This window comes from Apilactobacillus kunkeei DSM 12361 = ATCC 700308, assembly GCF_001281265.1.
Lineage (GTDB): Bacteria > Bacillota > Bacilli > Lactobacillales > Lactobacillaceae > Apilactobacillus > Apilactobacillus kunkeei.
The window spans coordinates 113654-171324 of record NZ_JXDB01000009.1 but is presented as its reverse complement, the minus strand read 5'-3'; the positions used below and the strand labels follow the sequence as shown (position 1 = coordinate 171324).

General features: G+C 38.6%; 55 protein-coding genes, 2 riboswitches and 1 other annotated feature (2 of these 58 running past the window's edge). Of the genes, 26 read left to right on the top strand and 29 right to left on the bottom strand.

Translation table 11 applies throughout. The annotated features are described in order from the left end of the window. From RZ79_RS05590 to RZ79_RS05570, 5 genes are all read left to right on the top strand, one after another. Positions 1-873: the 3' portion of an N-acetyldiaminopimelate deacetylase gene (locus tag RZ79_RS05590; RefSeq protein WP_054450484.1), read on the top strand. 273 nt of this gene lie to the left of the window's left edge; the window shows 873 of its 1146 coding nt (coding positions 274-1146); its start codon lies beyond the left edge, outside the window; it ends in the stop codon at positions 871-873. Then, complete coding sequence (gene dapA / locus RZ79_RS05585) at positions 869-1789, top strand: 4-hydroxy-tetrahydrodipicolinate synthase (protein ID WP_054450478.1); 921 nt, start codon at positions 869-871, stop codon at positions 1787-1789. Before RZ79_RS05590 ends, dapA begins: the two co-directional genes overlap by 5 nt. Beyond that, positions 1789-2547, top strand: coding sequence for a 4-hydroxy-tetrahydrodipicolinate reductase (gene dapB, locus RZ79_RS05580; RefSeq protein WP_054450476.1), 759 nt, complete (start codon positions 1789-1791; stop codon positions 2545-2547). Before dapA ends, dapB begins: the two co-directional genes overlap by 1 nt. 11 nt (positions 2548-2558) lie before the next feature. Beyond that, a complete protein-coding gene (locus tag RZ79_RS05575; protein WP_054450474.1) occupies positions 2559-3740 on the top strand; it encodes an aminotransferase class I/II-fold pyridoxal phosphate-dependent enzyme in 1182 nt (393 codons plus the stop codon). 99 nt (positions 3741-3839) lie between these two features. Next, positions 3840-4916 (top strand): aspartate-semialdehyde dehydrogenase, encoded by a 1077-nt coding sequence (locus RZ79_RS05570; protein WP_054450472.1) that lies wholly within the window; start codon positions 3840-3842, stop codon positions 4914-4916. 58 nt (positions 4917-4974) lie between these two features. Here RZ79_RS05570 and RZ79_RS05565 read toward each other — a convergent pair whose 3' ends face one another. From RZ79_RS05565 to RZ79_RS05550, 4 genes are all read right to left on the bottom strand, one after another. Beyond that, a complete protein-coding gene (locus RZ79_RS05565; protein ID WP_054450470.1) occupies positions 4975-5430 on the bottom strand; it encodes a Fur family transcriptional regulator in 456 nt (151 codons plus the stop codon). Between the two features lie 84 nt (positions 5431-5514). Next, on the bottom strand, positions 5515-5934 hold the full coding sequence (locus RZ79_RS05560) for a hypothetical protein (protein ID WP_054450468.1): 420 nt from the start codon (positions 5932-5934) through the stop codon (positions 5515-5517). A 75-nt stretch (positions 5935-6009) separates the two neighbouring features. Continuing rightward, positions 6010-6930 (bottom strand): homocysteine S-methyltransferase, encoded by a 921-nt coding sequence (mmuM, locus tag RZ79_RS05555; protein WP_054450466.1) that lies wholly within the window; start codon positions 6928-6930, stop codon positions 6010-6012. Next, positions 6923-8296, bottom strand: coding sequence for an amino acid permease (locus RZ79_RS05550; protein ID WP_054450462.1), 1374 nt, complete (start codon positions 8294-8296; stop codon positions 6923-6925). Before RZ79_RS05550 ends, mmuM begins: the two co-directional genes overlap by 8 nt. Before the next feature lie 41 nt (positions 8297-8337). Beyond that, positions 8338-8583 (bottom strand) — a binding site (T-box leader). Positions 8584-8724: 141 nt separating this feature from the next. On the opposite strand from RZ79_RS05550, the gene RZ79_RS05545 reads away from it, so the two are divergent. Then, the gene (locus RZ79_RS05545; protein ID WP_054450460.1) at positions 8725-9759 is read left to right on the top strand and encodes a lactonase family protein; all 1035 of its coding nucleotides are present in this window, start codon (positions 8725-8727) and stop codon (positions 9757-9759) included. A gap of 39 nt (positions 9760-9798) precedes the next feature. On the opposite strand, the gene RZ79_RS05540 is transcribed toward RZ79_RS05545, so the two are convergent. After that, positions 9799-12162, bottom strand: a complete 2364-nt coding sequence (locus RZ79_RS05540) for an ATP-dependent DNA helicase (RefSeq protein ID WP_054450459.1) — start codon at positions 12160-12162, stop codon at positions 9799-9801. Between the two features lie 111 nt (positions 12163-12273). On the opposite strand from RZ79_RS05540, the gene RZ79_RS05535 reads away from it, so the two are divergent. Continuing rightward, positions 12274-12747: a DUF2798 domain-containing protein gene (locus RZ79_RS05535; protein ID WP_041153013.1), complete on the top strand. Its 474-nt coding sequence runs from the start codon at positions 12274-12276 to the stop codon at positions 12745-12747. 133 nt (positions 12748-12880) lie between these two features. Further along, complete coding sequence (locus tag RZ79_RS05530) at positions 12881-13729, top strand: DegV family protein (protein ID WP_041153012.1); 849 nt, start codon at positions 12881-12883, stop codon at positions 13727-13729. Here the strand turns inward: RZ79_RS05530 and RZ79_RS05525 are convergent. Together RZ79_RS05525 and RZ79_RS05520 are read right to left on the bottom strand one after the other, a co-directional pair. Next, a complete protein-coding gene (locus RZ79_RS05525; protein ID WP_041153011.1) occupies positions 13704-14414 on the bottom strand; it encodes an MIP/aquaporin family protein in 711 nt (236 codons plus the stop codon). The two genes, RZ79_RS05530 and RZ79_RS05525, sit on opposite strands and share 26 nt — an antisense overlap. Positions 14415-14511: 97 nt before the next feature. Next, on the bottom strand, positions 14512-14772 hold the full coding sequence (locus RZ79_RS05520) for a hypothetical protein (protein ID WP_041153010.1): 261 nt from the start codon (positions 14770-14772) through the stop codon (positions 14512-14514). A gap of 218 nt (positions 14773-14990) precedes the next feature. On the opposite strand from RZ79_RS05520, the gene RZ79_RS05515 reads away from it, so the two are divergent. Continuing rightward, positions 14991-16490 carry an MFS transporter gene (locus tag RZ79_RS05515; RefSeq protein ID WP_054450458.1) on the top strand — a complete coding sequence of 500 codons (1500 nt, stop codon included), beginning with the start codon at positions 14991-14993 and terminating at the stop codon, positions 16488-16490. 27 nt (positions 16491-16517) lie between these two features. On the opposite strand, the gene RZ79_RS05510 is transcribed toward RZ79_RS05515, so the two are convergent. Then, positions 16518-16889 (bottom strand): hypothetical protein, encoded by a 372-nt coding sequence (locus RZ79_RS05510; RefSeq protein ID WP_053791993.1) that lies wholly within the window; start codon positions 16887-16889, stop codon positions 16518-16520. A gap of 62 nt (positions 16890-16951) precedes the next feature. Further along, a complete protein-coding gene (locus tag RZ79_RS05505; protein ID WP_054450457.1) occupies positions 16952-18259 on the bottom strand; it encodes a nucleobase:cation symporter-2 family protein in 1308 nt (435 codons plus the stop codon). Between the two features lie 71 nt (positions 18260-18330). Further along, positions 18331-18430: riboswitch (purine riboswitch) on the bottom strand. Positions 18431-18549: 119 nt separating this feature from the next. Here RZ79_RS05505 and RZ79_RS05500 point away from each other — a divergent pair. Continuing rightward, on the top strand, positions 18550-19530 hold the full coding sequence (locus RZ79_RS05500) for an asparaginase (RefSeq protein WP_272946297.1): 981 nt from the start codon (positions 18550-18552) through the stop codon (positions 19528-19530). Between the two features lie 14 nt (positions 19531-19544). Then, a complete protein-coding gene (locus tag RZ79_RS05495; RefSeq protein ID WP_054450453.1) occupies positions 19545-20705 on the top strand; it encodes a hypothetical protein in 1161 nt (386 codons plus the stop codon). 37 nt (positions 20706-20742) lie between these two features. On the opposite strand, the gene RZ79_RS05490 is transcribed toward RZ79_RS05495, so the two are convergent. The 4 genes from RZ79_RS05490 to RZ79_RS05475 form a co-directional block, all read right to left on the bottom strand. Next, a complete protein-coding gene (locus tag RZ79_RS05490) occupies positions 20743-20925 on the bottom strand; it encodes an LBP_cg2779 family protein (protein WP_054450452.1) in 183 nt (60 codons plus the stop codon). 72 nt (positions 20926-20997) lie between these two features. Further along, complete coding sequence (locus RZ79_RS05485; protein ID WP_054450451.1) at positions 20998-21633, bottom strand: energy-coupling factor transporter transmembrane component T family protein; 636 nt, start codon at positions 21631-21633, stop codon at positions 20998-21000. Continuing rightward, positions 21633-23045 carry an ATP-binding cassette domain-containing protein gene (locus RZ79_RS05480; RefSeq protein ID WP_054450449.1) on the bottom strand — a complete coding sequence of 471 codons (1413 nt, stop codon included), beginning with the start codon at positions 23043-23045 and terminating at the stop codon, positions 21633-21635. Before RZ79_RS05480 ends, RZ79_RS05485 begins: the two co-directional genes overlap by 1 nt. A gap of 15 nt (positions 23046-23060) precedes the next feature. Next, the gene (locus RZ79_RS05475) at positions 23061-23615 is read right to left on the bottom strand and encodes an ECF transporter S component (RefSeq protein WP_054450447.1); all 555 of its coding nucleotides are present in this window, start codon (positions 23613-23615) and stop codon (positions 23061-23063) included. Between the two features lie 78 nt (positions 23616-23693). Continuing rightward, positions 23694-23788, bottom strand: a riboswitch (TPP riboswitch). Between the two features lie 149 nt (positions 23789-23937). Here RZ79_RS05475 and RZ79_RS05470 point away from each other — a divergent pair. Then, positions 23938-24948 (top strand): D-alanyl-D-alanine carboxypeptidase family protein, encoded by a 1011-nt coding sequence (locus tag RZ79_RS05470; protein WP_054450444.1) that lies wholly within the window; start codon positions 23938-23940, stop codon positions 24946-24948. Positions 24949-25036: 88 nt separating this feature from the next. Further along, on the top strand, positions 25037-25657 hold the full coding sequence (locus RZ79_RS05465) for an LVIS_2131 family protein (protein ID WP_041153000.1): 621 nt from the start codon (positions 25037-25039) through the stop codon (positions 25655-25657). 34 nt (positions 25658-25691) lie between these two features. Here the strand turns inward: RZ79_RS05465 and RZ79_RS05460 are convergent, their stop codons facing one another. Next, on the bottom strand, positions 25692-27092 hold the full coding sequence (locus RZ79_RS05460; RefSeq protein WP_054450442.1) for an APC family permease: 1401 nt from the start codon (positions 27090-27092) through the stop codon (positions 25692-25694). Positions 27093-27199: 107 nt separating this feature from the next. Between RZ79_RS05460 and RZ79_RS05455 the strand changes: the two genes are divergently transcribed. Then, positions 27200-28069, top strand: a complete 870-nt coding sequence (locus tag RZ79_RS05455; RefSeq protein ID WP_054450440.1) for a LysR family transcriptional regulator — start codon at positions 27200-27202, stop codon at positions 28067-28069. A gap of 31 nt (positions 28070-28100) precedes the next feature. On the opposite strand, the gene RZ79_RS05450 is transcribed toward RZ79_RS05455, so the two are convergent. Then, on the bottom strand, positions 28101-29957 hold the full coding sequence (locus RZ79_RS05450) for an FAD/NAD(P)-binding protein (RefSeq protein ID WP_054450438.1): 1857 nt from the start codon (positions 29955-29957) through the stop codon (positions 28101-28103). Between the two features lie 122 nt (positions 29958-30079). On the opposite strand from RZ79_RS05450, the gene RZ79_RS05445 reads away from it, so the two are divergent. Further along, positions 30080-30409: a hypothetical protein gene (locus tag RZ79_RS05445; protein WP_054450426.1), complete on the top strand. Its 330-nt coding sequence runs from the start codon at positions 30080-30082 to the stop codon at positions 30407-30409. 41 nt (positions 30410-30450) lie between these two features. Here the strand turns inward: RZ79_RS05445 and RZ79_RS05440 are convergent, their stop codons facing one another. Both RZ79_RS05440 and RZ79_RS05435 read right to left on the bottom strand, forming a co-directional pair. Further along, positions 30451-30960: a YbhB/YbcL family Raf kinase inhibitor-like protein gene (locus tag RZ79_RS05440; RefSeq protein WP_054450424.1), complete on the bottom strand. Its 510-nt coding sequence runs from the start codon at positions 30958-30960 to the stop codon at positions 30451-30453. Between the two features lie 11 nt (positions 30961-30971). After that, complete coding sequence (locus RZ79_RS05435) at positions 30972-31433, bottom strand: hypothetical protein (RefSeq protein ID WP_054450422.1); 462 nt, start codon at positions 31431-31433, stop codon at positions 30972-30974. Between the two features lie 132 nt (positions 31434-31565). On the opposite strand from RZ79_RS05435, the gene RZ79_RS05430 reads away from it, so the two are divergent. After that, complete coding sequence (locus tag RZ79_RS05430) at positions 31566-32429, top strand: NAD(P)-dependent oxidoreductase (protein WP_054450420.1); 864 nt, start codon at positions 31566-31568, stop codon at positions 32427-32429. 38 nt (positions 32430-32467) lie between these two features. Here RZ79_RS05430 and RZ79_RS05425 read toward each other — a convergent pair whose 3' ends face one another. From RZ79_RS05425 to RZ79_RS05405, 5 genes are all read right to left on the bottom strand, one after another. Then, positions 32468-33238 (bottom strand): ABC transporter ATP-binding protein, encoded by a 771-nt coding sequence (locus RZ79_RS05425; protein WP_054450418.1) that lies wholly within the window; start codon positions 33236-33238, stop codon positions 32468-32470. Next, the gene (locus tag RZ79_RS05420; protein WP_053795734.1) at positions 33231-34127 is read right to left on the bottom strand and encodes an ABC transporter permease; all 897 of its coding nucleotides are present in this window, start codon (positions 34125-34127) and stop codon (positions 33231-33233) included. The genes RZ79_RS05425 and RZ79_RS05420 overlap by 8 nt, the downstream gene beginning before the upstream one ends. After that, the gene (gene trpX, locus RZ79_RS05415; RefSeq protein WP_034531438.1) at positions 34124-35119 is read right to left on the bottom strand and encodes a tryptophan ABC transporter substrate-binding protein; all 996 of its coding nucleotides are present in this window, start codon (positions 35117-35119) and stop codon (positions 34124-34126) included. The genes RZ79_RS05420 and trpX overlap by 4 nt, the downstream gene beginning before the upstream one ends. 376 nt (positions 35120-35495) lie before the next feature. Continuing rightward, the gene (locus RZ79_RS05410) at positions 35496-37136 is read right to left on the bottom strand and encodes an APC family permease (protein WP_034535204.1); all 1641 of its coding nucleotides are present in this window, start codon (positions 37134-37136) and stop codon (positions 35496-35498) included. A 166-nt stretch (positions 37137-37302) separates the two neighbouring features. Continuing rightward, positions 37303-37677 (bottom strand): VOC family protein, encoded by a 375-nt coding sequence (locus RZ79_RS05405; protein ID WP_054450416.1) that lies wholly within the window; start codon positions 37675-37677, stop codon positions 37303-37305. A gap of 197 nt (positions 37678-37874) precedes the next feature. On the opposite strand from RZ79_RS05405, the gene RZ79_RS05400 reads away from it, so the two are divergent. Then, positions 37875-39428, top strand: a complete 1554-nt coding sequence (locus RZ79_RS05400; protein ID WP_034531619.1) for an ABC-F family ATP-binding cassette domain-containing protein — start codon at positions 37875-37877, stop codon at positions 39426-39428. Positions 39429-39715: 287 nt separating this feature from the next. Here the strand turns inward: RZ79_RS05400 and RZ79_RS05395 are convergent, their stop codons facing one another. From RZ79_RS05395 to RZ79_RS05385, 3 genes are all read right to left on the bottom strand, one after another. Next, the gene (locus tag RZ79_RS05395; RefSeq protein WP_034531443.1) at positions 39716-40525 is read right to left on the bottom strand and encodes a hypothetical protein; all 810 of its coding nucleotides are present in this window, start codon (positions 40523-40525) and stop codon (positions 39716-39718) included. 118 nt (positions 40526-40643) lie between these two features. Continuing rightward, positions 40644-41555 (bottom strand): proline iminopeptidase-family hydrolase, encoded by a 912-nt coding sequence (locus RZ79_RS05390; RefSeq protein ID WP_054450415.1) that lies wholly within the window; start codon positions 41553-41555, stop codon positions 40644-40646. A gap of 36 nt (positions 41556-41591) precedes the next feature. Then, on the bottom strand, positions 41592-44012 hold the full coding sequence (locus RZ79_RS05385) for a Xaa-Pro dipeptidyl-peptidase (RefSeq protein WP_054450413.1): 2421 nt from the start codon (positions 44010-44012) through the stop codon (positions 41592-41594). A gap of 141 nt (positions 44013-44153) precedes the next feature. Here RZ79_RS05385 and RZ79_RS05380 point away from each other — a divergent pair, with 141 nt between their 5' ends. Together RZ79_RS05380 and RZ79_RS05375 are read left to right on the top strand one after the other, a co-directional pair. Continuing rightward, a complete protein-coding gene (locus RZ79_RS05380; RefSeq protein ID WP_054450411.1) occupies positions 44154-44570 on the top strand; it encodes a bis(5'-nucleosyl)-tetraphosphatase in 417 nt (138 codons plus the stop codon). A 3-nt stretch (positions 44571-44573) separates the two neighbouring features. Beyond that, a complete protein-coding gene (locus RZ79_RS05375) occupies positions 44574-45140 on the top strand; it encodes a guanylate kinase (RefSeq protein ID WP_054450409.1) in 567 nt (188 codons plus the stop codon). Positions 45141-45170: 30 nt separating this feature from the next. On the opposite strand, the gene RZ79_RS05370 is transcribed toward RZ79_RS05375, so the two are convergent. From RZ79_RS05370 to hflX, 3 genes are read right to left on the bottom strand one after another with little or no spacing between them, the layout of a single operon-like run. Next, entirely contained in the window at positions 45171-45494 is a 324-nt protein-coding gene (locus RZ79_RS05370; RefSeq protein ID WP_054450407.1) for an AzlD domain-containing protein, read from the bottom strand. Then, on the bottom strand, positions 45481-46188 hold the full coding sequence (locus RZ79_RS05365; protein ID WP_054450404.1) for an AzlC family ABC transporter permease: 708 nt from the start codon (positions 46186-46188) through the stop codon (positions 45481-45483). Before RZ79_RS05365 ends, RZ79_RS05370 begins: the two co-directional genes overlap by 14 nt. A 25-nt stretch (positions 46189-46213) precedes the next feature. After that, entirely contained in the window at positions 46214-47491 is a 1278-nt protein-coding gene (hflX, locus tag RZ79_RS05360; protein ID WP_412031077.1) for a GTPase HflX, read from the bottom strand. A gap of 311 nt (positions 47492-47802) precedes the next feature. Between hflX and RZ79_RS05355 the strand changes: the two genes are divergently transcribed. The 5 genes from RZ79_RS05355 to RZ79_RS05335 all read left to right on the top strand — a co-directional run bounded on the left by RZ79_RS05355 (position 47803) and on the right by RZ79_RS05335 (position 53517). Continuing rightward, on the top strand, positions 47803-49428 hold the full coding sequence (locus RZ79_RS05355; protein ID WP_054450397.1) for a peptide ABC transporter substrate-binding protein: 1626 nt from the start codon (positions 47803-47805) through the stop codon (positions 49426-49428). 129 nt (positions 49429-49557) lie between these two features. Further along, a complete protein-coding gene (gene opp3b / locus RZ79_RS05350; protein ID WP_053795722.1) occupies positions 49558-50487 on the top strand; it encodes an oligopeptide ABC transporter permease in 930 nt (309 codons plus the stop codon). Position 50488: 1 nt separating this feature from the next. Next, positions 50489-51508, top strand: a complete 1020-nt coding sequence (locus RZ79_RS05345) for an ABC transporter permease (RefSeq protein WP_034535080.1) — start codon at positions 50489-50491, stop codon at positions 51506-51508. A gap of 9 nt (positions 51509-51517) precedes the next feature. After that, entirely contained in the window at positions 51518-52564 is a 1047-nt protein-coding gene (locus RZ79_RS05340; RefSeq protein WP_054450395.1) for an ABC transporter ATP-binding protein, read from the top strand. Positions 52565-52575: 11 nt separating this feature from the next. Further along, positions 52576-53517, top strand: a complete 942-nt coding sequence (locus RZ79_RS05335) for an ABC transporter ATP-binding protein (protein WP_034531457.1) — start codon at positions 52576-52578, stop codon at positions 53515-53517. A 45-nt stretch (positions 53518-53562) separates the two neighbouring features. Here RZ79_RS05335 and RZ79_RS05330 read toward each other — a convergent pair whose 3' ends face one another. After that, complete coding sequence (locus RZ79_RS05330; RefSeq protein ID WP_326865216.1) at positions 53563-54225, bottom strand: histidine phosphatase family protein; 663 nt, start codon at positions 54223-54225, stop codon at positions 53563-53565. A gap of 152 nt (positions 54226-54377) precedes the next feature. Between RZ79_RS05330 and helD the strand changes: the two genes are divergently transcribed. Both helD and coaA read left to right on the top strand, forming a co-directional pair. Beyond that, positions 54378-56678 carry an RNA polymerase recycling motor HelD gene (gene helD, locus RZ79_RS05325; protein WP_054450389.1) on the top strand — a complete coding sequence of 767 codons (2301 nt, stop codon included), beginning with the start codon at positions 54378-54380 and terminating at the stop codon, positions 56676-56678. A gap of 117 nt (positions 56679-56795) precedes the next feature. Further along, a protein-coding gene (gene coaA, locus RZ79_RS05320; RefSeq protein ID WP_054450383.1) for a type I pantothenate kinase crosses the window boundary here: on the top strand, positions 56796-57671 show its 5' portion. 48 nt of this gene lie beyond the right edge of the window; 876 of the gene's 924 nt are visible here — the first part of the coding sequence; its start codon is at positions 56796-56798; the stop codon falls past the right edge of the window.

Sequence of the window (57671 nt, the reverse complement as noted above, 5' to 3'; positions counted from 1 at the left end):
GTGATGCACGCCTGTGGACACGATATCCACATGACAGTTGCAATCGGATTGTTGGAACACTTTGCTCAACACCAACCAGTCGACGACTTAATTTTCTTCTTCCAACCAGCCGAAGAAAGTGAAAGTGGCGCCAAGGTAGCAGTCGACAGTAACCTATTTTCAGGTGAATGGCATGTCGATGAATTCTACGGACTACACGACACGCCAGAACTACCAGCCGGAACCATTGGCTGCTGTTATCCAACCTTGTTTGCCGGAACCAGTGAAGTCGACATTACCCTAATTGGTAAGAGCGGCCACGCTGCATATCCACACCAAGCAAAAGATATGGTGGTAGCTTCAGCAATGCTAATTACCCAATTACAAACCATCGTTTCAAGAAACGTTGATCCAATCCAAGGGGCAGTATTAACCTTTGGTCAAATCAACGGTGGAACAATCAGAAACGTAATTGCCGGTAGGGTAGATATTAAAGGAACCATTCGTGGTTTGAACCAAGAAATGATTCAAACCGTTAAGACCAGAATTATTGAAATATGCAAGGGAATTGAGGTTGGGTTCAACTGCCAAGTTAAGGTTGATATCAACCAAGGTGGTTACTACCCAGTCAACAATAACCAAAAGTTGACCGACCGTTTTATGAACTTTATGCAAGCAAATCCAGATGTGGATTTCACAGTCACAATGCCAGCAATGACCGGAGAAGACTTCGGTTACATTCTTCATCACTTCGATGGAACCATGTTTTGGCTAGGTGTTGGTAACACTTCAGCACTTCACACTGACACATTCAATCCTGACGAAAGCTGCATTGAAAAGGGAATTAACGCAATTAGTTCATTTTTAGAATTCGAAATGAGAGAAGACGATTAAAATGATACAAAATATTGATATTATGACCGCAATCATCACACCGTTTGATGACAATGGCAACATTGATTACGCTGCATTAGAAAGAGTCACTCAACACTGTCTAGAAAATGGCAGTCGTGGATTTGTAATTGGTGGAACCACAGGCGAAACACCAACACTTACCACTGAAGAAAAGATTGAACTATACACCCGATTTGCTGACATGGTTGGCGACAGCGCTTATGTGATCGCCGGAACTGGTAGTAACAACACAAAAGCGACCATCGAATTTAATCGCCAAGTGCAAACCATCGCTGGTATCGATGCCTTGTTAGTAGTTGTTCCCTACTACAACAAGCCCGACCAACGTTCAATGATTGCTCACTTTACTTCGGTTGCTAATCAAGCAACACTACCAATTTACATCTACAATATTCCAGGCAGAACCGGCGTAACCATGGCTAACGACACCGTGGTTGAACTATCACACCATCAAAACATCATTGGTGTAAAGCAATGTACATCAATGGAAGACCTAGAATACTTGGTTGACCATACAGAAGATGGTTTCCACGTTTACAGTGGTGAAGATGCTCAAGCACTATTCGCCAAGGCCATCGGCGCTGACGGAATCATTTCAGTAGCTTCTCATATCTATGGTTCTCAAATACGTGAAATGTATGAAGCACTAGAAAACGGTGACTACCGTCATGCCGGTGAACTACAAAGATGGTTAACCCCACGTATGAATGCATTATTCATGTATCCATCACCATCACCAGTTAAGGCCGTGTTAAATGCACAAGGATTTGCGGTTGGGGGATGCCGTCTACCAATCTTGCCATTGGATGACGAAGAACGCAGAAACTTAGCGCGTCACTTGGAACTACCAGAAGACGCATTACTACATGACTTAAGTTTGGAGATGAGAAACTAATGAATATTTTTCTAGCAGGAGCAACCGGATCAATGGGCCAAAAGGTGGTCCATTTACTAGCGGATAAACCAGGATACGACATCACAGGAATTTTAACAACTAAAACTGATGTGAACCCAAGTGAATACAACCTTTCAGACGACGTTCATGTCTTTAACCGTTTAGATGCGATTGAAGGTGACTACGACGTCTGGATTGATTTCACTCAACCAAACGTAGTCTTTGATAATGTGAAATACGCAATTGAACACCACATCTCACCAATCGTTGGTACCAGTGGATTATCAGAAGAACAAAAACACGAACTAATCAGCCTAGCTGATGGTGAAAACGTCAACGGTCTAATCGCCGCTAACTTCGGTTTATCAGCAGTGCTATTAATGCAATTTGCTCAACAAGCTGCTAAGTACTTCTCTGACGTAGAAGTAATCGAAATGCACCATGAAGACAAGACTGACTCACCATCAGGAACTGCCATTCACACAGTCGACATGATGAGTGAAACCAAACAAGGCGACAACATCAATCAAGAAGATGAACCAGCTAGAGGAATGTATTACAAGGGTGTTCCAATTCATGCTGTTCGCTTGCCAGGTTACGTGGCCCACGAACAAGTATTATTCGGTGGCCCCGGTGAAGCATTAACCATTCGACAAGATTCCTTTGATCGTGAATCATTCATGCAAGGAGTATGGGTAGCATTAGAAAAACTTCCTGAACTACATGGCTTAGTCGATGGTCTAGAAAATATTTTGTAGGAAGTGATTGTATGCCAAGAACCAATCCACAGCTTTTGAGAACGTATAACCACCGTTTGAACGGAATCGCACCATCCGGAATTCGTCATTTCGATGAAACGATTTCTAATAACGCAGACCTAATCAAGTTAACTCTAGGGGAACCTGATTTAGATACCCCTGAACATATCAAGAAAGCTGCGATTCAAGGAATTAACGACAATGACTCACATTACTCAGCCCAAGCTGGGAAGGTCGAATTAAGACAAGCGATTACTAATTACTTATCTACCCGCTGGAACCTAGAGTATGATGCCGAAGAAGTGGTGGTTACCAACGGTGCGACTCAATCAATTTATTCAGCACTACAAGCAATCGTGAATCCAGGGGATGAGGTTATCATTCCAACCCCAATCTTTTCTTTGTACGAACCAATCATTGAAATCTTGGGTGGTCACGTGATTGATGTTGATACTAGTGATACTGGTTTTAAATTGACACCATCATTGCTAGAAGATGCCCTAAAACAACATCCAGGCGTCGTTGCGCTAGTAATTAACGACCCTAGCAATCCAACCGGTGTTTCTTACACCGCAGACGAAGTTAAACAGTTAGGACGAGTTATCGCAAAATCACCAATCTGGGTACTTTCAGATGAAATTTACGGTGAATTAACCTTTGATCACGACCATTACTCATTGGCACGCGAAATTCCAGACCAAGTACTATACATCAATGGTTTATCAAAATCACATGCGATGACCGGATGGCGTTTTGGATACATATGTGGTCCAAGCGAAATTATGCAACGAGTAAAAATGATTAATGCCTACATGGTGACCTGTGTCGCGGACAATGTGCAAGACGCAGCACTAGAAGCAATGACAAATGGTCAAGAAGACGCTTATGAATCCAAGACAATATATCAAAAACGTCGTGACCTAGTCTTAGATAAGTTAGATGAAATGGGTGTTGAATATGTGATGCCAACATCAACATTCTATTGTTTCATCAAAATCGATGATAGTTACGGTAGAGATGATTATCAATTTGGTTTAGACCTAGCCGAAAAGGTTGGCCTGGGGGTAATTCCTGGTCGCATGTTTGGTAAGAGTGGGGAAGGTTACATCAGAATTTCCTTCGCCGCTAGTGAAGAGAAAATAACAGGCGGTCTCGATCGACTAAATAAATTTATTCAATTATTAGGAAAATGAATTGACAAATCTGGAAAATAAAGTATATTAATAATAAAGTGTATGCAAATGAAAGACAGTTGTCTATTCAAAATAGATAAAAAAGTGAGGTTTGTAAAAATGAGAGAGTATAACGTAGCAATTTTAGGAGCAACAGGTGCAGTAGGTATGAGAATGGTAAGACAACTAGAGGACTCCACCGTCCCCGTTAAGAACTTGAAGTTACTTGCTTCAAGCCGTTCAGCTGGAACTAAGATTGAATTTAAGGGTGAAGAAATCGAAGTTGAAGAAACTACTCCAGATTCATTCGAAGGAGTCGACATTGTGCTAGCTTCAGCTGGTGGTGGTACTTCCAAGAAGTTCCTACCAGAAGCTGTAAAGCGCGGTGCAGTATGTATCGATAACACCAGTGCATACCGTATGGACCCAGACGTCCCACTAGTTGTTCCAGAAGTAAACGTTGATCAATTAGCTAACCATCGTGGAATTATCGCCAACCCTAACTGTTCAACCATTCAAATGGTGGTTGCCTTACAACCTGTCTTTGAAAAGTTTGGTTTAAACCAAATCGTTGTATCCACTTACCAAGCCGCTTCAGGTGCTGGACAATCAGCATTAAATGAATTTTACGGCCAAGCTCAAGACTACCTAGATGGTAAGGAAATGAGCGCAGATATTTTACCTACTAAGGGTGATAAGAAGCACTATCCTTTAGCATTTAACCTATTACCACAAATTGACGTCTTTGAAGAAGACGGTTCTACTCATGAAGAATGGAAGATGGTTCACGAAACTAAGAAGATCATGTTAAACGACATGGATGCTACTGATATTAAGGTCAATGCTACCTGTGTTCGTGTACCGGTTGCCATTTCTCACGGTGAATCCGTATACTTCGAAGTAGAAGACAAGTCAGCTACTAAGGAAGATATTCAACGCGTTATCGATCAGTTCGATGGTGCAGTTCTACAAGACGATCCAGATCATCAAGTATATCCACAACCAATTACCGCAGAAGGCAAGCGTTCAACTTTCGTTGGTCGCATTCGTGCAGACCAAGAAAATCCTGGATGCTTTAACATGTGGGTGGTAGCGGATAACTTGTTAAAGGGTGCCGCTTGGAACACTGTTCAAAACGCTGAAGAATTAGTAAAGCGTGATTTAGTGCGTGTCCCCGAAAATTACTACCATGGTTAAAGGGTAAATAAAAAGAGTCACATTCAATCGAATGTGACTCTTTTTTTGTTGTTATTGATTATCTTTTTTTAGCTAATTCTTCTCGGCAATTTTTGCAAAGGCCAAAGACTTCAATATGAATCTTGTTGGTTTGAAAACCAGCTTGATCCATCGCTTCCTTGGCTAATTCTTGTTTTAATTGCTTATAGTTAGGGAAGTCGATATCTTCGATTTCACCACAATTATCACAAATAGCGTGGAAGTGAGGAGAACCAAAGAAATCGTATCTAATTCCACCATCTTCAGCAGGTAGTGCAATGATAATATCTAACTTTTCAAATAATTGTAACGTGTTGTAAATGGTTGCAATACTTAGGTTAGAAAATTCTTGCTTCAAAGCTTCGTAGATAGTGTCTACGGAAGGGTGATTATCATGATTAATTAAATACTTTAGGATAATCTGTCTTTGAGGTGTAATTCTTACATTATTGTTTCGTAAGGTTTCTAAGGCTTTTTCGTACATTTCGTTAGACAAACACTCTACCTCCTTTGATTATTACTTTATAACTATTCTATCTTAATAATAAAATTAAAAAGTTCAGAAAGCAAATAAAATCAACTATAAAGCGTCAATTGCGGCTTTAATTTCATCATTTAATGGTGAAATATTGAATTGAGAATTCTTATCTGGCCAGTATTGATGTTTGAATTGAATAATTCGTCTAATTAATTCCAATTCTGCATCGGTAGAAATGTTTAAAACATTTACGTTGACAATTGGGTCATCGCTTTGTAGGTTTGAGATACCGGCGACACCGACGAAATGTTTGGTCTCCTTATCCATGACACCCCATAGTAATCCCTTTTGACTCATGATGTCATTCATGATGGCATTGATGAAGTTGGAAGTGCTCATGATGTCGGCTTTTTCATCTTGTTGCTTTTGAAAATCGATTACTGATTGAAGTTTAAATTCTGTTAACCAATCCATGTAAAAGTGTTCAGTGATGATTGGTCTTAATCCTTCAAAACTACGCATAATTAGTCTCCTTAAATTTACTAGACTTTATTATAGTAGAGAAAAACTAAATTTGAAAGAAATCAGCCGCTCAAACTACTTGAAAAACTTGTCGTAGATGTGTTGTTCTTGGGCTTCTGTCATGCAACAACAGCCACCGACAAACTTAAGATCTAAGTCGAACCATTGAGCTATTAGTTTGTCGAATTCTTCAAATGATAAATCATCATGATTCCATTCCTTAATTTCTGGATTGTAGGTCGCACCGGAGTTAGGAAAGGAAATGAATGGTTTGTGCGCAGGGTGACTTTGTTTCAACACCTTTAATGCAGGAGTCACTAGCTGTGGTTTGGTGCAGTTCAAGCCATAAGCAATTACGTGTTCTTGTGATTCTAAAAATGATGCCACTTCGATTAGTGAGCTGCCATCGGCTAGGTGGGATTCATCTCTCAATGACGCCGATACAATCACCGGAATATCGAATTGATTAGTATATTCGGTAATTGCCTCTAATTCATTGATGTTAGGGAAGGTTTCCAAGATTAATACATCGATGCCAGCTTCAATCATGGCCTGGATACGCCCCTCGTGAAAAGTGATGTATTCTTCATCGGTCAATGAATAGTCGCCTGTGTATTCGGAACCGTTGGCTAAAAAGGCACCGTAAGGTCCGACACCACCCAATAACCACTTGGAGTTTACGTTAGTTGATTCATTACGGCCTTGGTCAGCTAATTCGACGGCCTTTTTAATTAATGTGATGGCTTGATCTTCACTGTAGCCGGCTTTGACTAAACCAGGCACACTGGCCTGGTAGGTGTTAGTCGTAGTCATTGATGAACCGGCGTCAAAGTACTTCTTGTGAACGTCGACAATTAAGTCTTCGTGTGATTCTAAGGCAGCGGCGGTCCATAGGTTTGAGTTTAATTTTAAGCCACGTTCTTCCAAACCAGTCGACATTGAGCTGTCGATTAATATGTGGTCTTGTTGATTAATCCAATTAGTTACTTTATTCATGATGATCCTTCTTTCTATATACTAATGCGTGCCAGACGTAGCAAATGATGGCAAAAGGCACTCCAATGATGATAGCGATACGTTGGTTAGGGTCAAACGCAATTCCGACCAATGAAAGTAAACAGATAACAATTACTAAAATTGGTAACAGTGGGAATAATGGCGCCTTGTATTTTAATTCATTAGTGGAGTGTCCATTTTTGATAAATTGACGTCTAAAGTTAAAGTGAGCCCAACCAATTACTAACCAAACAAACACTACGGCAAAAGCTGAAATAGCGGTTAATGCAAGATAAACAGTGTTTGGGGCATAGATACTTGAAAATAAGGCTAATAATCCACCAGCGATGGTTAAAATTAGTCCATAAACGGGAATCCCGTTCTTGGATAACTTTGCCAATCCCTTTGGTAGGGTATTCTTGTCTGCAAGTGACCAAAGCATCCTAGAAGCAGCGTAGACACCCGAGTTAGCACCAGAGAAAATAGTTATAAATAGGATTAAATTCATTATGTCTGATGCATATGGAATGTTGATATTGGATAAGATGGTAACGAATGGGCTTTGAGCTAGTGATGAATCACTTTGTGGCAAGATTGATCCCAATGCCACGATGGTACCGATGAATAAGATTACCAAGATTATCAGAGTGTGTTTGATAGATTGCGGTACGGTCTTCTCTGGATTTCGGCTTTCTCCAGCACCGACGGCTATCATTTCTGCACCTGAAAAGGCAAAGTTGGCAGATAACACAATTGAGATGACTGGAATTAAACCATTTGGAAAGATACCGTTGGCGGTTAATTGACCAAAAAATGGTCTGAAATGAGTGTGATGAATTGGAATGACTTTAAATATGATTAGAACCCCTAGACCAAGAAAAACTGCAAGGGCTAGTACCTTAATCAATGACATCCAGAATTCACTGGAAGAAAATAGATTCATGTTGATAATATTTAACAACAAAATAATCACGGTGAAGATAAGGCTGAATCCCCAAACAGGAATACTTGGGAAATATTGTTGACCAATGGTCGAAAGAGCGATAAATTCCGAACCAAGTGCAATTGTCCACGTCAACCAATACATCCAGGCAGTGATAAAACCGACACCGGGATTTATGTATTTACTTGCGTATGTATGAAATGCTCCCGTGTTAGGATCATGAACTGATAATTCACCCAGACACGCCATGACCATACATACTAAAATTGAACCAATCACATAGGCTAGAATTGTCCCAATTGGACCAGCCGTTTGGATTGAGTATCCGGTACTCATGAATATACCAGTCCCAATCACACCACCAAGTGACATGGTGATAAGGTTCCTGGCTTTTAAATTTTTTGAAAACTGATGAGAACTCATAAATAAACCTCCTTAGAAATAAAAAAAGCATCCGTCCCTATAAAAAGGGCGAATGCTTCGCGGTACCACCTTAGTTTATAGCTAAAATGATACATTAATATCATTAACTATCTTATCCGGAACCTGTTGATTCCTTCGTGTTGTAACATACACAAATGTCGGGAGCTAAATCATTCACACCCGAAGGTTCAAAGACCATTTTCGATAACTTTGAAACGTTCATTTCCACCAACCAAGAACTCTCTTTGCAATCATCCGTTATGTACTTATCTCATCAAAACCTAATATATTATAATTTATTTTTAATTATATATACATTATAAAATTTTTCAAGGATAAATTTTTTGAATTAACTATTTAGCATTAATGTCAAAATATGCAATAATAGAGAGGAGATATTAAATTTTAAGCGAAAGTGAGATTTAATTATGACTGAAAAATTCTTAATCGGTACTTACACTAGGGATACAAGTGAAGGTATTTATGAAATCGAATTAGATGAAAACAAAAAGCAATTACAAAATTTACAATTGGTTGCCAAAGCTGGTAACCCAACATATGTAGCTGTTTCAAAAGCAAACCGTTTATATGCCATCGATAAGGGTGACAATGGTAAAGGTGGTGCATTAGCACTAGATAATTCAACTCGTCCCGCTAATGAAATCAATGTTTGTTTAAACGAAGATACCAACCCAGCATACATTACTGTTGATGAAGGTCGTCAATTTGTTTACACTGCCAACTACCACACCGGTGAAGTAATGGTATATAAAATTGAAGAAGACGGTTCACTATCCTACTTAAACAAGGTTGTTCACGAAGGTAATGTTGGTCCACGTCCAGAACAACAAAGTGGTGCACATCCTCACTATGCTGACTTAACTCCAGATGGTCGTCTAGCCGTTGTTGACTTAGGCCAAGACATGGTTTACGTATACGACATCGCAGACAATGGTGAACTAACCGAAGTTTCTACATTAAAGATGGAAGCTGGATTTGGTCCACGTCATGTTGTCTTCGATGAACAAAAACACGTTGCATTCATCGTCGGTGAATTAAGCAGTAAGTTAGCCGTCGTTAATTACGATAAGACAGATGGTAGCTTCCACCTAGATCACATCGTTGCTACTATTCCAGATGACTGGACAGAACACAACGGTGCCGCTGCTATCCGTTTATCCAGTGATGGTAAGTTTGTCTATGTTTCTAACCGAGGTAACAACAGTATTGCGGTCTTTGAAGTTAAAGACAACGGTAAGGTTGAACTAATTCAATTAGCAAGCACTGAAGGTGACTTTCCACGAGACTTTAACTTCAGTAGCGATGAAAAGTTCATGGTTGTCGTTAACCAAAACACTAACGACGCTACCTTATACGAACGTGATGTTAACAGCGGTAAGTTAACCGTTGTTCAAAAGGATGTTCATGTTCCAGAAGGTGTCTGTGTCGCACGCGAAAAATAAATAATTAAAAAAGACTTACGGATTTTCCGTAAGTCTTTTTTAGTGTTGTTGCCAAAAGTGATTCAATTTTTGTTTAGTCTGATTAATGTTAAAAGCAGTCGATAATTGACCCTGGTGCCAATTTCTTGGGAATAGCTTTTGGTAACGATTTTGTTTGAATCGTTGATCCATTAAGACGACGTTTCCGACATCCTGGTTGGTTCGAATGAGTCGACCGGCGGCCTGAAAGACATTGTTTAATCCCGGTAGTTGGTAGGCAAAGTCAAAGCCATGACCGTTTTCGGCGTCAAAGAAGTACCTAATGAGGTCGTTTTCCGGATTTAATCCGGGTAGGCCAACCGAGATAATTCCGACCCCGATGAGGTGACTACCCTTAAGGTCGATTCCCTCACAGAAGATGCCACCTAGTAGGGCAAATCCGACCAAAGTGTCATCGTCATCACGTTTAAACGTATCGATGAATGATTGACGTTCCTCGGGACTCATTTCATTTTCCTGGACTAGGACGTCGACGGTTGGATTTTGCTTTTCAAATGCTTCGACGACATCGTTTAGATACTTACCAGATGGCAAGAAGATTAGATAATGACCGTTCTTGCTGTTAATCATCGCATTGATAGTATCAACAATTGGTTGAATGCTACTCTTTCGCTTGGAGTAGGTGGTTTGAATGTAGTTGGTAATAATCACCTGTTGGTTTTGCGGATTGAAAGGCGAATCGATTTCATAGACCAGACTGTCCTCTTCATCCCCCAAGACGCGTTGATAGTATTCCATTGGTGAAAGGGTGGCCGAGAACAAGACGGCACTACCACCGAGCTTGAGTGATTCACCGATAAACGGACTGGGGTCCATGCAGAATAACTTGATGATGACGTTTTGGTCACGGTCATAAAACATTCTGGTCTTAAATGTATCATCGTATAGTTCGGCGATGCGTTGAAAACTAAGAAGGGTGAAGTAGTAATCGACAATCGCATCGTTTAACTCTTCATCCTTTTCTTCCTTACCGAGCCAATCGGAGATGACATCGCAAAGCTTGTTGAGTTGTTTGACAAAAGCGCTTGGTGGATTATCCAAGTGGACATATTCCTCGTGGCTTTCGGTCAGTGGCTTGACGTTTAGGGTGTATGAACGGCGAAATGATTTCAACGCCTTATGCAGTCTTTCATTATCCTCTTGGTCCTTGGTGACCTTGATTAAGTCGGGTAACACTTTGTTGGAGATTGCCGACGAGTACATTTCACGGGAACGGTTGACCAGGTTGTGAGCTTCGTCGATTAAAAAGATGTTGTCGGGATCCTCGACCGTGAAGAAACGTTGGAGGTGCACCTGTGGATCGAATAGATAGTTGTAGTCACAGATGATGACGTCACAGAATTGACTGAGGTCCAGTGAGAATTCAAATGGGTCAATCTTGTATTGTTCAGCGTATTGTTGAATGACGTCGAAGTCGATTTGATCGACATGTTCTAACACATCTTTAATGGCTGGTTTCAAACGGTCGTAGTAACCAATCATGTAGGGGTTATCTTCGGGTTTCAAATCCTTTTCGGCCTCAAAGGTAATCTTTTCCTTGGCGGTTAGAGTGATTGTCTTTGCCTTTAGTCCTTTATCCATCATCAAGTCCATTGCTTCCTTGGCGACAATACGCGTACTTTGTTTTGCTGTAAGATAGAAAATTCGATTGGATAGTTCTTGTCCCATCGACTTAACAGCGGGGAAAAGTGTCGAAATGGTTTTCCCGGTTCCAGTAGGGGCTTGGGCAAACAAGTGCTTGTGATTGGCGATTGTCTTGTAGACAACCGCGGAGAAGTTACGTTGACCGTGTCGGAATTCTTTAAACGGAAAGGCCATTTGATTGGCGGTCTTGTTTCTTTCCTTAATGATGTCGGTTCTTAACTTCAACCATTCTTCATATTCACTGATAAGGTTGTCGAAGAACTGCTTGGCCTCTTCTCGACTGATGGTGATCTCGTTATCTGAGATGACTTCATCTGGCGTTTGAACGTAGGTGAGGGTTAGTTTGACCTCATTTAGCTCATCGAACTTTTGCATCAAGAAATAGGCGTAGACCTTCACTTGACCCCAGTAAAGTGTCATGATGCTTTCCGGTAAGTCCTTAAATTCAACGTCGGACGTCTTAATCTCGATGATTTCGGCATTCTTACCGTCGATTAAGACACCATCAGCACGGCCTTCAATGTGAAAGTCGATGTCGTTGATCTTTAGTTTCGTATCCAAATAGTATTCACTTTCAAAGTGCATGTACTTGCTCTTTTGGAGTTTGCGATGAATTTGGGCACCTTTTCTGGCGGTATTGGAACTGTTTAAACGGGCGTTTAAGTCACCGCTTCTCAGTGTGAATTCGACTAAGTCTCTGATTCCGATTCGATTCAAGATGGTTCCTCCTTTCGTTTAGCATTGATATGTAATTTGTAACAGAATTGTAACTTATGAAAAAATTTTTGATGTGCTAGGCTAAATAATAGAGATAAAAGAAAGGGGTATATTATGCCTAGAGGATTTAAAGAGGAATTAATGTTTACAGGGATGATGGCCGGACTTATGGTTATCGTTATGGAAGCATATAACATCGCGATGGCTAGCGGAATTCACGCCGGTTTTATCATCGAAGTATTAGTGGGATACCCACTTGCATTAGTAGTTGCCGCCATCTTAGATTTAGTGTTAGTTGGCCCACTCGTTAAAGCTATCTTTTTCAATTATATATTCAAACCTGAATGGGAACAAACACCAATTAAGATTGCGCTATGCATTTCAACTATGATGGTACTTGGCATGGTGACCTTAATGTCACTATTTGGTATCATCGTTACCTTTGGTTTTGAAAATATCACATGGGCAATGTATGGCCGTGCATGGATCTTAAACCTATGCTTAGCATTACCACTACAATTAGTGATTGTTGGCCCAATCTGTCGCTTACTATTAGGTAAGATTCAAGCCACAATTGATGAAAAATAATTATGAAAAGCTACCGAATATACGGTGGCTTTTTTATTTCCTTGAATAAATCCAAATTTAGATAAATAATTACTGAAAAATATTCTAAATACCGTTATTATATAGGTAGAATAAGAATTCGAGGAGATATAACATGATTAAAATTGTGACGGATTCAACAGCATTAATTCCAGAAGAAACTGTTAATAAATACGACATCAAAGTAATACCATTGAACGTCAACATTGGTAACGACGCTTACCAAGATGGCATTGATATGAATGGTCAAAAACTAATTCAATACATCAAAGATAATCCAAAGGGTGATTTCCCTACTACTAGTCAACCTTCAATCGGTCAATTCGTTGAAGTATACAACGAACTAACTAAGGACGGAGACACTGTCTTATCACTACACATGACCGATTTATTAAGCGGAACTGTTCACGCAGCTAGCCAAGCTAGTGAAATCGCTGACGGGGACGTTAAAGTGGTTAACACTCACTACATCGACCAAAGTCTAGGTTTCCTAGTAGTTGAAGCAGCTAAGATGGCTCAATCAGGTGATTACACTCGTGATCAAATCATCGACCACGTTAATCAAGATATTGAAAACTCCGAACTATACATCGGTGTAAGCACATTGGAAAACCTAGTAAAGGGTGGTCGTATCAGCAAGGCAACTGGTATCATCTCAAAGATGATGAACTTACACGTTGTCTTCCAACTACTACCAGATGACCTAAAGCTACAACTAAAGGGTCGCGGTAAGAAGACCATTACTAAGTGGTTAGACCAATTCTTTGAAACTAACGCCAACACCAACTACAAGTTCATCGGTATCAGTTACACTGGTAGTGACGAATTTGCGATGGCATTAAAAAAACGTCTGGAAGAACAATTCCCAAACGTTAACGTATTAGTTCAATATACTTCATCAATTGTTTCAGTTCATACCGGTGAAAATGCATTTGCCATCATGACTTGTAAACAAAATGACTAAAGATAACTGAAAAGATAATTCCTAAAATGGCACCAATGATAGGTCCTAAGAAAGGGACCACCGCATATCTCCATTGTGATAATCGTTTATCGTAAGTTCTGGAAAAGAAGAAACGAGGAACTAAATCACGAGTAGGATTAAATGCGGCTCCAGTGATTGGAGCAACGATACTTATGATAATCATCATTAGTAATGATGAGAATAAGGTCTTGATCCACCATTGAGCATTGATGTCATTTTGCATTTCTGTATTAACGATAATCAAGAAGGTCCCGATGATTTCCCACTTGAAGTTACGCTTCCAATTATTGACGTCACGAGGGACGGTCGCATAGAAGTTCAAGTTCAAGGGAAGACTAGCCAACCATTTTGACCAAACGGCCTTAACGGTTAGGGATGCTAGCCAGGCACCGAGAATTTGGGTAATCACTTCACCAATCATTAGCCACCAGTGAATTTGATGATTAACGGCTAGGGTTAGCGAAACAACCGGATTATATTCGGCGGTGCCGAAAAAGAAAGTCGTTAGCAGGGATGGAATCAGGATACTAATACCCCAGTAAAATCCGGTAATAAAACGGTTCTGACCTTTTGGAAATAAGAAATAGTTAATGATAACACTGGTTACTAATCCCAAAGATAACATTATGTAGGTTCCGATAAATTCACCTAATAATAGTCTCATTTCCATCCCTCCTTTAGCTGTCTACAATTGATAGATTATCACTTATTGAAATAAAATTAAAACTATATCAGATAAAAAGTGAAATCATTTTTTGGTTTCACTTTTTGTTTGCGTTTAGTTGTTTAATGATGTTGGTAACGTCTTGTTTGTTCACTAGACGGTGTTCAAAGGTGTTATAAAACATAGGCTGATGTTGTTCGATGATTTTTCGATCGGATTCGTTTCCTGATAGGTATGCGACGTCACAAGCATCCTCGATGTTTTCGATTTTAGGGAAACCAGCCGCACTCATGACACTACCTAGGACAGTATCGGCATCCTCGTATTTTAAATCATCTAAATATTTATCGTAATTCATCAATCCACCACCTATTCTTTAATAGAAGATTATTATACAAATAGGTGTGTTAACTTGCTAGTAAATAGCTTTTACTAGTCGAAAATATAATATTAATGTAATATATTATATTAGTGAAAAAGGTATAGTTTCCTCGGTGGGAACAATCGATAGGCATATCGACAGGTGGGCTCGCGTTAGATAGGCGCGAAGGAAATATTATACGAAGGAGACTTGTTATGCAAAGTCGAAATAAATGGTTTGCACTGGTCGCAGTCTGCCTTGGATTCTTCATGGGTCTTTTGGATGTGACCGTTGTAAACGTTGCTTTACCAACCATTCAGACTAGCTTCAACAGTAGTTTTAGCCAGTTACAATGGGTCATTAATGCTTATACATTAATGTTTGCGGCCGTGTTGTTCCTAATTTCTAAGTTAGGGGACTTAATAGGGAGAAAACGCATTTTTATCATTAGTTTGGTATTATTCTCTGCTTTCTCACTAGCATGTAGTGTCGCACCAAGTATTACTTGGTTAATCATCTTCCGTGGAATTCAAGGAATCGGTGGTGCTGGAATGCTTAGCCTTTCCATGAGTATCATTGCCGACATCTTTGAAGGACCATCAAGAGGACTAGCTCTTGGAATCTGGGGAAGCGTCGCGGGTCTATCCACTGCGCTTGGTCCACTATTCGGGGGAATACTGCTTAGCTTCTTTAGTTGGGAATCCATCTTTTGGATGAATATCCCAATCGGTGTAATCGCACTATTCATGAGTGTAAGATATATTCCAACTTCTAAGACATTCAATAGTGGCAAAATCGACTTTATCGGAATGCTATTATCATTTGCCTTTATGTTCTGTATTATTTTAGGTTTAATTCAAAAAGAAACCCACTATAGATACTCTTGGTTTGATATGCACGTATTTGTCTTATTGGCTGCTGGTGTCATTCTAATCGCCATTTTTGCCGTTTGGGAAAAGTACTTTTCAAGTCCAATGCTAGATCTTGGTTTGCTTAAAAACAGACAGGTAGTGGGAAGTGCCATTTCCAACCTAACATTGGGAATTGCCATCTATGCAGCATTTAGCTACATCATCGTGTTATCACAAAATTACATGGGCTATTCAGCACTACAAAGTGGGGCTCAACTAATGCTAATTAGTGCGTTTTCACTTGTGATTGGCCCTATTTCAGGTAAGATTGTCACTAAGATTGATCCGGGACTAATCATCAGTTTCGTATTAGTCCTAGCCGGTGTCGGGATGTTTGTCCTACCGGTCTTCTTGGGTAACCAAAACCACTGGTACGGTTTTATTCCTACCTTTGTTACCCTAGGTTTGGCCAATGCATTCGTTAATCCGCTATCATCTAACATTGCCGTTAGTTCCGTTGAACCAAAGGAAATTGGGATGACATCTGGATTACTAAACGTTGGTAAACAATTCGGAACAAGTCTAGGGCTAGTCGTACTAGGATTAGCCTTGACCGATACCTACAACAATCACTTAGTTACATCTAGGATGGGTGATTCATTGATGCACGTGTTCCAAAACGCTGGACCATTTGCGGGTAGTGAAATCGCCGAAAAGATGCATAACCCATCATTATTATCCATCGTTCACAATGCCTTTTATCGAGGGATTGATAGTGTTGCGATTACTGATGGTTTCATCTTTGTAGTTGCCGGAATTCTTTGCTACATCTTGTTATGTATGAGAAGCAAAAAGAGTAAATAAAAAAGTCGCTTGTAAAAGCGGCTTTTTTTAGTGGCGACTTGATTGATGACCACCGTTATTTGAAAGTTTAATGTTGTTTCGTTTGAATTTTTGTTGAGCTGAATCAGGCTGGAAATCAAAGTGGTGCATACGACCGTTGTAAGGTTTGCCGGCCATCTTGATTTGTACCCAGTCTGCCATGATGCGTTGCATGTTTTGCGCTGCTTTAACACGACTTTCAATTCCTTCGGTTTTAGCAGCGGGTTCGATATTGTCTCTCAATTGATTAATCAACTTTTGGTGGTATACCAATAGAGATTGGGTCAAAGGAGAATCCTTGTATGAGTTGAATAAACGTTCGATAAAACGCATTGCGTCTTTTGAGTTTTTGGGTTCGTAAAATCTTTCGTTATTATCCATAATTGCCTCCAAAAAAATAACCATCATGCATATTATACATGATGGTTATCATTTTACATTGATTAATCTTCCAATTCAATTTGACCAGTTAAGCTAAATAAGAAACTTAATAGGACGGCTAAGAAACCACCAACAACGATACCATTGTCTAAGATGATTTGAGCAGCTTGTGGAAGTGATCTGAAGATTTGTGGGTAAACTGTTACACCAATACCAGTACCAACAGATAGGGCAACGATTAATAGGTTCGCATTCTTGTTAAAGTCAACGTTTTGTAAAATACGGATACCTTGAACACCAACCATACCAAACATTACAACCATGGCACCACCAAGTACTGAACTTGGAATTACCGTTGCCACAGCACCAGCCTTAGGAAGTAGACCTAAGATTAATAGAAATAATCCGGCGTAGTAGATTGGACGTTTAGTTTTAATACCTGATAGTTGAACCACACCAACGTTTTCTGAGAAAGTTGAGTATGGGAAGGTGTTGAAGATACCACCAAGCATAGCGGCAATTCCTTCAGCACGGTAACCGTTAGCTAGGTCTTTTTCACTTAGTTTACGACCAGTTAAATCACCAAGTGCCAAGAAGACACCGGTTGATTCCACCATGGTAGTTAGTGATACTAAAATCATGGTTAGAATAGCTGACCAACTGAAGTGAGGTGTGCCGAAGTAGAAAGGTTGTGGGAAGTGGAACCAGCTAGCCTGAGCGACTGAAGCAAATGAAATCATGCCAAGTGCATAAGCAATCACTGTTCCGACTACCATTCCAACCAATACAGATATTGATCTGAAGAAACCTTTTCCAAAGATGTTAATCAAGATAATAACGGCCATGGTAATTAGACCGACGATTAAATCGTGAGGGTCGGCGAAGTTCTTAGCTGAAGCATTTCCACCACCCAAGTTTTGAACGGCAACTGGTACTAATGAGAAACCAATGATGGTAATTAGTGAACCAGTAACTACTGGTGGGAAGAACTTACGTAGTTTCGCGAAAAGTCCTGAGATTAAAAATACGAATAAACCTGAACAAATAATAGCTCCATAAATATATGCGACACCTAAAGTACCACCAATAGTTTCAAGTGGTGTGATAACTTGTACCGCACATCCCAATACAACAGGAAGACCAATCCCAGTAAGTGGGGTCTTCTTAAGTTGTAATAGTGTGGCAATCCCACACATAAAAATATCTGCAGAAACCAGGTAAGTCATTTGAGCTGCATTGAAGTGTAAGAAAGCACCAATTAGCAATGGGACGATAACGTCACCTGAATACATTGCTAACAAGTGTTGGAAACCTAAAATGGCAGCCTTAAATTGGGATACCTGTTGCAATTTGCTTTCATGATTATCCAAACAAAATTCCTCCTAATATTTAATTATTACCCTGAAAAATAAAAAAGCCTCAATGCTAGAAAAAGCAAAGAGACCTTCATCTTTTTGCTTATAGTCCGAACTTTACGGTTCCGGGTAGAAACTTACCAACCTTATTATGGTAAATATATAGGCAATAACTGATTTAATTTTGTAATTCAATATTAGACGAATTTCTAAAAAAAAGCAATCCTTATAATGAATATAATTGTTCACTTTCACAAATATAATGTACAATGGAAAGTACTATTTGATAGAAACGAGGGGGGATAATCTTGAAGCATATTTTAGCAATTCACACCGGTGGAACTATTTCAATGTCTCAAGACGAAAGCGGGGAAGTTGTTCAAAACGAACAAAATCCAATCGCCAATCAACAAGATAATTTATTAAACCAAGGAATCGATATTACTAATGAGGAGATTTTTAACTTACCATCTCCACATATGACCCCTGATAGAATGCTTGAAATCGCTAATCGAATTAAGGAAGCAAGAAAGCAAGGATACGATGGTGTCGTAGTTACCCACGGTACCGATACCCTAGAAGAAACTGCGTATTTCTTGGACTTAACTTTGGCCAACGATTTTCCAGTCGTCGTAACTGGGGCCATGCGTTCATCAAACGAAATTGGTTCAGATGGTCTATACAATCTATTGAACGCTGCAGCAACCGCTGCTAGCCCACAAGCTAAGAACAAGGGTGTCTTGGTGGCAATGAACGATGAAATTCACACTGCCAGATACGTTACTAAGACCCACACTACAAATGTGGCGACTTTTAGAACACCAACCTTTGGTCCGATCGGAATTATTTCCAAACATGAACCAACATTTTACCAAGAACTAATCCAAAGTGAAGTCGTCAACATCGATTCACTAGTGGACCACGTTTATCTAATCAAGGCTTTTGCCGGTATGGACGGAACCTTGTTTGACGCTTTAGATAATGATCAAACTAACGGTCTAGTAATCGAAGGACTAGGTGCTGGTAACCTACCTCCTGAAACATTAGATTCAGTAAAACGTTTAGTCGACAGAAACATACCAGTCATTTTAGTTTCCAGATGTCTAAGTGGGGTTGCCCAAGATATCTACGCCTACGAAGGTGGAGGAATCCAACTGGAAGAAATGGGCTTAGAATTCTGTCACGGCCTAAACGGACAAAAAGCACGTATTAAATTAATCATTGCGTTAAGTGCGCACAAATCTGGCGAAGAGTTAGCTAGATTTATGAGTAACGCGATATCATAGAGTGAGGGATGTTTATGAACTCTATCATTGCAGATTTAAATGCAGCAATGAGCAAGAAACAACTGGTGAATATCTATCTAAATACTGGCGATATTTTCTATACCGGCTATATTGAAACTTACAACGATGACGAGGTTATCATTGCCACATACGAATCAAGCGGTCTAGCCGATGGATACGTCGCAATGAAGACTGCCATCATCGAGAGCGTGGAGCGTCAAAGTGAAGACCTAGACAGCATTAAAGAAAAGATGCTAATCGCCAAAGATGAAGGATTAATGGAATCCAAACCCAGCGAACTTCATTTTGATACTAACAATAACTTGTTCCCACAAATTTTAATTCAAGCATACTTAAACCAAGAGGTTATCCTAATTCACGACAATGATGCGGAACGTTTCTACACAGGGATGGTTAAGAAAATCAACAATGATTCCTTTAAGTTCCTCCGCATTAACAAGTTTGACTTCATGCAAAATGAATTAGTAACCATGGGCTTTAATCAAAGCATGATTATTGAATTTCAGGGTCGTGAACTTAGCGTCATGAGTAAGGTGATGGATAAGGTTAAAGAAAATAACATTGCTAAGACAGCTGAATCAATCAACAACATTATTGATTTGTTGAACGACTCATTTCATCATCACAATCTAGTCGAAGTCCGTTGTAGATACAATGACCACTTCTTCTATGTTGGTGAGGTCATCATGTTAAACGACAGTGGAGCCATCCTAAAGGTGGTCGACATGTCTGGTCAATTTGGTGGCTATGTCTTCATTCGAATGAATGGCATCCAACGAGTCACCGTTGGCAACGACTACCTTGAATTGGTTCAACTAATGAAGGACCAAAACATCGCTGACAATAATGCTTCACAACCGGTATTAAACGATTCACGTGAATTCGACAGTACTGAGGATAATTTAAATGCTATCTTGACTCAATCGATGAATAAGCACCAATTGATCAGATTACAATTGAAGTCTGGCAGTAACTTCTTGGGTTACCCGGAAAAGATTGGACCTGAATCAATGAAGTTCAGCCTATTGGATGAAACAGTTAACTTCTTCATATATGGTCAAAAGATTCCTTTAAATGACATTGTTGAAGTTGGTTTTGAATACATCTATGCTTATCTAGATGAACAACGCCTAAGAAGAAAAGGCGATATGTAATAAAAAAAGGAACCCGATTTTTCGGGTTCTTTTTTGCTTAGCCTAATTTTTGTTTGATTATATTTACTTCATCCTTATTTGGAGATCTACGCATGCTCTTAATGTCATGCAACTCTTCTACACTAAAATGTAGGTTATAAGCCAATAATGTATCTGGGATATCATTATTTTTCTGATAAGTAACAATTTCTTCAGCAATCTTATTCAATTTACGATTCATAAGAACCCTCCTAACAAAATCCATCCGACAATTACATTATAACTTATTTTAGTATAAGTAGAAAAATAAAGTCTAAAAAATTAGGATAATTTGGATAGCAATAAGTACGACTATCAAAATTAGGTAGTCAGTGGTTTTAATTGTTATTTTTTTAAAATGGGTTCTGCTACTTCCTTCAACAAATAAATGCGAATTCATTCCTTGGGCTAGTAGGGTGGACCAGTTCATCGCAGCCAGGATTGACTTGAAGTAAAGGGTAGGTGAAACATACGATAAGTGTACGTTTCTCATTTTAGCAGCTAACTTGATATCAATAATTTCTTGTTTGATAGTTTCAATCAAGTTAAAGGCTCCCATGACTCCGTAGGCAAACTTGCTGGGTACGCGAAAGTTTTGTTCTAGACTTCCAGCCAAATCCTCGATGGATGTTCTACAAGTGTAGGTTCCACCAAGGGTGACAAACGCATATAGACGTGTCACCAATAAGATACCATATTGATAATTACCATTAATCTTTTGAGCGAAATAAATTCCGATCGCAGGAATTAATGTAACAAATAATAAGTATATAATTCGCTTGAAAGAAGCGAAAAAGATTAGATAAATTAGACTAACGATAAAAATAACTAGATTTAGTCTAACTGATGTTGTAAATGAGATTTCCAGTGCAATCACTAACATCATCAGTAGTTTTAATACGGGATTCATTAAAAGGCCTCCTGATAAGATAGTTTGTGATTATCAAAGGCTAAATGGTAATCAATTAAGTTTTCTAGACCATGTGTTTGATGAGATATAAGTAATTGAGTTTGACCATTTTGTTTTGCTTGATTCAATAAATCAACAACCACGGCAATATATTCAATGTTGATACCATTAAAAGGTTCGTCTAAAAGAAGAAGTGAGTGTCCCATCATAACCATGCTTAGGATTTGTAGTCGTTTTTTTTGGCCATCACTTAAAGAGTAAATGACACGATCGGACAACTCGTCTAGACCAAGACGGTGAGTGAATTCTGTGATTTGTTTGTCGTTAAACCAGTTGTTGAATGCATTCTTCTTGGATAGTTCTAATTCGTCTTCAACAGTGATTTTAATGAATTGCTTGGTTGATTCTTGGAAAATCATTCCAACGTTTTGTAAGTATTTATTTAAACGGATTTTGCGAATTGATTTGCGGTTAAAATTAATTTCACCATCAAAATCGTGCTGTTTGATAAATGTTTTGAACAAACTTGATTTACCACATCCGTTTGGACCGGTAATTAAGGTTGTCTTTGCTCTAATTAAGTCTAAATCTAAATGATTTATTAAATTCATGTCATAGTTGGCAATTGATAAATCTGAACAGTTAATTATGGGTTCTCCAACAACTTCGCTTGTTAGTGGACGATTTGTGGAGTCGTTAAATTGATTGAATAATTTAAAAACTGCCGCATCATCTAACGGTTTAAACGTTGTGTCGTCTTCATCAAAACCAATTAACTGATCGATTTGATTTTCGTATCCCATAAGATCGTGATCGATACCGATGACAATCTTGCCTGATTCTTTTAGCTGGCTCAATAGACTAATTAGTTCCAGACGAGATTTGATATCGACATTAGCGAATGGTTCGTCCAATAGAATCACAGGAGCGTTAATTGCTACGATAATACTTAGCGCAACTTTTTGCTTTTCTCCACCGGAAAGAGCCTTGAAATCACGTTTTCTTAAATCATTAGTATGAGTAAAAGAAAGAGCATCTTCAATAATTTGATTCATTTTATCAGGTTGAATCTGAAGATTTTCAAGTGTGAATATGAATTCGTCTTCCACGGTAGTCATACAGAATTGTTGCATTGGATCTTGAAACATCATGGAAATAGTCTGACGTAATTGCCATTCTGAAAATTCTGAGATGTTTTGATTATTAAAATTGATAACGCCGTTGATTGTACCGTCGTTGTATTGTGGATAAAATCCTGCGATTGTCTTCAAAAGCGTTGATTTACCAGATCCAGAAGGACTGTATATCAACGACATTTGATTAGATTCGAAGTCCAGGCTAACCCTTTTAAAAGTCGGCTTCGAAGTACCAGTGTATTGGTATGTCAAATTGTTAATCGATAAGTTATTCAAAAAATGACACTCCTATTATTTGATAACGTGACTCTTTTCCAACATGTTGGCGATAAGTTTGGATAACACACCACCAAAGATGAAAATAGAAATGAATCTGACAATAAACATAATGATAAGTAGGTGAATAGCATAAGCATTGTAACCATTCTTGAACCAGTCATAGATAAATGTAATAACAGTAGTTGAGATGGTAGTGGCAATTAAACCTAACCAATCAAAGTGTTTGTATTTAGTGGCAACGAAACCTAATTCAGTTGCAATACCTTGTTCGATACCAGTGACAACTGTTTCAACTCCCCATTGTCCACCTAAGAACATTTCAACGATGGCACCAATCACTTCAGCTAAGAATGGAGCACCAGGACGTTTGAAAATAAAACCAGCAAGTGGGGCTGCCATTATCCAAAGTCCAAGTAGTAGATCGTTAGCAAGAGGTGCTAGACCATAAGGAGTAAGTGCAAGACTTACTGCGTTGTATAAGAATCCTGTGGCAAAAAAGATAATTCCACAGATAATTGAGATTAATGTAAGTAAAATGATGTTTCTAAGTGACCATGTGTTTTTCATAGTTTCCTCCAGAAAAAAAGGACCCCAAACAATATGTGTTCGGAGTCCAATTTATTTTTATAAATTAGTAAAGCATTAAAAATAAAAGGGTTGTTTTCCTTCGCAGGGATTATCCTGAATCAGGTACTATGGGTATGAATCTCAGCCGAATGCCGGCACCCCAAACATTAATTATCAATTTAAATCAACTATACTATTTATTAAAATTAAATGCAATACTTATATTTTTATTAATAATTTTAAAGCGCTAGATACCTTGTCGTAACAACGATTTCGTGGTAACTTTAGATAGTGAAATTATGATAAATGGAAGTAAAAATGAATGAAAAAATCAGTGAAAAGACTAACAATAATATTCGTCGCGGCGATTGGATTAGGGGCATACGAACAATTTAATAATCCATTCTCATTTATTCGCCAAGAATACACCAAAATAACAAACTCAAAACAAGGTTATCAACCTGACTACCAACAAGATTCACAAACCTATAAGACCGACTTAATTAAGGTGTCACAGGACAAAGTAAAGAACGCGAGTGCTGCTGTGGCACTAGACTCTACCAAGAATAAGGTAATTTATTCACAAAACGGAGACAAGAAGATTAAGGTCGCATCATTAGCTAAACTAATGACCTTATATCTAGCGATTCAAAAGGCCGAAAAGACCAACGGCTGGAATCAAGTAGTCGACACCAGTAACAAGGGACTAAAGAAACTAGGTGACGACGTTGAACTAGGTGGCTTTAAGTTCAAGGATGGCCACAAGTACACCGTTAGTGATTTATATAAGGCCGCTTTAGTTCAATCATCCAACAATGCGGCAATCGCGTTGGGTCAATGGGTAGCAGGTTCTAATGTTAAGTTCGTCAAGATGATGAACGAACAAGCCAAGGCATGGCATTTAGACGCTACCTTTGTGTCATCATCAGGACTAGAAAATAGTGACTTAGCTAAGTTTGGTTACGCTCAAGTCGGTGGCAAAGACGATGCCAACATGATCTCAGCCAAGAGTATCGCAATCATTGCCGATCACGTCCTATCAATTTATCCAAAGGCAATTGATGATGCCAAACAAGTATATGAAAAAGTTGATGGTCAAACATTATTTAATGAAAATAGTTTACTACCTGGTAGACCATTCTACGATGAAAGTTTGCACGTTGATGGATTAAAAACGGGATATACTGTTGCCGCTGGATTATGTCTAGTTGCGACAGCTCAACAACCAGGAAAAGATCGAGTGATTACAGTTGTTGTTAATGATTATGCTGAATTTTCTGACACTGCAAAGTTAATAAAACTAGTGAATAATCACGATTCATCATTGAAATAATAATAGTTAGCATAAGAATTTTGTATTTTTATTAAAATAGTGTAAAATGGTAAGGTATCTTTGATTACTAGTATAAAGGAGAAGATTTATGGAATCGGCCTGGAATATAGTTGGCCTACTTCTTTGGATAATTTTGTTTATTTATGCAATTTTTATTATTCATAACATCGGGGTAAGAAGAAGTAGGCTAATCATAAATGGGCACTACGACTTTTCATTAACTCACCATTTAAAGACGATTGCACAAATCGTCGTGTTATTTGCTGGGATTGGATTTATGTCTTTTGAGACATTCTATCCAAACATTAATGGATCAAATGTTGTCACTTCTCGTGACTTCAAACCATTAATTTTGGATACCAATGGGAACAGCTCTTACTATGTGAAGGTCAAAAGTGGGAATAATTCATCTTTGAATCAGTCTTACTCATATTTGGTTAATGGACAGCGTTTATCAGTATCAAGCTCAGCATCAAGTGTGCTAGTTGGTACTAATAGCGAAATTAATGTTCAAAAGTCAGCGGTTAGATGGAATGATAATGAAGCTAAGATGCTAGACAGAAAATACCAAAGAGCGTGGGTTGCCGACGTAACCGTTACGTATAAAGACAGTTTTTGGAATGGAATCGGATTACATGCAAGACGTCAGTTCAAGAGTTATACTCTAATCCGTATTCCGGATAATTCATTTATTTATAACGAAAAATAAAAAGCCACTGGATTTAATCCAGGGCTTTTTTCGTTTATTCTTGTTTTTGTAGTTTAGAATGATGAACACCGTAAACAAAGTAGAAGATAAAGCCAATCACAATCCAGATACCAACTGAAATCTTGGTAACATCTGGAAGCATGATGATGAAGAAGATGCTGAATACACCAGCTACGATTGGTAGGAATGGATACCATGGCATCTTAAATCCTGTGTTTTTAATATCTTTTCTACGACGAAGTTTGATTATACCAAATGAAATAAATGCAAATGCAATCAATGTTCCAGCATTAATTAGTGATGCAAGTTGAGTCAATGGAACCAAACCAGCAAAAATTGCTTGAACAATTGTTGCAATGATAATTGCATTTTTGGGTACAGAATGCTTGGAATGAACTCGACCGATGAACTTTGGTAGTAGACCGTCTCGACCAAGTGCGTATACAAGACGTGAACCACCGATAAACATGGTTACCATAGCGGTAAATATTCCGAACAAAGCACCGATAGTAATTAATTTATTGAATGCTGATAGATGAATAATTTGAAGTGCATAAGCTGCTGGATCATCCACGTTTAGTTCTTTGTAATTAACAATTCCAGTAAGTACCATTGAAAAGGCAACATATAAAACTACCGCAAATACAACTGTTCCAATGATTCCTTTAATAACGTTTTTACCAGGATCAATTGTTTCAGCAGAGTTAGATGCTAGTGCGTCAAATCCAATAAAGGCAAAGAATACAGTTGCAGCTGCAGTGAAGATACCACCCATACCGAATGGAGTTGAGTGGAATTGTGCAGGGTAGAAAGGAACATAGTTACTTGTCTTAATGTAGAAAGCACCTATAATAATGAAGATAATGATGATTGCGACTTTCACAATCACAGCAAAGTTTTCAACTCGTTTAGACATTTCAGAACCCATTAGAAGAATACCTGCAATGATTACAACAATCAATACAGCTGAAATATTAATTACTCCACCTTCCATGGGACTAGCTTGCAATGCTGTAGGTAAATGAATTCCGATAGCATCTAAAATATTGTTATTGAAGTAAGCCGCAAAACCTGTTGCTTCTGCAGATACTGCTAGGAAGTATTCAAGGATTAAGGCCCATCCTAAAATCCAACCAACAATCTCACCATAGACAACGGAACCAAATGAATAAGCTGATCCAGCAATTGGCATCGCAGACGAGAATTCAGCATAAGCCATACCAACTAATCCGGAAACGATAGCTGCCATTAAAAAGGCAATTGCGACGGCAGGTCCAGCATGACTAGCTGCTTCATGACCGGGAAGGATAAAAATCCCGGTACCAATAACGGCACCGATACCCAGACCGATTAAGTCCTTGGTGGTTAAGGTCTTGGATAATCGTGAATCGGCCTCTAAATAATTGCTAACCGATTCTTTTTTAAATATTTGCATAGATATCAACACCTTTTCTTGTTTATTTGTACTATTAACTATATAATGAGTACCAACATAAGTAAAATTAATAAATTCAATATTTACATAAGAAAAGATGATATAAGATGAATCGATTTATTGTACTAGAAGCAGTATTAAGGAATAAGAGTTTCACCAAAGCTGCTGAGCAACTGGGGTATACCCAATCTTCCGTAAGTCAAATGATGTCCAATCTGGAAAAAGAATTCAATATGCACATCCTAAAGCGTTCCAGATCAGGAGTCGAATTGACACCTGATGGTGAAAAACTTTATCCACACATCAGACAAGCACTTCGTCAATATCGTGGATTAATCGACACCGCTAACGCTATTAATGGTCTTCAATCAGGAACGGTCAGAATTGGGGCAATTACCAGTGTTAGTTGTTACTGGTTGCCAGACCTCTTCAAAGAGTTTAAGGCGCTTTATCCACAGATTAATTTCGTTTTAAACCAGGGTGACTATGGAACCATCATCGATTGGTTGAAAACCGACCAAATTGATTTTGCCATCATGACTGCTGAATACGGAGAAGGTTTTAATAAGACGATTGTCCACAACACCAACATGAATGCATTCATTCCCGTTGACCATCCATACGCCAACGCCGATGTTGTGCCAATTGAAGCACTTGCCGATGATCCATTCATCCTAGTTGAGGGTGGTGGATACAGTGAACCACTTGAAGCATTTAAACGTTCAGGTGTGACACCAAACGTTCGCTACAAGATTCAAGATGACTACACAATCATGGCGATGGTCGAAGCAGGACTAGGGGTAAGTATCCTATCCGAACTTGTTTACCGTCGCACTGATTTCAATATCGTAAGTAAGCCGGTAGAACCAAACGTAACGAGACCGGTCGCAATTGTGTATAAGAGTAAGGACGAACTACCAATAGCAAGTCAGCATTTTGCAAAGTTTATTATCGACAGAAAAGAAGAACTCAAATAAAAAAAGCCATTCGAAAAGAATGGCTTTTTAGTTACATGTATATGGTTGGGTTTTCAACAGGTATGTCTAATAACCCTTTTGCGATATCGTCCCCGGCACGTAAGATTGAATCATTTACACCTGGACGAGGAATGGCTGAGGTAACGAAGTATAAACCTTCGGTATTTAATCCCCATGTGTATAAGTTTGGTTGGCCGACCACTTGATCAGTCTTAATATCGATATCCACAGATGAGTTCTCCACAATTTCACCATCAGATAAAGTGATTGGGAGCGGCTTGATTAACCCTTTTTCCATCATGCTGGTGATAACCGGGTTTGCAGAAACCTTGGTAACAGGAGCATTGGTACGTGCTTCAATCAAAGCATCACCATGGATGATTTCTTCACCGTAGAATGCTGAACGAGTAATAAACTTGTGGTTGGCACCGATTACTTGCATTTGAGGGCCGATAATCTTAACGATACCTGCATCCATCAATGCTAAGATTTCCTGGCTTCGAACCGCTGGAGCACCTTGGGATAGGAATTTCATGTCAGAAGAGAAACGACCTAGGTACTTATGCACCAAATCGTCGTTTGTGAATAAGTGATTGGATAACACGTAACGAATGTTGTCACGAAGATCACGTAGCATTTCTAGTGAACCGATGACAGGACCGGTCTTAGAGCCTAGAAGTGCATCGTCGATCATTTCTTTTAACCAAGTTTTGATGTGTTCTTGATAGTTATCCAATGTTGATATCTTTACACCGGCTACCGGGTTTAAAATCTTATCCCAATCAAAGACTTCTTCAGTTGGTAGATGGTAACTACCGATTAAAGCGTTGTGGTTATTAGTTTCTCTGAACTTCTTTTGGAAGTCTTCAACATCGATTTCTGGATGTTTTAGACTGAATAAGAAGCTGTAGTAACGATATTCGATGTCTAATCTTAATAACATGTGGAAAACTTCAAAGGAAATGTGACCATCTTTTAGATGTTTATCCACATTTTCGTTGGTTAAAAAGACAGCTGGATAGTTTTCGTTGAATGCCTTTTGACTAATTGCCTTAGGATAGTAAGGCACCCCACGTCTTGAACCAGCGTAGATAGTAGGTTCATCACCTGATGCGTGGTAGGTTAAAGTGTTGTCACCGTTGTCGGTAAAGTATCCACCACGGCCTTCGGTTAGACGGGATACGAAGTCATTAAAACTAAGACCCATTCCACGGATAATCACATTTTGATCACTGGTAATTGTTGATAAGTCTGCTTCATCAGCTTCACCAGGTAAAATGTAGGTTAGCCCACAGTTCTTAGCGTATTTTTGAAGTGATTCTTGGTCTTTGGTTAACTTGTTTTCTTGTTGACCTAGACTGAATACTAGCTTATCAACAGGGTAATCCACATCACCCACAGATACGACGAAAGAATCACCCTTGACCTTTTCGACGTTGTCCACATTTTGGTTGAAGTGAACAGCCAAGTTGATGCTGTCATTGTCCTTAATTTTCTCAACTAATTGTTGGAAGAACCATTGACAGTAAGCACCGCAAATGGCACGAGGGACATAACTTCTGTCGTTAATCTTATCAACAGCTGTTAGTAACTCATCTTTGTTATCAACATCTAGATTGTTGATAAACTTCTTTGAGATATTTGATTGGCACCATTGCGCAACACTTAGTGCATCTTTTTGGCCATCATCAAATAATGAAAGTTCATTCGCAGGGGTATTCATAATTAGACTGATTGGTTGTTTGACTTTCCAGACACGGCCACCTGCAACGGCACGGTCGAAAAGATGAATTGTTAAATTGTCATGATCAGATGATTCAAAGTTCTGAATCAAATTGTTAAGCATTAACAGACCACGAGGGCCTGCACCGATAATTCCGATTTTCATTTCGAACACTCCTTTATAATAAGATAATAACATGATTGAAAAAGTGATTTCATTTTTAACGCATTATTTTCTAAAAATGAATATGGATTATGATAAAATAGCAGTTAAGGATGGTGTTAATAATGAGTGAATTAATTCCAGAAAACATGGACGAAGTAAAATTAAAGATGGCTCGTATGCTAATCGATGGACACAAGGTAACCGAAGAAGAAGTAATCTTCCAAGCGGTTGCTGATCTATTCCAAGATTATCTTGAAGAAGCTGAAGAAGGTCACTACGACACTTCTAAGCTTGCTGATGATGGAGTAACATTTACAGTTACCGGTATTAGCGGTCGTCAAATTGCTGAATTTAAATCAAATGGAGAAAGTTTTATTGAGGACTTCAAAAAGGACGCATTAGATTTGTGTTTTAGACTAGAAGATGAAGCTCAACGAATTGCTCGACTATAATATAAAAATAAAAAGACGTTGCCAAATTGGCAACGTATTTTTTAGTTTTCAACAGGTAAATCAACTTTTACTTGTTCGATAATATGACCATCGATGTTATGAATTAGTTCGTTGTACCAGAAACCATCCTTGAAGTTTAGCTTTTGGTCTAACGCATAAACTGTCAATGTGTAATCATGAACACCACTTGGTGGTTTAGGCCCCATGTATTTGTGACTGATAGGTTGATCACCTAGCTTATAGATGTGACCAGCCGAACTATTATTACCTTGAATCCAATGTAATGGATTTTTTTGACTCGCGTTTTCAGGAACAATTACGTCCTTACCATCTAGACCAGCGACTAACCAATGAATCCATTCAAAACCACATACTGGAATTGAATCTAAATCAGTTAGTGCAAAGGCAATTTCTTTTGCATCAGCAGGAACATCTTCAATGGAGAAAGGAAATGAAACGATTGGAAAATCGTTTTGCTTAAATTCCTCAGCTGCATGACGGGTGTACTTGTCTGGTAGACGGTTGTTATCTAGTTTAACGTTTACTTTCAAGAATAATCCTCCTATCTAACAAATTTTAAGATGTAATAACCTTGCGAATCGGCTGAAACGGTGTATGTTTGGTAACCTTCTTGGATCCACTGATTTTGTGTTGCCTTCGCGTAGTTTTGCGCATCAGCAACAGAACTAAAGATGTGAGTACCATCAAACATTGTTTTCTTCTTTGATTGGTTTGATGAATTACTCTTATTTTGGTTATTCTTACTTTGTTCGGATGTATTTGATTCATCTGAACTTGAACTACTTTGATTACTTGATTGAGTCATCTTAGTGGTTTGATTGTCATGGTTGCTAGTGAAGTAGGTAACGGCTTTTACCCCGCCTAAGATTAATGCAGCCACAACGACGATAAAGATAATAATTGGCCAAATGTGGTTTGAATTTGACTGATTATTTTCGGAGTTCATAAATGTATCATCGAAAGTATATTTACGAATACGGTTGTCATTGTCACCATTATTCATAATAATAATCCTCCATTCGGAAAAAAGATTTACATATCTATTATAACAAATATTGGACCTGATAGGAATTAAGCTAAATGTTTGAAGATATCGATAAATAGCCTTAGTGTTTTAATCAAGGAGGGATGAAACATGACAATTGGATTTATTGGGACCGGTGTAATGGGTTCCTCAATGATTAATAATTTATTGAAGTCAGGATATGAGGTAAACGTATTTAACCGTACTAAGGCCCACGCACAAAGCGTAATTGATAACGGTGCTAAGTGGGTGGATACACCTGAACAAATTGCTCAATCTTCAGATGTTGTGATTACAATTGCTGGTTTCCCTGATGACGTAAAAGAAATTTACTTTGGTGATAACGGATTATTCAAGGGTGCTAATTCAGACACCATCTTGATTGATTCCACCACTTCAACACCAAAATTAGACGAAGAAATCTTTGAAGAAGGACAAAAGAATGGTATCGAAACATTGGATGCACCAGTATCCGGTGGTGACGTCGGTGCCAAGAAGGGTACCTTAACCATCATGGTTGGTGGTAAGCAAGATACCTTTGATAAGGTCAAACCAATTCTAGATACCTTGGGCAGCCAAGTAAAACTATTTGGTGGTCCTGGTAAGGGCCAACATACTAAGATGGCAAACCAAATCATGATTGCCGGTACTATGACTGGAATGGTCGAAATGTACGAATACGGTAAAGCTGCCGGTTTGGACTTAGCTTCCATGATGGACACTGTTTCAAGTGGTAGTGCTGACAACTGGAGTCTAGATAACTATGGCCCACGTGTATTGAAGGGTGACTTTAAGCCAGGCTTTTCAGCTAAGCACTTCTTAAAGGACTTACGAATTGCCTTACAAGGTGCCGAAGAAATGCACATTAATTTACCAGCTACCAAATTAGCTAAACAACTATACGACAAGATGGTTAACGATTATCAATTAGGTAATGACGGAACCCAAGGACTTGTCAAAATATACGAAAAATAAGTTAAAAAAAGGAAGACATCGTTTGATGCCTTCCTTTTTTATTGAATATCGTTGAAGAATGTAAGTAGTTCTTCTTTAGTTAGCTTTTTCTTGTCTTCACCTGAGATGTCGTATGAAATCTTTCCTTGGTGGAGTACCAATAGACGGTTTCCATATTTCAATGCATCTTCTAAGTGGTGGGTAATCATAAGACAGGTTAGATTTTGTTCCTTGATGGTTTCATCAGTGATGTCCATTAGGTTTTGGGATGTCTTAGGATCCAATGCAGCGGTATGTTCATCTAGTAGTAAGATGCCGGGTTTTTTGATGGTTGCCATTAAAAAACTCAATGCTTGGCGTTGACCACCAGATAGACTACCGGTGGCGGTGTTTAAACGATGATCTAAGTTGTTGTTCATCTTAGCGGTGATGTTTTTGAAACGTTTCATTTCACCCTTTAGCTTCCTAGGTACCAGGTGATGGTGACCACCGCGTTTTTCAGCAAGCAATAGGTTTTCAGCCACTGTCATACGAGGAGCAGTTCCTAGCTTAGGGTCTTGGAAGACACGGCTTAAAAATGATGTGCGTTTAACAACTGACATGTTAGTGATGTCTTTATCCTTGTAGATAACTTGACCAGAAGTAGGGCGAAGGTTGCCACCAATGGTGTTGAATAATGTTGATTTACCAGCACCATTGGAACCTAGAATGGTGATGAAGTCGCCTTCATGAATGTCTAGGTCAACGTGATCTAAGATGTTTAATTCTTCTGGAGTATCTTCGTTAACAGTCTTTACGACGTCTTTTAATTGAAAGATTGTCTTAGTCATTTTTTAGCCCCCTTTTCAAGACATGTTTTAGATGGAAACGACTTTCGAATGCGGGAAGACCCATGAAAATCGCAAGTAGGATTGATGAGATTAAGTTCAAGTCGTTGGCGTTGAAACCAAGTTGTAGAACTAGTAGTAATACTAGACGGTATAAAATACTGCCGACAATTACGGCAACTAGACGTTGGTTCATGGTTAAATCACCGAAGATAACTTCACCAATGATGATTGATGCTAGGGCAACAACGATGATACCGATACCCATGTTAACGTCGGAGTAACCGTTGTTTTGGGCAACTAAAGCACCACCTAGGGCGATTAGTCCGTTAGATACACTCACACCCATGATTTTCATGTTATCGGTGTTGATACCTAATGATTCGGCCATGTTTTCGTTATCACCGGTGGCGATGAAGGCTTGACCTAAATCAGTTTGTAGGAAGTAAATAAGAATTAAAGTTACGACGGTGATGACTACGAAACCAACGAAGACACCATCGAAGTAAGGTGGTAATGATTGTAGGAACTTACCGCTTAGTAAGGTAGGTAGACCTAATAGTGATTGGTTAGGCTTACCCATGATGCGAAGATCGATTGAGTATGAGGCAGTCATAACTAAGATTCCGGCAAGTAGTACAGGAATCTTGGCTTTAGTGTATAAAAGACCGGTAACAAGACCAGCGACACATCCAACCAAGAAGGCTAGGATGGTAGCTAAAACTGGATTGACACCATGAGCAATTGCTGTAACAGCAGTTGCAGCACCCATTGGGAAAGTTCCTTCAACGGTCATATCAGGGAAGTCTAGAATTCTAAATGTTAGGTAAAGACCAATTCCGATTACTGACCATAATAGTCCTTGTCCGATTGCTGAAATAATTAAACTCATTTGTAAATCACTCCGTTTCTTTTGGCTTCCTTAAGTAGGTAGTCAGGAATCTTGATACCAAGTTTCTTGGCTTGGCCTAAGTTGATTGCTAGATCACCATGGCTTAGTTTTTCGATTGGCATATCAGCTGGGTTAGCACCCTTTAGGACACGAGCGGCCATCTTACCAGTTTGAACACCTAGCTTGTATTGGTTCAAACCAATGGTAGCTAATGCACCTTGCTTAACAACAGTTGAAGCAGTAGGGAAGACTGGCACGTTTTTGGTGTTAGCAACGTTTACTAATGTCTGGATTGCTGAAGCAACGGTGTTGTCGTTTGGTACGTAGACGGCATCAACGTTTTGCACCATTTGAGTAGCAACTTGGTTTAAATCGTTAGTGTTTGAAATTGAGTATCCCTTAACGTTAACGTGTTCCTTCTTGCATAGTTCAACGAATTGATGATATTGAGATGTAGCTGAGTCATCGCTTGATGTGTAAATTACCCCTAGAGTATGTAGATTAGGCATAATTTCTTTGATTAGCTTTAATTCTTCCTTCATTGGAGGAAAATCTGAAACACCGGTAACTTGACGACCTGGGTGTTCATTTGAATCAACTAAACCAGCTGACTTAGGATCAGTAATCGCACCTAGAATAAGCGGGGCGTTTTTAACTGTGTTAGCTAGTACTTGCGCTGATGGGGTGGTGATACCGATTGACATGTCGACGTTTTCGGTTGCAAACTTAGAACTCATTGTCTTTAAGTTTCCTTGGTCACCTTCTGCGTTTTGAAAATCAATATTGATGTTTTTACCTGGAATGTAACCAGATTCCTTCAATCCATCGATAATTCCTTTATGGATAGCGTCTAGTGCGGGATGTTCTGTAAGTTGTAAAATCCCAACAGTAGGGGTGTGATCACGGCTGATCTTGTGTGGTTGTTTTTCTTGGTAAAAACCAAAACCTAGTAAGACGACTAGGACAAAAATGACTGTATAAAGTCTTTTCATAACTCATTCTCCTTTTGGCATAAAGCTTAAAATGGTACATAAATGCAATAAAAAAACGGATAACCCAAGACACTACAGGTTACCCGTTCTTTTTGCCTGTGGTGTTTGAATCATATCCGCACAGGCTTATTTATTCGTGAGAAAGAAGCCGGTACAGATGCGCTTAATGATTGCATCATAAGTCGCATCTATACTAGTAATGCGACCTATAGGCACCAGCTTTGCCAACGAGAACTTAGATTTTTTGATAAAATATTCTTCATTGGTTCTTTCTCCTCTCATTTAAGTTAAGTTCATTTTAAGTTTAAGAATTATAATTGTCAAGAAATAAAATACCGGACAAATAAAAAAGAACACCAAATGGTGTTCTTATGCTTTATTTGTCTTCTTTATTTTCGTCAGTTGGTTCATCTTCATATGCGTCTAGATTGATTTGGTCATTGACCACTTTAGCATTATGAAGATCAGTACTTACCATTGAACTGGAAATTCCCCATCTGTAGAAAGCTAGGGAAACAATAATAATCACAACGAAGTCCAATGGATATGGAATCCAGTTTTGACCACCGAATGGTGCTGAACCTACGTATGACATTACTGAGATGAAGATTAGGTAACCAATCATCCAGAAACTTCCAGCGAATTGGTTCTTTGTCTTCTTCCAGTCAGTTTTCCATTCAAAGTAGAAGTAGAATGGAAGACCTAATAGAATAACTACGATAACCTTGACGGTTGTTGGCCACATTGCCCAGTATGCAGCTAAACTAGCTAACACGAAAGCTAATGGTGCCATGAATTGTAGCATTCTCATACGAATTGGACGTTTGAAATTAGGTGCCATTTTTCTCAATGATGTTACTGTAACTGGACCAGTTAAGTAAGCAATCAATGTTGAAGTAGAAATAACACTTGCTAGAGTGCCCCAACTTCTAAATAGAGCAACTAGTAGAACAGAAATGATCATGTTAACAACCATCGCAATTCTTGGAACACCCCAACGTTCATTGATTTTACCTAAGAACTTAGGCATGTGTTCATTTTGAACCATAGCGGCTAATGTACGACTTGTTTGAGCAACAAATGAAACACCAGTACCGAATGGTGAAATGAAAGCGTCAAAGTATAGCAATACGGCAAGCCAATGTAGACCTAACATAATTGCTAAGTCGGCGAATGGTGATTCGAAGTTGATACCATGCCAACCTACCTTGGCAAGTACTGATGGTTCTACGGCACTAATAAATGTAAATTGTAGGGCAACATAGATAACAATACTAATAGCCAATGAAATGGTAATACCTAAAGCGATATTACGTTTAGGGTTCTTAATTTCTTTTCCCATGTTAATAACAACTTGGAATGCATTGTATGAGAAAATAATTCCTGAAGCTGTTGTAGCTGAGAAAATAGCAGCGCTACCATAAGGCATGAAGCCTTGTGATGCGAAGTTTCCACCATGGAATCCAGATAGGATTAACATGATGATAGTAAGTAGCGGAATTCCTAGTTTAAAGATTGAAATAAAACTAGTGAATTTAGCTAGTAAATTAACAGACCAATAATTTAATAGCGTGAAGACTAATATGAAAAGAAAAACGACAAATAAACCTAGATTAGAAATTTCTCCATTAACGATAAAACCGTGAGTCCAATGAGCCCATTTCCATGGCCATGAACCCATATATTGGGTAGCGGCAACGGCTTCAATTGGAATCAAGGTTACTAATGATACCCAGTTAGACCAGGCAGCAATAAAACCTAATAGAGACCCGTGAGTGTATTGAGCATACTTACTCATACCACCACTTTCGGGGAACATTGAACCTAGTTCGATGTAGTTAAAGGCGATAGCACCAATAACAATAGCACCGATTACCCATGAGATGATAGCGGCTGGACCAGCAACACGGGAAGCTTCCCATGAACCGAATAACCAACCTGAACCAATAATGGAACTAAGTCCCAACATTACAATTTGAAATAAACCTACTTTTCTTGATTTCTTATTTTTTTTCATAAAACTCCTTTCATGGTCTTTGAGTATACTAACAAAAATCCATGTCCATGTAAAATGTTTAAAGACCTACCATGACACAGTTTTTGCTGCTTATTGGGCATAATAATAACGTTTGTTAGCACTTAAAATTAATTAAAAAAAGTGTGATATTGATTATAATTCTTAATTAATATTCACAAATTTCAATTACATTTTTTTCTGGATCATTTATGAAAAGTGAATTCATTGGTCCATTTGAACCATGAACTTTTTTTGGGCCGTCGATGATGGTAACGCCATAGTTGGCTAAATGGGCACTTAAGTCCGTTAATGAGTCCTTCACAATGATGCAGAATTTAGATGAACCCGGCGTAGGATTTTCCGGGACATTATCGTCACTGTCATTTTGAAGGAAGATTAGTTTTTGCTTGCCAAGTTGGAATTCAAGTCTGTCATTAGTGAATTCAATGATTGGTAAATCTAAAACTTCATGGTAAAAACGCATGCAAAGCTTTAGATCATTGGCAAAGATTGTAATATGGTCAATATCTTTGACCTTCATTATGATCATTCCTTTTTTAAATTTTTACACATTCAATTATACCATTATCGATGGCTTTGCAACGATTTAATATTGCTTGAACCGCCGAAAAATTGACGTTTGTCCCTAAAATGTGTTAATTTTGTAATTATATATAAGTACGGAATAGAAAAAAGGAGAAAAAGACTGTGGCTTTATTAGATGTTAAAGATATCAGTATGGGTTTTGCCGACAAAAAGCTATACGATGAAGCAAGTTTTACCCTTAATAAGGGTGAACATATGGGAATTGTTGGACAAAACGGGGTAGGAAAATCTACTTTGATTAAGATTATTACCGGAGTGGAATTGCCAATCTCAGGTTCAGTGAAGTGGCAAAACAATGTTAGCGTTGGGTACTTGGACCAATACGCTGATATTCCAGAAGGAATGACATTGATTGATTTTCTGCACACTGCTTATCAAGACCTATACGATAAATCAAAGCATATGCAAGAATTGTATGAACAATATGCAGAAAACTTTGATGACAAGTTATTGGAACAAGCGGGAAGAATTCAAGAAGAACTAGAAGCAAAACGCTTCTATGATATTGAGACCGAAATTGAACGAGTAATCACTGGTTTAGGTCTAGATGATGTCAAACGTGATCAACAAATCACTAACATGTCAGGTGGACAACGCTCAAAGATTATCCTAGCTAAGTTAATTCTAGAAAATCCAGACGTTATCTTACTTGATGAACCTACTAACTACCTAGACGTTGCTCATATTGCGTGGTTGGAAGACTACATCAATGGTTTTGACGGTGCCGTAATGGTAATTTCCCATGATTACGACTTCTTGGAAAACGTTACTAACTGTATCGTAAACATCGCCTTTGGTAAAATTACCAAGTACCGTGGTGACTTCAAGTCAGCCATGCGTCAAAAGGCTGAACGTGAAATGGTTCAACAAAGGGAATACGATAAGCAACAAGTGGAAATTGAAAAGGCCAAAGCCTTCATTAGAAAGAATAAGGCTGGTTCAAAATCAACAATGGCTAAATCAAGAGAAAAGATGCTATCACATATGGAATTGGTTGATCCACCTTCGACTAACATCCATGCATCATTTAACTTCCCATACGAAGACACTGGTTCGCAAAATGCGTTGGTTGTCGACGAATTATCAGTTGGTTATGACAAACCATTACTAAAACCAGTTAGCTTCTCAGTTAATACTGATGAAAAGGTTGGTTTCCAAGGATTTAACGGTGTTGGTAAGTCAACTCTAATCAAGTCTATTCTAGGAATCCTAGAACCAAAGGGTGGGAAGGCAACATTCTCACCATCAGCTAAGGTTAGTTACTTTAGCCAAGATTTGGTATGGAGCAACAACAATGAAACTCCAATGCAAATCATTCAAAACAAGTTCCCTAAGTTGGAGCAAAAAGAAATCAGAACAAAACTTGCTAAGTGTGGTTTGGATTCAGCAAATGCTTCCAAGCCAATCGGCGAATTATCTGGGGGAGAACAAACCAAGGTTAAACTAGCGATGTTGGAATTTACTCCATCTAACTTCTTAATCATGGACGAACCTACTAACCACTTGGATGACGAAACCAAGGAATCACTAAAACACGCGATTAATAACTTCCCAGGAAATGCAATCATCGTATCTCACGAAACTAGTTTCTATAATGGACTAGTGGACAAGGTCTTAGATGTTGAAAAACTAAGTCTGAGGGATGCCGACGAAATTGCCAAAGCACAAGGACAAGTAAATAACTAATTACAATAAGGAGGCGGACAACATCTATAATAGTCGAAAAGTGTGGCTAATCATCGCAGATATTATGATGTTGATTTGGGCGCTTATATGTATTGAATGGTTAACCGTCAAAATTATTTTCATCGCCTTAGTATTATTCTTCGGCGGTCGCAATTTATACATTGACGATGGCCAATTGATCGATACGAGATACAGTGTCATAACAGCTGCCTGTTTTTCTTTATTTATTTTAATTAGTTTGTTTTAAACCAAAAAAAGGACCTACCAGAATATGGTAGGTCCTTTTTTTACATAAAGTTACTTGGTTCGTCAGCGTAGTCATTCATAAAGTTTTTAGCATCACTGTATGAGGCAAACTGACTGATGATGGTGATATCTTCTTTGTGTTGTCGGTCGTTTCGATAGTTGACCTGTTTAACCAAGAAGTATTCCTTAATATCATCTAGTGCCTGTGATTCATTGTTTCTTACATATATTTGGAGGTAAACGTGTTGGTTGGAGAATTCCAATTCACGTTTTGATAGCTTAATGTACCCCTTAGAATTCAATTGATTTTGACGGGGATGCTTTTCCGCAAGAGCATTATCGCTGTTACAGAAGTAAACTAAGAACCAGTAAATATTCAAGAAGAACATGAATAGGGCAAAACAGTTTCTAAACAGTGTTTGCCAGAAGTCTGATCCAGCCGCATATGATCTGGCTTCAACGATAAATTTAAAGTCAATTAGACTTTCTAGATTAGTAGCAAGCAAACAAACAGTAAAGACGATAATCCAGACATATTTGTATAGCTTGATTAGTTGGCGCCAGAAGTTGTGATGCAGGTTATCTAGATAGCGATGGTGCATCGAAGCTTCTGATACTAAGAATAATCCGCACAATAGAATGAAACAGATTAATGGAATTTTGTAACTCGTAATTAAGTAGAAAATACTTAATAGGAAGTTATTCATTGAATTAGTTAGAAAAGACGGTACTCGGTATCCAAAGATTTCAAGGACAACAAGGATAATTGCGCCTTCTCTGAATAGGTTGATGAATCGTTCAACGCTGTTACTGTTGGTTCGATTCAACACAATATTATAGACGTTTTGCATTTTGATGAACTCCTTTAATTCAGTAAAGATAGTTATACCACGAAAACATTAAAAATAATATAAAAAAAGACCTAGTAGGTCTTTTTTTCTTTCAGAACTTCAAAGTTTCAGAGAGTTCTTACTTATTAAATGTATCGTTTTCCACTTCACGAATAAAAGTAGCTAAATGATCGTAGTAAACGGGGGCGTTATCAATCATATGATGATGACCAGCATTAGGAGTTGATACAAACTTAGCGTTTGGAATCATCTTAGCCATACGTTTACCAGTTTCAACAGGCATTGATTCATGTTCACCGAAGGTAACTAGGGTAGGCACATGGTTTTCTGATAAATGATCAGTGTTATGCCATTCACCTAATTTACCAGTAATAACGAATTCGTTGTCACCTTGGAACTTGTTGTAAATATCAGTATTGGATACGCCGATTAAGTGTTCCAACTTAGATGGTTGTTTACGGTCGATGTAACCCTTGTTTAGTTGGTCAACATCGTTTTGGTAACGTTCGTTGTCGTAGTCGTTTTCAGCTTCACACTTCTTCATGAATGCTAATTCATCTGGAGCAAACTCCTTTTCACGAATTTCATCTAAGTGCTTAGTGTAATCGTCGATGTCATCGACCATTGATGAGATGATGGCACCCTTTAGGTGATCTCCATATTTTTGTGCGTATAGTTGAACTAACACACCACCCCAAGATTGACCGATTAAGTAGAAGTCATCTAGACCTAATTTTTGTCTAACTTCTTCAACTTCGTCAACGTAGTAGTCGTAAGTTAAAATCTTGTCAGCAATCTTAGAATCTGAAAAATCAGGGGTATCGGAATACCATGAACCTAATTGATCGTAGTAGGTAACAGCAACATCTAGGCCTTGTTTCTTTAATTGGTCAGCTGAATCTTCCCAGTATTCGTGGGTTCCACCAGGGCCACCGTGTAAAGCAAGTAAGTTAATCTTACCTTCACCAGAAGTATGTGTCCATAAATGATAGCCATTATCTAAAGTGATAATTTTTGTTTGTTGTTTCATGACAATCCCTCGTTTCAATTTAAATTACTATTAATCTTAGTCCTTGTTGAAGGGTAGTTCAACAGCTGAGTCTGATAAATCAAGAGTGTACTTAACATCTTGGTTACCACGAATAGACTTGTCGAAGTCGGTTGCATAGATGACAACAGCCAGTTGGTGTCCAGTCTTAACCTTGTAAACGTTTGGTTGTAAATCAAAGTTAACTTCGTAGAATTCTTCAGCTTTTAGATCACTTACTTGGTAATCGTTGTTTCTGTTTTGCATGTTGATGTGACCTTCAGCAATCTTCTTGAATGGAGTCTTCTTACTACTCATCTTGAATTCGCGAAGGCTATCTTCACGCCATAGGTAGCCTAATTGAATCTTAGCGTGGTCAACAGATTCTGGTTGAGCGTTTAATCTGAAGTCTTCACCCAAATCGATTAGTTGGGCACTCAACATACCGAAGTCTTTAGATGATGATGCAGTCAAGTGGATGTGAGCTTTACCGTTGATAGTGACATCCTTTAGAAGTTTGTCGAATGTAAAGATGACACGGTTGTCGTTGATAGGAGCATCGCTTCCACCAATTACCAAGTCGTTTTCCCACTTGTTGACGTCATTGCAGTATGTTTCAAAGTCCTTTTCGTCTAGTGAGTCTGAGAAACTAACCTTGTCGTCAGTAACTTCAGAATCATCTGATGGTTTAGCTAATTCGAAACGTTTTAGGCTTTCATCTTCGTCGAATTCATCGATTTCATACCAGTTTTGGTCGGTAGCATTGTCTTGAACCAAGATATTAGGGATTAGATTGTCGGCGTCGTTTTCAACGTCCATCAACTTGTTGGTGAACCAAAGGTTGACCATGTCGGTGAAATCAAGTGATTGGAATGCGTTGATGTAGATGTGTTGACCTTGGTGTAAAATCATCTTCTTTGAGATATTTAATGGGTCAACGGCATGCCAGATGTTAGCGACATTAATTGGCTTGACGTTTTCGTCGTTTAAACCGTGAATAAAGAACATGTCGGCCTTAATCTTCTTAGCGTCGTTTAGATAGTTACGCTTGTCCCAAAAGGCATTGTAATCACCAGATTCTCGATCTTGTTCGTTAGTGATGTTGGTTAATTGGATTTCCCATTTCTTTTCGTTCTTGATGTCCTCGGCAGCTGACTTCTTACGACTATAAGTTTCGGCAGCTAACACATCGGCATCTTCACCTTGGAAACCACCAGGAGCCATAACTAATCCGTTTTCACGGTAGTAGTCATACCAATTAGAAATTGCGGCTTCAACTAGGCAGGCCTTTAATCCGGCAACACCAGTTGTAGCAGCGGCAATTTGTAATGTTCCTAGATATGAACGACCAGACATTGCGACGTTTCCGTTTGACCAGTAGGCTTCGATTTGGTTGTTGTCGGTACGGTTGGTAAAGGCAACACGGTTTCCGGCAAGCCATTCGATAACGGCAGTTGCTGAGATGGTTTCATACTTGTCACCAGTGGTTCTAAAGCCATCTGATTCGTAAGTTCCGATTCCAGCGGAGTAGACAACGGCGTATCCGCGAGCCAAGAAGTAATCGTTTAGAGTGTATGATTGTTCACGGCTAAATGTTTGTTCAGCCTTTCTAGTCTTACCTTCAATGTTACGTGCAGCAGGTAGTTCTGGGTCTTTTTCCTTCTTGCTGATGTCTGATAGGGACACAGTGTTAGGTTGTTTGTGATTAAGACCTCGGTTAACGTTGTGGGTTAACTTTTCACCGTCGGTATCGTTGGTGCCTTGATTGTAAGGACTAGCAGTAAAGATGACAGGAACGGCATTCTTGTTGCTTTCCTTTGGACGAATGATTTCAGTCTTTAATAGGTCTAAATTGCCGTCATTATCGGTATCCATCGGAGATTCAACGTAAACAACTTCACGAATTAAGTTGTTAGTGTCGTAGACCGGCATGCTCTTACCATTGAAGATAAGCGGTTTGTCGAATTTATTGTAGTTTTGTGCGAAGTAACCTTCACCGGCTAGGTAATCGATTAAAGTCACACCGTATTTAGTGTGGGTATTCAATAGAAGATACCATGCACAAATCACATCGTATAGGTTCATTGGATCATGAACGTCGGCGATTGGTAGGTTTAGAGTTTGCATCTTAGTGATGGAGTTATCGATTAAAAAGTCTTCACCGACTGTGAACTGTAGAAGTTGTAACGCAATGTTGTAAAACGCAATCTTGGATAGTGGGGCGTTTTTGTCTAGGTAGGTTAGTGCGTCATCTTCGAAACTAGCCATGATTTGTGAGATTTTTTGTCCTCGAATGGCTAAACTTTGTGAATCTAAAAAGTAAGTCATCAAGAAGTGTTTTAATAATGCTGATGGGTTGTCAATTTTATCAGTTTCTTCGTCTAAGAAATGAATAGCGCGTAATTCATTCTTAGCAACTTTTAAATTGTAATCAGCAATTGCATATTGATGATTTTTCATAATTATTCTCCTAACTTATGTATAGGTTTGTTTTCATTATATCAGATTAAGTAAAACATCTATTCAGTTTTACTGATAAATACTTAATGATAATCTAGCAAAATGATATAATGATAGCAAATCAAATGTGGAGGGATGATTATGGTAACAGAGATTGACGGAGGTGCCATCGTGTACCGTGTAGTTGATAATAAGCCAGTCTACCTATTAGAGAAAAGTGCTACTAGTGACTTCTGGGGATTCCCTAAAGGCCACGTTGAAGGCGATGAAACGTTAGAACAAGCAGCAATTAGAGAAATTAAGGAAGAAACCGGCATTAACGCCACTATTGATACCGAATTTAGTATTGATGCAAACTATGACATGAAAAATGGTCACCATAAAGTGGTTACTTTCTATACTTCTCAAGTCGATAGTGATAAAGTAACGTTACAAGCTGAAGAAATCAGCGACTATGTCTGGGCTCCTTTTGATGAAGCAATGAAGATTGTTACCTTCGATAACCTAAAAGACATTTTGAAACAGACTAACGAATACATCGTAGAAAAGCTGGGATAGCCAATGGATGCAAAGAAATTAATAGTGATTACCGGTCCGGCAGGAAGTGGTAAGACTTCTCTTCGCGACTACGTGATTGACAAATACCACGCAGCTAAAGTAATTACACATACCACAAGAGCACCACGATATGGTGAACAAAATGGTATTGATTATTATTTTGAAAATAACGAATCATTTAATCAATTGCATTTATTGGAACACGTTGAATATTCAAATGCCAAATACGGCTCCTCAATGGAGGGCATTAACGAAGCATGGTCCAAAAATGATTTAGCAATTATTGTTTTAGATACATTGGGTGCATCTACATATAAGGAAAAACTAGGGGATCAAGCAATCGTTTGGTTTGTCCAAGTCAACGACCCGGTTATCTTACGTGAACGAATGATTAAACGCGGTGATGACATTGAACGTGTTAATCAAAGAATTAGCAGCAATGAATACAAACGCGATATCGAAATCCCAGATAATTTGAAAGATGTCGCAACAGTAATTGAAAATAATGATTGGCAAAAAGCGCAAAACCAAGTTGATGAATTAATTAAAACAATCAAAAAAAAGACCTAACGTAATGTTAGGTCTTTTTATTTATATTATTTATATTAATCGAATGATTGCTAATGAGATAATCCCAACAATCACGACTACTAATAAACTCTTGGTGATGATGGCAGCAATAACTGATGGAATTGATGCGATTAGGTTTCCCCAGTTGATTGAAGGTAAGTGGCCCAGGTGTTGGACGAATAGTTGTGAGAACCATAACGTTGCCATGATCACGATGGGGACAAAACTTAAAAACTCTTCAACAGTTTTTGATAGTTTAAATTTCTTTAACAGGATGAATGGCAATACACGTGAAAGCCATGTTACTAAGGTACATCCAATGATGGTTAATAGCGTGAAATTAAAAGAAGACATGTTTGATAATCACTCCAATCAGACAAGTAATTAGTGTTACTAGTAGGATTAATAGGTTTCTTGGAATAAAGATTAATCCAATAAATACCATGATTAAGGTGATTAAAATCATCAGTAGCTTTAATTTCAATGGCATACCGTTTTTGGCAATCACTTGTAGATATAATAATCCGATAAACATTGCAACAAGGGCAAAGTCTAATCCAATTGCGTATGGATTATGGATAAAACTACCGGCAACTGCGCCGACAAACGAGGCACCAGCCCAGGTTAGATAAGAGACGATGTTAGCGGTATTGAACCAGGTAAACGTTAACTGATTATCTGTGTAGTTAACTTTATTCATACCCAACGCAAAACTCTCATCGGTTAAAAAAGAACCAATTAAAATATTCTTTAACATCGAATCATTTTTGAAATATGGAGCGGTGGTGATACTCATTAGAATCATTCTGGAGTTTACCAGAAAAATTGCTAGCACAATCGAAAAGATTGGATTATGCAAAGCCATCATTGATACCAAAATAAATTGTGCTGATCCAGCATAAACAGTCAATGATAAGATGGCGACTAGCCAGGGGCTAAAGCCAAGGGATTTCCCGATAATTCCAAAGGCTAATCCAATTCCAATGTATCCAAACATGGTGGGGATACTTTCTTTAATTGCTGACCTTGCAGTTAGTTGATTGTCGATATCTCATCACATCCTTAGAAAAAAATTAGTTATTAATAAGATATTGTTTAAATCGTTCACTGTCAACTGCCGTTAGTTCTGCTTTAATCTTGGTTCCTTCGGCAACATATTCGGTTGAAAGCACGTTGGCCTTAGTATTTAGGTAGTTGACGATGTCACCTTTATCAAACGGAATTAAAAATTCTTCGGTGACGTAATCCTTGTAACTATTTTCTCTAATGATTTGAATCAATTCATCAATGGAGTCTTCTTCAAGTGCTGCCATGATTAGGTTATCACCAGCACGTTGGGGACGAGGTTCGTCTAGGATGTCGGCCTTATTGAAGACGGTAATCATTGGGATATTTTCGACCCCGATTTCCTTCAATGTTTGTTCGGTGGTCTTCATCATTAGTTCCTTATTTTCATCGGCTTCGTCGACTACTTGGACCAATAGATCCGCATTAGCAGCTTCGGCCAAAGTAGAACGGAAGGCCTTCACCAATTGGTGAGGTAACTTACTTACGAAGCCAACGGTGTCAGATAACAACATAGTTTTGTTGTCATCGAAAATTAGTTTTCTAACGCTGGTATCCAAGGTAGCAAACAACATGTTTTTAACCATGACTTGTTTTTCTTGGTTTTCACCGTAGCGGTTAACCAGTTGGTTCATGATGGTTGACTTACCGGCATTGGTGTATCCAACTAAGGCAACAGTAGGGATGTTTTTTCCATCACGTTGCTTTCTTTGGGTTAAGTCTGATTTTTGGATATCCTTTAGTTCTTGTTTAATGTGAGAAATATCCTTTTCAATCACACGACGGTTTAATTCCAGTTGAGATTCACCGGAACCACGGTTGGTGAACCCACCACCCCCGCTACCAGTTTGTTGATCTAGTCGTTGACTAGCACTGGTGTGCAAACGAGGTAGTTGGTATTGCAACTTGGCCAATTGAACTTGAAGTTTGGCTTCGTGAGTTCTGGCACGGTTGGCAAAGATTTCTAAAATTAGACCTGTACGGTCGATGATTTTTGTTTCAGTTTGTTTTTCTAAGTTTCTGATTTGGCTAGGTGATAGTTCATCGTTAACAATGACCATGTCAGCGTCTTTATCCAATACGGTCATCTTTAGTTCTTCAACTTTACCTTTACCGAAGTATGTGGCTTTATCGGGATGATCTAGCTTTTGAACCAGACGAGCCACAACTTCTAGGTTATTAGCTTCAGCTAGGGCAGCTAATTCAGTCATTGAGTACTCGAATTGCTCATTGTCTAGGTTTAAACCGATGATAACGGCAGTTTGTTGTTCTGTATCCAAATGAATACCTCCTTGTTATTTTTATCCATTATACCATTTACGTATCATTAATAAGAATGGTTATAAAAAAGAGAAAGTCTAATAAAAATTAGAGAGTTTTAATATAATTATGAGCATATCTTTTATAATAATTAGATTATCTAATGTATCTAAATGGTCTGATAAATTAACGTTTTCTTTACTTTTTAAGATACAAATATTCAACTAAATTAGAAATAAATTAGAAAAAGTATTGCGCTTTATAATAGATTGGTGGTATTATTTTCACAATCCTTTTAAACAAAAACTTTTTAGTAAGGAAATTGGGGGTAATGGAAATGAAAATGAAATCCGTAGTAAAGCTAGGGGTTGTTGGTGCTGCATCAGCATTCCTACTAGCGGCTTGTGGTAATTCTTCAAAGGAATCCACAAGTAAGTATATTAATTGGCAAGAATCAGCTGGATTAAATACATTAGATGCTTCAAAATTAACAGATAGTGAAAGCATGGTAATGGTTGGTAATAGTAACGAAGGTTTATTATTAAATGGACCTAATAATACTATTAAGCCAGGTGTTGCTGAAAGTTACAAGGTATCAAAAGACGGTAAAACATATACATTCAACTTACGTCATTCAAAGTGGAGTAATGGTAAGCCCGTAACTGCCAAAGACTTTGTCTATGGTTGGCAACGTACTGTAAATCCTAAGACTGCTTCACAATATTCATACTTATTAGATCATGTTAAGAATGCAACAGAAATTTCAGCAGGAAAGGCACCAGTCTCATCATTAGGTGTTAAAGCTGAAGGTGACTACAAACTTGTAGTTACACTTAATAGACCTCAATCATACTTCAAGTACATCGTTGCGATGGCGGCTTGCTACCCTCAAGATAAAGCGACCGTTGAAAAATATGGTTCTGCTTATGCCACAAACAGTAAAGCGATGTTGTACAATGGACCATTCAAGGTTGAAGGTTGGAATGGTACAAACGATACTTGGACTTTGGTTAAGAACAAGGACTACTACAATGCAAGCAAGGTTAAGGTTGCTGGTATTAAATTCAGTGTTCAAAAAGATGCTAACACTGCATTAAACCAATATGAAACTGGTCAACTTGACGAAACTACATTAGTTGGTCAACAACAAGTTGGTAAGTACAAATCAAGTTCTGAATTACATAACGTAAAGCAGGCAAGTACATTCTATCTAGAAATGAATGAAAAGGCGGATTCATACTTTAAGAACGCTAACATTAGAAAAGCTCTATCACTTGTAATAGATAGAGATCAATTCACTAAAGATACTTTGGGTGACGGTTCTACTTCTGCTCAAGGACTTGTTTCTCCTGGTATGTCACAATACAAGGGTGTTGATTTTACAAAAGCAGCTGGGACTAAAACTGGTGTTTCTTATAATGTATCCGAAGCTAAAAAACTATGGGCTAAGGGGTTAAAGGAAGTTGGTAAGAAATCAATTAACTTTACATTATTAGCTGATGACACACCACAAGGTAAGAGCACAACAGAATACCTACAAACTGCATTTGCTAACCTACCTGGTCTAAAAGTTTCTTCTCTAAATGTTCCTTATAAAACTAGATTAAGTCGTTCACAAAATGGTCAATTCGATATGGTAGTTAGTGGTTGGTACGCAGACTTCCCTGACCCAATTTCATTTATGTCATTACTCACTTCTGATGGTTCATACAACAACGGTAAGTGGAGCAATGCAAAATACGATGAATTGGTTAAAAATGCCGAGGGTTCAGATTCAAACAATGTTGCAAAACGTTGGGATGACCTTGTAAACGCTGAAAAAATCCTAATGAATGATCAAGGCGTAATTCCTCTATACCATAAGGTTCAACCAAATGTAATTAAACCACGTGTAAGTGGAGTACAATTCTTCCCTACAGGATTATCAACCGACTTTAGAGATGCTACAATTTCAAAAAAGTAAAAAGTTAAATTAAATTAAGTTTTTTCATTGAGAAGAGTTTTAGATAACTACTATAATGGATATAGTCGAATCTAAAACTCTTCCGTACATAAAGGGGCATTTTCCCGAAAGATTGTGAGGATAAAAAATATGGTTAAGTTTTTAGCAAAACGAGTTTTTTACTTGTTATTAACGTTATTCATAGTTGTGACTGTGACGTTCTTCTTAATGAAGTTAATGCCAGGAACACCGTTGACTAACGAAGCCAAACTTTCCCCAGCCGAACGTTATATGGTGTTAAAACAATACGGCTTGGATAAACCAGTTTGGCAACAATATATTAGTTACCTAGTGAACGCTGTTCACGGTAACTTTGGAACATCATTCCAATTCAGTGATCAACCAGTTTCATACCTAATCTCAAGTCGTATGGGACCATCACTTCTATTGGGTGCTCAAGCAATGGTTGTCGGTGTTATCGCTGGTATCATTGTTGGTGCTATCGGGGCAATCAAGAAGAGTACTTGGGTTGATACTTCAACTACTATCATCTCAATTCTAGGAATTTCAATTCCATCATTCGTCTTCTCAGTATTACTACAATACGTAATTGCTTTGAAGTGGGGATTACTACCAATCGCCGGTTGGAGTGGATTTGCATACACAATTCTTCCAACATTAGCATTGGCAGCAATGCCATTAGCCGAATCGGCACGTTTCGTACGTACTGAAATGGTTGACGTTTTAAGTTCAGACTACATTGAACTAGCAAGAGCCAAGGGACTAAGCAAATTCGGTATTATTTACCACCATGCTCTAAGAAATAGTTTAATCCCATTGGTAACAATCATCGGTCCATTGGCCGTAAACATCATGACTGGATCGCTAGTTGTTGAAAACATTTTCGCAATTCCAGGTATTGGTGAACAATTCGTTAACTCAGTGTTAACAAACGATTACCCAACAATCATGGGACTTACAGTTATGTATTGTTTCCTATTATGTGTCGTATTATTAATCACCGACATCGTATACGGAATAATCGATCCAAGAATCAGAGTAGCAGGGGGAAGAGAATAAAATGGCAGATAAAGCAAAACAACTACCAAAAGACGCCTTTGAACCATTATCAGATGGTGCACATTTAGATAATGAAAAAATTGCGGCTCCTTCTCTTACTTTTGTGAAGGATTCATGGCGTCGTCTAAAGAAAAACAAAGCGGCAATGATTTCACTATACATTTTGATTTTCTTATTTGTCGTATCATTTGGATCAGCATTGATTCCTGCATTCAGCAGCATTTCAACTCATCCAAACTTAAACAACTTACCACCACGTATTCCTGGAATTGACATTCCTGGATTTAATGGAACTTTAGTGCAAGGTGGAGCACGTGTTAACGCCTATACTGGTGCTGCTGCTAACCATTACTTCTGGTTAGGTAGTGACTACTTAGGTCGTGACTTGTTCGCAAGAACATTATTCGGTACTAGAATTTCACTATTAATCGCCGTTGTTGCAACTTTCTTCGATTTGACTATCGGGGTTGCTTACGGAATTATCTCAGGTTGGATTGGTGGAAAAGTTGATACTTTCATGCAACGTGTCATTGAAATCCTACTATCAATTCCTAACCTAGTTGTGATGATTCTTCTACTATTGGTATTAAAACCAGGTATTCCTGCAATCATCATCGCGATTGCATTTACCAGTTGGATCAACATGGCTCGTTTAGTTCGTGCTCAAACACTTGAACTAAAGAGTCAAGAATTCGTGCTAGCTGCACGTTCGCTGGGTGAAAGTTCATTTAAGATTGCTTTCAAGCACTTATTACCAAACTTAACTTCAGTGATCATTATTAATACTATGTTCACTATTCCAAGTGCTATCTTCTTCGAAGCATTCCTATCATTTATCGGAATTGGGGTTCCAGCTCCAGCAGCTTCATTAGGTACTTTGATTAGTAACGGTCAAAAGTCATTCCAATTCTTACCATATCAAATGTGGGTTCCAGCAATCGTTCTTTCATTATTAATGATTGCATTCAACATTTTAGGTGATGGTCTAAGAGATGCATTTGACCCTAAATCAAGAGAGTAGGTGACAAGAATGGAAAACAAGGAAAACATCCTAGAAGTTAGAAATTTATCAATTAATTTCAAAACTTACGCGGGTACTGTTCAAGCCATTCGTGACATTAGTTTTGATTTAAAGAAGGGTGAAACCCTAGCAATCGTTGGGGAATCAGGTTCTGGTAAATCAGTAACTACTCGAAGCATTATGGGTTTGAACGCAGCCAACGCTGATGTTGTCGATGGAAGCATCGAATTCGATGGCCAAGACATTTTAAAACTAGATGAAAAAGAATTAAGTAAATTACGTGGTAGCAAGATTGCTGAAATCTTCCAAGATCCAATGACTTCATTGGACCCAACTATGAAGATTGGTCGTCAAGTTGCTGAACCACTAATGATTCACCAAGGTTTATCCAAAGAAAAAGCAATGGCTAAAGCCTTGGAAATGTTGAAACTTGTAGGTATTACTAATGCCGAAGAACGAATCAATGACTACCCATACCAATTCTCTGGTGGGATGAGACAAAGAATCGTGATTGCGATTGCGTTAGTAAACTACCCAGAAATCTTAATCGCTGATGAACCAACCACTGCGTTGGACGTTACCATCCAAGCTAAGATTCTGGAATTAATGAAGGAATTACAAACTAAGATTAACACTTCAATCATCTTCATTACCCATGATTTAGGGGTAGTTGCAGGAATGGCTGATCGTGTTGCAGTTATGTATGCGGGTAAAATCGTTGAATACGGAACTGTTGATGAAATTTTCTACAATCCAAAGCACCCATACACTTGGGGATTATTAGGTTCAATGCCTACTTTGGATACCGACGAAGATGTATTACCATCAATCCCAGGTACTCCTCCAGACCTATTGGAACCACCAGTAGGGGATGCATTTGCTGCTAGAAATAAGTATGCATTAAAGATTGACACAATTGAACAACCACCATTCTTTAAAGTTTCTGACACTCACTACGCGGCAACATGGTTGTTAGATGATAGAGCTCCTAAAGTGACTCCACCAGCTGACATCGTAAAGCGTCAAGAACACTTTAAAAATACTAAACAAGGATAGGTGGTGACAATATGTTAGATAAAGATGCACCAAAAATTTTAGAAGTAAAGAATTTAAAACAATACTTTAACGTTGGTCGTAAAGACGAAGTTAGAGCTGTTGATGATATTACCTTCAACGTCCATGAAGGGGAAACCTTCGGACTAGTTGGTGAATCTGGCTCCGGAAAGACAACCACAGGTCGTGCAATTAGTCATTTGTATGAACCAACAGGTGGCGAAATCATCTTTGAAGGTAAAGATGTTTCAAAATTAAAGACTAAAAAAGATGAAAAAGAATTCAGAAGTGATATCCAAACTATCTTCCAAGACCCTTACGCATCATTAAACCCTCGTATGAAGGTTAAAGACATTATTGCAGAAGGTATCGACATTAACCACTTAGCCAAAGACAAGGCTGATCGTGATGCCCAAGTCGAAGAATTATTGGAAACTGTTGGTTTGAACAAAGAACATGCCAATAGATATCCGCATGAATTCTCTGGTGGACAACGTCAAAGAATTGGGATTGCCCGTGCCTTAGCTGTTAAACCTAAGTTCATCATTGCCGATGAACCAATCTCAGCATTGGACGTGTCAATCCAAGCCCAAGTAGTTAACCTACTTAAGGACTTACAAAAGAAACGTAAGCTAACATACTTATTTATTGCCCATGATTTATCAATGGTTAAATACATTAGTGACCGTATCGGTGTCATGCACTATGGTCGTATGTTAGAAATCGCTGATGCCGATGAACTATATGCTCATCCATTACACGACTACACTAGAAGTTTACTTTCAGCTGTTCCAGTACCGGACCCTGAATTTGAAAGACAACGTGAGATCGTAGATTACGATGCAAGTGTTGAAAGTGACGGAAAGCAACGTAAGTTAGTTGAAATTGCTCCTAACCATTATGTTCGTGCTGCCGATGACGAAATTCAAATGTACAAGGATCGCTTAAACAGCTAAAAAAATAACCGTTACTTTGTTAAGTAACGGTTATTTTTACGTTGATTAGACGTTTTCACTTAAGTTGTTGTAGTATTCAACGCTGATTTCACTGGCGTGAGCATTTGATACTAGCTTTGAAACACTTCCGTTTTCGATTGGTTCGGAAACGTCGATGGTGTCATCCTTGAATTGGTCAACAGCCCATCTGATGATGGTACCGTGAGCCGCAATCATGATGTTGTCACCGTCGTTAGCGTTTTGAATGACTTTCTTTAAGCCAGGGATGAAACGATTCAATAAGTCTTGATTGTTTTCAGCATCACCGTATGGATCGTGGGCAGCGATTAAATCGGCTGTACCACCCATACCTAGTTTGCTAATCATCTTGGCGTAATTGTCCATGCCGTCTGGTCCACCAATTTGGTGCCATGCAGCTTCGCTATCGTTTCCTTCAAAGTAACCAAAGTTTTCTTCACGGAAAGCTTTATCTGCAATAGGTTCTTCAATATCTGAGGGATTTTGTTGCAATACATATTTTCCAGTATCAAAAGCACGAGGCATATCACTGGAATATGCGTGATTAAATGTAATTGAACTTAATCTTTTTCCGGCATCAATGGCATCGGCAATTCCCTTTTCAGTAAGAGGGGCGTTAGCGATTCCTTGAATACGGTTGTATTTATTTAAATAAGTTTGTCCATGACGAACAAGATAAATGTTAATCATCAGAAAAAACCTCCTGACATATTTGTATGCCTACATTTTATCATATATGGAAGAGGTAGAGAAAAGATTAGGTTAAGTCTGGGATGACTTTTCTTTCTATCATATATGTGCTAAAATTAATAACCAAATTTTAAGATAGGAGCGTAGCTCAAATGTCTGAATCAATTAAAGAACAAGAACAAAAACACTTAAATGATGTTTTAGCCAAGGTTGAAGTTGCCAAAGCTGAAGCCGTTAAGAAAATTAATCGTGCCGAAAAAGATGAACACGATATCAATAAAAACTTCTATAATGATGTGCGTTTGAAGACCAGTACTTACTCTGGAATGATGGAAACATCAGTCTCCATTCGCCAACAACAACAAATGCTAGAAGAACGTGAAAATAGTTGGAAACATGCAACTAAGGAATACGACAAGCTTGCCAAGATGCAAGAACGTCCTTACTTTGCTCGTCTAGACTTCGAAGAAGAAGGCGAACACAAGGCAGAAACTATTTATATCGGTTTAGGTTCTTTTGCCGATAGTCCAGATCACTATTTGATTTATGACTGGCGTGCTCCAATTTCGAGTATCTACTACGATAGCAAAATTGGTAAATTGACCTACCACACACCAATGGGTGAACAAACCGTAAACGTAACTTTAAAACGTCAATTCCAAATCAAGGATGGCAAGATTGAAACCATCTTTGATACCGACCAAGTGGTTGGAGATCAAATGCTATTGGATAACCTAAATGGTAAGTCCAATACTAAGATGAAGAGTATCGTTACTACCATCCAAAGAGAACAAAACAAGATTATCAGAGATACCAAGTCCGACTTGTTATTCGTGCAAGGGGCCGCTGGTTCAGGTAAGACCGCTGCAGTATTGCAACGTGTCGCTTTCCTACTGTACCAATACAGAGGAAAACTAAGTTCAGCGCAAGTCGTATTGTTCTCACCTAATCAATTGTTTAATGATTACATCAACCAAGTTTTGCCTGAATTGGGTGAACAAAATATGGTGCAAATGACTTACTACCAATACAGTAGTTTGCGTGTGCCTAAGTTTAAGGTTGAAACCCTTTCAGAACGTTTCGAAGAAGATAATTCTGAAGATAAGAAACTAAGAAACATCAACAACCTAAAGAATAGTCTGGAATTCTTCAAGGCTGAAACTGCCTACACTAACCATTTGAACAGTGAAGACATGAAGTTCAAAAACTTGAAGTTCCAAGGCGATATCTTTATCTCAAAGGAACAAATCGCAGAAATTTACTACAGTTTTAATGAAAACTACAACCTAAGAAATCGTCTAGACGCTACCAAGGAACGCTTAATCAAGATTTTGAACCGTCGTGTCAAAGTCGAAATGAAGAAACCATGGGTAGAACAAGCTGTGCAAGACTTGAGTAGAGAACAAATTCAAGCCGTGCAAAACGCCCATCCAGACGAATTCGAAAATGCTGATAAAGAATTCGACTTCCTAGCAAGACACATCGTTATCGGTGCCTTCAAGCGTATTAGAAAACAAATCGTCCACGGTCGTTTCCTAGGGGTTAATAACCAACTAGTGCACTTCTTAAGAAACGTGCCAAACCTAATCGACTTATCCAAGTACGACCTAACCAAGGAAGACTGGGCCAAGTCAGTTGATACTTCAATCAACCAAATGAAGAACGGCCACATCTCAATGTCAGATGTTTCAGTATACCTATACCTATTCGACCGTATCTCAGGTAAACGTCCTAAGACCGACATCAAGTACCTATTCATTGATGAAGTCCAAGACTACACCGCATTCCAAATGGCATTTATGAAGTTCACTTTCCCACGTGCTCGTTTCACCCTATTAGGGGACTTGAACCAAGCTATCTTCACCCATGAAAATAGTCATACATTGCTATCAGAACTATCAACCATGTTTGATCCTGAAAAGACTAACGTCGTGCAACTTACTAAGTCATACCGTTCAACTGAACAAATCACTGACTTCACTAAGCACATTCTAGAAGGCGGTAGCCAAATCGAATCATTCGCGCGTGTTGGGGACAAACCAGTCATGCAAGTTGTAGAAAATAGGAATGCCGCACTCGATAAATTAGTTGCTAGAATTGATAATGATAAGGAAAAACACGATACAACAGCCATTATTGTCAAAACTTTGGCTGATGCGAAGTTATTATCCGAACAATTAGACGACAGAAACGTAAAAAATACGCTTATACAGACCGAGAACCAACGCTTGACCACTGGAACCCTAGTAATACCTGCTTACCTTGCTAAAGGGCTAGAATTTGACTCTGTGGTTATGTTTGACGCAGATGACAAACATTTTGGTGACGAAGCAGACCGTCAATTGGTTTACACAATCTGTACTCGTGCCATGCATGAACTAACAATTATCGCTGAAGGAAAGCCAACTCATTTGTTTGATGTTGTGCCTAGCGATTTATATGATTTACAATAATCGGAATTAGTAACAAATAAAAGCGCCTATCCATAGGGATTAGGCGCTTTTATGTCGTTTTTAAGATGTTCGGTGGTATTATGGACGTACTACTTTTATTTGAACGGAGGCGTAAAATTGTCAGATCCAATCAATTACTACGCATTTAAGAAAGACGAGTGGAAGGACTTATACAAGTTACGCTCGATTCCCGTTACTACCGACGGGCTAAAACAAATCAAGGCCTTTAACGATGAGATTTCCATCCAAGACGTGCGCGACGTCTATATTCCCATCGTTCATTTGTTGGACCTTTGTACCCAAAACTTCAACCAATGGCAAAAGACCAAGACCGCCTTTTTGGATAAACAAGACCGTAAGGTGCCATTTATCATCGGGATTTCCGGAAGTGTGGCCGTTGGTAAGTCTACTACCGCCAGACTATTGGAAGTACTACTATCAAGATACTTTGAAGACAAGAAAATCCAATTAATCACTACCGATGGATTCTTGTACAATTCCGCTGAGTTAAAACGTCGTGGCATCATGGACAGAAAAGGATTCCCAGAAAGTTACGACATGAAGTCATTGATTAACTTCTTAAACGAAGTGAAGTCAGGAAAACACAACGTCAAAGCACCGGTCTACTCACACGACGTCTACGATATCATTCCAGACAAGTTCGATATCATCGACCAACCAGACGTCTTGATTATCGAAGGGATTAACACGTTACAACTACCAAGTAACCAACAAATCTACGTTTCCGACTTTACCGACTTCTCCATCTACATCGACGCCGATGATGATTTGATTGAACAATGGTACATCGAACGTTTCGAAGAGCTAATGGATACCGCGTTCCAAAATCCATCTAACTACTACTACGAAATGGCTCATACCGATCGTAAGAAGGCCATCGATACCGCCAAGGATGTTTGGCAACAAATTAATTTACCTAATTTGCTGGAAAATATTAAGCCTACCAAGACTAGGGCGGACCTAATTATTCAC

Excerpts from the sequence above, each read along its gene's own strand:
- dapB (WP_054450476.1), top strand. The coding sequence starts at position 1,789 with ATGAATATTTTTCTAGCAGGAGCAACCGGATCAATGGGCCAAAAGGTG.
- RZ79_RS05575 (WP_054450474.1), top strand. The coding sequence starts at position 2,559 with ATGCCAAGAACCAATCCACAGCTTTTGAGAACGTATAACCACCGTTTG.
- RZ79_RS05570 (WP_054450472.1), top strand. The coding sequence starts at position 3,840 with ATGAGAGAGTATAACGTAGCAATTTTAGGAGCAACAGGTGCAGTAGGT.
- RZ79_RS05560 (WP_054450468.1), bottom strand. The coding sequence starts at position 5,934 with ATGCGTAGTTTTGAAGGATTAAGACCAATCATCACTGAACACTTTTAC.
- mmuM (WP_054450466.1), bottom strand. The coding sequence starts at position 6,930 with ATGAATAAAGTAACTAATTGGATTAATCAACAAGACCACATATTAATC.
- RZ79_RS05550 (WP_054450462.1), bottom strand. The coding sequence starts at position 8,296 with ATGAGTTCTCATCAGTTTTCAAAAAATTTAAAAGCCAGGAACCTTATC.
- RZ79_RS05545 (WP_054450460.1), top strand. The coding sequence starts at position 8,725 with ATGACTGAAAAATTCTTAATCGGTACTTACACTAGGGATACAAGTGAA.
- RZ79_RS05535 (WP_041153013.1), top strand. The coding sequence starts at position 12,274 with ATGCCTAGAGGATTTAAAGAGGAATTAATGTTTACAGGGATGATGGCC.
- RZ79_RS05530 (WP_041153012.1), top strand. The coding sequence starts at position 12,881 with ATGATTAAAATTGTGACGGATTCAACAGCATTAATTCCAGAAGAAACT.
- RZ79_RS05525 (WP_041153011.1), bottom strand. The coding sequence starts at position 14,414 with ATGAGACTATTATTAGGTGAATTTATCGGAACCTACATAATGTTATCT.
- RZ79_RS05520 (WP_041153010.1), bottom strand. The coding sequence starts at position 14,772 with ATGAATTACGATAAATATTTAGATGATTTAAAATACGAGGATGCCGAT.
- RZ79_RS05515 (WP_054450458.1), top strand. The coding sequence starts at position 14,991 with ATGCAAAGTCGAAATAAATGGTTTGCACTGGTCGCAGTCTGCCTTGGA.
- RZ79_RS05510 (WP_053791993.1), bottom strand. The coding sequence starts at position 16,889 with ATGGATAATAACGAAAGATTTTACGAACCCAAAAACTCAAAAGACGCA.
- RZ79_RS05495 (WP_054450453.1), top strand. The coding sequence starts at position 19,545 with ATGAACTCTATCATTGCAGATTTAAATGCAGCAATGAGCAAGAAACAA.
- RZ79_RS05490 (WP_054450452.1), bottom strand. The coding sequence starts at position 20,925 with ATGAATCGTAAATTGAATAAGATTGCTGAAGAAATTGTTACTTATCAG.
- RZ79_RS05485 (WP_054450451.1), bottom strand. The coding sequence starts at position 21,633 with ATGAATCCCGTATTAAAACTACTGATGATGTTAGTGATTGCACTGGAA.
- RZ79_RS05475 (WP_054450447.1), bottom strand. The coding sequence starts at position 23,615 with ATGAAAAACACATGGTCACTTAGAAACATCATTTTACTTACATTAATC.
- RZ79_RS05470 (WP_054450444.1), top strand. The coding sequence starts at position 23,938 with ATGAAAAAATCAGTGAAAAGACTAACAATAATATTCGTCGCGGCGATT.
- RZ79_RS05465 (WP_041153000.1), top strand. The coding sequence starts at position 25,037 with ATGGAATCGGCCTGGAATATAGTTGGCCTACTTCTTTGGATAATTTTG.
- RZ79_RS05460 (WP_054450442.1), bottom strand. The coding sequence starts at position 27,092 with ATGCAAATATTTAAAAAAGAATCGGTTAGCAATTATTTAGAGGCCGAT.
- RZ79_RS05455 (WP_054450440.1), top strand. The coding sequence starts at position 27,200 with ATGAATCGATTTATTGTACTAGAAGCAGTATTAAGGAATAAGAGTTTC.
- RZ79_RS05450 (WP_054450438.1), bottom strand. The coding sequence starts at position 29,957 with ATGAAAATCGGAATTATCGGTGCAGGCCCTCGTGGTCTGTTAATGCTT.
- RZ79_RS05445 (WP_054450426.1), top strand. The coding sequence starts at position 30,080 with ATGAGTGAATTAATTCCAGAAAACATGGACGAAGTAAAATTAAAGATG.
- RZ79_RS05435 (WP_054450422.1), bottom strand. The coding sequence starts at position 31,433 with ATGAATAATGGTGACAATGACAACCGTATTCGTAAATATACTTTCGAT.
- RZ79_RS05430 (WP_054450420.1), top strand. The coding sequence starts at position 31,566 with ATGACAATTGGATTTATTGGGACCGGTGTAATGGGTTCCTCAATGATT.
- RZ79_RS05425 (WP_054450418.1), bottom strand. The coding sequence starts at position 33,238 with ATGACTAAGACAATCTTTCAATTAAAAGACGTCGTAAAGACTGTTAAC.
- RZ79_RS05420 (WP_053795734.1), bottom strand. The coding sequence starts at position 34,127 with ATGAGTTTAATTATTTCAGCAATCGGACAAGGACTATTATGGTCAGTA.
- trpX (WP_034531438.1), bottom strand. The coding sequence starts at position 35,119 with ATGAAAAGACTTTATACAGTCATTTTTGTCCTAGTCGTCTTACTAGGT.
- RZ79_RS05410 (WP_034535204.1), bottom strand. The coding sequence starts at position 37,136 with ATGAAAAAAAATAAGAAATCAAGAAAAGTAGGTTTATTTCAAATTGTA.
- RZ79_RS05405 (WP_054450416.1), bottom strand. The coding sequence starts at position 37,677 with ATGAAGGTCAAAGATATTGACCATATTACAATCTTTGCCAATGATCTA.
- RZ79_RS05400 (WP_034531619.1), top strand. The coding sequence starts at position 37,875 with ATGGGTTTTGCCGACAAAAAGCTATACGATGAAGCAAGTTTTACCCTT.
- RZ79_RS05395 (WP_034531443.1), bottom strand. The coding sequence starts at position 40,525 with ATGCAAAACGTCTATAATATTGTGTTGAATCGAACCAACAGTAACAGC.
- RZ79_RS05390 (WP_054450415.1), bottom strand. The coding sequence starts at position 41,555 with ATGAAACAACAAACAAAAATTATCACTTTAGATAATGGCTATCATTTA.
- RZ79_RS05385 (WP_054450413.1), bottom strand. The coding sequence starts at position 44,012 with ATGAAAAATCATCAATATGCAATTGCTGATTACAATTTAAAAGTTGCT.
- RZ79_RS05380 (WP_054450411.1), top strand. The coding sequence starts at position 44,154 with ATGGTAACAGAGATTGACGGAGGTGCCATCGTGTACCGTGTAGTTGAT.
- RZ79_RS05375 (WP_054450409.1), top strand. The coding sequence starts at position 44,574 with ATGGATGCAAAGAAATTAATAGTGATTACCGGTCCGGCAGGAAGTGGT.
- RZ79_RS05370 (WP_054450407.1), bottom strand. The coding sequence starts at position 45,494 with ATGTCTTCTTTTAATTTCACGCTATTAACCATCATTGGATGTACCTTA.
- RZ79_RS05355 (WP_054450397.1), top strand. The coding sequence starts at position 47,803 with ATGAAAATGAAATCCGTAGTAAAGCTAGGGGTTGTTGGTGCTGCATCA.
- opp3b (WP_053795722.1), top strand. The coding sequence starts at position 49,558 with ATGGTTAAGTTTTTAGCAAAACGAGTTTTTTACTTGTTATTAACGTTA.
- RZ79_RS05345 (WP_034535080.1), top strand. The coding sequence starts at position 50,489 with ATGGCAGATAAAGCAAAACAACTACCAAAAGACGCCTTTGAACCATTA.
- RZ79_RS05340 (WP_054450395.1), top strand. The coding sequence starts at position 51,518 with ATGGAAAACAAGGAAAACATCCTAGAAGTTAGAAATTTATCAATTAAT.
- RZ79_RS05335 (WP_034531457.1), top strand. The coding sequence starts at position 52,576 with ATGTTAGATAAAGATGCACCAAAAATTTTAGAAGTAAAGAATTTAAAA.
- RZ79_RS05330 (WP_326865216.1), bottom strand. The coding sequence starts at position 54,225 with ATGATTAACATTTATCTTGTTCGTCATGGACAAACTTATTTAAATAAA.
- helD (WP_054450389.1), top strand. The coding sequence starts at position 54,378 with ATGTCTGAATCAATTAAAGAACAAGAACAAAAACACTTAAATGATGTT.